Below are 57,671 nucleotides of genomic sequence, written 5' to 3'. Positions count from 1 at the left end.
CCCTGGGCGGAGACGGGCACGATCAACTGGGAAAAGCTGGGTATCGGCAAGTTCGACATCATGAACCTGACCATCGAAACCATGCAGAGCGCGCTGGTGCAATACAAACTCGCCGGCTACCCTCCGGACCTGCTGGTGAACGTGCCCAAGAATTCCTGCCGCACCTACGATTACCACAAGGCGCCGGAGATGATCCAGATCGGCCGTGAACGAATGCACGCTGCCCTGGACCGGTTCGAAAGAAATCGCAGCAGTTCTGGCCCCCTGTCCCTGTGAGCGCGGGCCATCTTCGGGGCTGCCCGGGACAGGTAATCCGCGTATAATCCGCCGGAACCATTCATGGCCCGCCCGTGCGGCGGCCCGGACAGAAGGACCCGGCAGTGACCCGTCCCATTGACGACCTGATTACCGTAAGAGACTACCTGCGATACGCCGCTTCCCGTTTCAGCGCCGCGGGGCTGTACTACGGCCACGGTACCGACAACGTCTGGGATGAGGCGGTGTTGCTGGTCATGCGCAGTCTCCACCTGCCGCTGGAAAACAACGCCCTGTTCCTGGACGCCCGGCTTACCCGGGACGAACGCCAGCTGATCCTGGAAAGGGTTGACCGTCGTGTGAACGAACGACGGCCGGTAGCCTATCTGATTGGCGAGGCCTGGTTTATGGGACTGCCCTTCCAAGTGGATGAGCGGGTGCTGGTTCCCCGGTCGCCCATTTCCGAGTTACTGGAAGCACGGTTACAACCCTGGCTGTCGGACCACCCCGTGGCGCGTGTCCTGGACCTGTGTACCGGCAGTGGCTGTATTGGTATTGCTGCCGCTACCGTCTTTCCTGAGGCGGAAGTTGACCTGGCCGATATCTCGGAAGATGCGCTGGCCGTGGCCGAAGACAATATTGAACTGCACGAGCTGGGTGACCGGGTGAGAACTCTGCGTTCAGACGTGATGGACCAGGTGTCCGGGCGCTATGACGTTATCCTCAGTAACCCGCCCTATGTGGACGCGGAAGACATGGCCGATATGCCGGCTGAATACCACCACGAACCACGCCTGGGGCTGGAAGCCGGTGATGACGGCCTTGCCATTGCCCACCGGATCCTGGCCGGCGCTGCTGAGCACCTTAATCCCGGCGGTCTCCTGGTCGTGGAGGTCGGCAACAGCTGGCACGCACTGGACGCCGCTTATCCCCGGCTGCCTTTCACGTGGCTGGATTTCGAGAACGGGGGCGATGGAGTTTTTGTGCTGACCCGAGAACAACTGGTGTCAGGGCTTGGAAATTCCTGAGAAACTTTCTGAACACTTAATTACAAGATACTGAATCATGTCTGGAAATACGTTTGGGAAACTGTTTACCGTCACCTCCTTCGGCGAGAGCCACGGGCTGGCACTGGGGTGCATTATCGATGGCTGTCCTCCGGGCCTGGAGCTTACTGAAGCTGATCTCCAGAAAGACCTGGACCGGCGCAAGCCCGGCACTTCCCGTCACACCACCCAGCGCCGGGAGGCGGACGAGGTACGAATCCTGTCCGGGGTATTCGAAGGAAAGACCACCGGTACGCCTATTGGCCTGCTGATCGAAAACACCGACCAGCGCTCCAGGGACTACTCAAAGATCGCCCAGCAGTTCCGCCCGGCCCATGCCGACTATACCTACATGCACAAGTACGGTGTAAGGGATTACCGCGGTGGTGGCCGATCCTCTGCCAGGGAAACCGCCATGCGCGTTGCGGCGGGTGCGGTAGCCCGGAAGTACCTCGAGCAACGACTGGGTATCCGTGTCCGTGGCTACCTCTCCCAGCTGGGCCCCATCAAGGCGGAAGCCTTCGACTGGGACCAGGTACACCAGAATCCATTCTTCTGCCCGGATGCCGCCAGGGTGCCGGAAATGGAAGCCTACATGGATGCCTTGCGCAAGGAGGGTAACTCCATTGGCGCTCGCATCAACGTAGTGGCCGACGGTGTGCCGCCAGGGTTGGGCGAGCCCATCTTCGACCGGCTGGACGCCGACCTGGCCCATGCCTTGATGAGCATTAACGCCGTCAAGGGTGTGGAAATCGGTGCAGGTTTCGAATCGGTTACCCAGAAGGGCACCGAACACCGCGACGAACTGACCCCTGAAGGGTTCCTGAGCAACCATGCCGGTGGCGTGCTGGGCGGCATCTCCTCCGGCCAGCCCATCGTTGCCAGTATTGCCCTCAAGCCTACCTCGAGTCTGCGCCTGCCGGGGCAGAGTATCGACGTAGACGGTAATCCGGTGGAGGTGATCACCACGGGCCGCCACGACCCCTGTGTTGGCATACGGGCAACACCCATCGCCGAGGCGATGATGGCCATTGTGCTGATGGATCACTACCTGCGTCATCGGGGTCAGAATGGCGATGTCGAGGTCACTACACCCAATATCGGACAGCGTTGACAGCGGGGGCGAAAGCCCCCGTAACGGGTTTTACCGGACGATCTGAATCTCAAGGAAAACCGTTATTTACTGGCGACTCTCAAACCTATACTTCTGGTTCTTCGCCCTGCTGGGCTCGCTGCTGCCTTACTGGTCCCTGTACCTGGAGGGCAGGGGCTTTTCCTACCTGCAGATCGCCACCCTGATGGCCACCATCCAGCTCACCAAGATCGTCGCCCCCAGTGTCTGGGGCTGGCTGGGTGACCGCACGGGGCTACGGGTCCGGCTTGTGCGTTTTGGCGCCGTTATCGGCTCGCTGTGTTTTGCCGGCGTGTTCCTGGAGCCGGATTTTTACGGTCTGCTGCTGGTGATGTTGCTGTTCACGTTCTTCTGGAACGCGATCCTGCCGCTCTATGAGGTGATTACGCTCAGGGTGCTGGGCGACCGGAAAGAACGCTATGGCCGTATCCGCCTGTGGGGATCCGTGGGGTTTATCGGTGGCGTCGCCATCATAGGCGGCGTGCTGGAACTGGTGCCGATTACCTCGCTGCCCTGGTTGCTGCTGCCGGTGTTTGCCGGTATCGCCATTTCGGCGTTCCTGGTCCCGTCAGAACGGGGCGAGAAAAAAACGCCGGCGCCCCGGGGCAGCCTCAAGGCCATCGTCAGCCACCCGGCCGTAGTGGCTTTTTTCGCCATGAACTTCCTGCTGCAGGTGTCCCACGGCGCCTACTATACGTTTTTCAGTATCCACCTGGAGCAGTTCGGCTACAGCAAGCTCAGCATTGGTTTGCTCTGGTCCCTGGGGGTTGTGGCCGAAATCGGCCTGTTCCTGGTCATGCACCGGATCACCCGGTACTTTTCCGTCCGGCAGATCGCCATAGGTGCACTGCTGCTCACCATGATCCGCTGGATTCTGATCGCGGAAGTCACCGATGTGGTGCTGGTGCTGATCTTTGCCCAACTGCTGCACGCCGCCTCCTACGGAGCGCTTCATGTGATCTCCGTACAGTACGTCCAGGGTTTCTTTGGCCAGCATCACCACGGCCAGGGCCAGGCACTATACAGCGGTCTGACGTTCGGGGCGGGCGGCGCCGTGGGCGCCTGGCTCTCGGGTTTCCTGGTGGAAGGCTTCAGCACGTCCATCGCTTTCTGGGGTGGCGCCATCGCCATGGTCTTCGCCATCGGCATCACCTGGCGCTGGCTGCGCCCCCCGCCGGAGAGCACCACTACCTGATCTCGCCGGCAATCTCCAGCAATGCCCGTGCCTGGGGGCTCAGCGTTCGCCCCCGCAGACCAACGGCGCCCAGAAAACGACTCACCCGATGGGGAACCGACAACACCTTCAGCGAGTCGTCCACCATGCTCACCGGCAACACACTCCACCCCAGACCCACCCCGGCCATCACCTTCAGCGTCTCCATATAGTTGGTTGGCATGGGCAGGCTCAGGGGCAGATCCTCCCCCAGGAACAACCGGCTAACCGACCGGTAAGTGGCGGTACCAGCCTCCGGCAGCAGGGCATCGTAACGGGAGAGTTCACCCAGGCCCGGCCTGTCCAGCGTCGCCAGCGGGTGATCCGGTGCCACCACGAACGCCATCCGGTCCTCCCAGCGCACATGAACCTCGAGAGACTGGTCCATACTCTCACTCAGCGTCACAAACGCCAGCTCCGCCGTCCGTTTTCGCATCTGGTCATAGGCCCCCTCCGAGTCCATAAACTGCAGCCCCAGGGACACCTCCGGATACTCACGACTCAACCGCTGCAACCAGGCCGGCAGGTGGTGTAACCCGATGTGGTGGCTGGCAATCAACGCCAGATGCCCCGACACCTCGCCAGCCCCGTCCTGCAACGCCAGCCGGGCATTATGCACCTCATCCAGGATCCGCCGGGCATGGGGCAGCAACCGGGCCCCGGCATCGGTAAGCCGGATTTTCCGGTGGCTTCGTTCCAGCAGCGGAGTCCCCAGCTGATTCTCCAGGGCCGCCAGACGTTTACTGATGGCTGGCTGTGTCAGGTGGAGGGTTTCGGCGGCCTCAGAGAACGATCCTTGATCCACAATGGTTACAAACGCTTTTAAGGCGCTGGAGTCCAAACTGTTTTTCCTTAGAGGCTTGCAGTTAGTACGCGGGACGGGGTGGGGGATGACTTTCCGGGACCGTCGAGCGCCATGGACGGCGCTCGTCGAGCCCTACATGGACGTACTTGCGGGGCGTGTCCTGGAAAGTCATACCGCATTCCGGCCCAGGCACCACTTTACCATTCCTGTTCGGAATACATAAGATAAAAAACATGAATTGCGGTTATTCGATACAGGGGAGTAAAATCCTGCCCAGATCAATCAAAACCAGACCCGAACAACCGAGAGAGACACCACCATGGCGGGCAAGACCTTATACGACAAATTATGGGACGACCACCTGATCAAACAGCGGGACGACGGCTCCGCCCTGATCTACATCGACCGGCAACTGCTCCACGAAGTCACCTCACCGCAGGCCTTCGAAGGACTGCGCCTGGCCGGTCGCAAACCCTGGCGCATCGACGCCAACATTGCCACCCCGGACCATAACGTCCCCACTACCGACCGCGAGCGGGGCGTGGAGGGCATCGTCGACCCGGTCTCCCGGATCCAGGTAGAAACCCTCGACAAGAACTGCGACGAGTTTGGAATCCTCGAGTTCAAGATCAAGGACCAGCGTCAGGGCATCGTCCATGTCATCGGGCCTGAGCAGGGTGCCACCCTGCCGGGCATGAGCATCGTCTGTGGCGACTCCCACACCTCCACCCATGGCGCGTTCGGCTGCCTGGCCCACGGTATCGGCACCTCCGAAGTGGAGCATGTGCTGGCCACCCAGTGCCTAGTTCAGCAGAAGATGAAAAACATGCTGGTCAAGGTCAATGGCAAGCTCGGCCCCGGCGTCACCGGCAAGGATGTGGTGCTGGCCATTATCGGCAGGATCGGCACCGCAGGCGGCACAGGATACGCCATCGAGTTTGGCGGCGAGGCCATCCATGATCTGAGCATGGAAGCCCGCATGACCATCTGCAACATGGCCATCGAGGCCGGTGCCCGAGTGGGAATGGTCAGCGTGGATGACACCACCATCGACTACGTCCGTGGCCGCCCCATGGCTCCGAAGGGTGAACAGTGGGACAGGGCAGTGGAATACTGGCGCACACTGCACAGCGATGCGGACGCCGTGTTCGACAAGGTGGTAGAACTGGAAGGCTCCGACATCCAGCCACAGGTAAGCTGGGGTACCAGTCCTGAAATGGTCACCGGCGTTGGCGGTGCGGTACCGGACCCGGACCGGGAAGAAGATCCCATCAAGCGCGAAGGTATCGTCCGGGCACTCAAGTACATGGGCCTGAAGCCTGATCAAAAGATCACCGACATCAAGCTGGATCGCGTGTTCATTGGCTCCTGTACCAACAGCCGCATCGAAGACCTGCGGGAAGCGGCCAAGGTGGTCAAGGGCCACAAGGTATCACCGACCCTCAAACAGGCGATGGTGGTGCCGGGTTCAGGGCTGGTGAAGGCCCAGGCAGAGAAAGAAGGTCTGGACAAGGTCTTTATCGAAGCCGGCCTGGAGTGGCGCGATCCGGGCTGCTCCATGTGCCTGGCCATGAACGCCGACAAGCTGGGGCAGGGGGAGCATTGCGCATCCACCTCCAACCGCAACTTCGAAGGACGTCAGGGTTTTGGTGGCCGTACACACCTGGTCAGTCCGGCGATGGCGGCGGCAGCGGCCATAAAGGGCCATTTCGTCGATGTCCGCGAAATGATGAACTGATTGATCCACAGGAGAGACAACCATGCGTGCATTTACGCAACACCAGGGCGTCGTCGCCCCCATGGACCGGTCCAATGTGGATACGGACATGATCATCCCCAAGCAATTCCTGAAGTCCATCAAGCGGACCGGCTTCGGCCCTAACCTGTTTGACGAGTTGCGCTACCTGGACGAGGGCAAGCCGGACCAGGACTGTTCCAACCGGCCCCTGAACCCGGATTTCGTACTCAACCAGGATCGCTACAGGAACGCCAGTGTGCTGCTGGCCCGCCGCAACTTCGGTTGCGGCTCAAGCCGCGAACATGCCCCCTGGGCCCTTGATGACTTCGGATTCCGGGTGATCATTGCTCCGAGCTTTGCGGATATTTTCTACAACAATTGCTTCAAGAATGGCCTGTTACCCATTGTTCTTGATGAAGAAGTGGTTGAGAGGCTTTTCCAGGAGACCTATGAGAACGAGGGTTACCAGCTGTCTGTAGACCTGGAAGCAAAAACCGTCACTACGCCCTCGGGCGAATCCTTCAGCTTTGATGTGGACGACTTCCGCCGCCACTGCCTGCTGAACGGGCTGGACGATATCGGTGTGACCCTTGAGGACGCAGACCTTATCCGCGACTACGAAAACAAGCGGCGCGAAACGGCCCCCTGGCTGTTCAACACGGCGAACTGATCATCCAAGCAGACAACGGAAAAATACTATGTCCAGAAGCGTACTGATGCTGCCCGGTGACGGGATTGGCCCGGAAATCGTGGCCGAGGCCGAAAAAGTCCTGAACAAGGTTAACGACCAATTCGATCTGGGACTGCAATTTGAAACCGGCCTGGTCGGTGGTGCTGCCATCGACGAAACCGGCGAACCACTGCCCAGCGACACCCTGGAGCGGGCAAAGAAGGCCGATGCCATCCTGCTGGGTGCCGTTGGCGGTCCCAAGTGGGACAAGCTGGAAATGGCAAAGCGCCCGGAAAAGGGGCTGCTGGGCCTGCGCTCCAATCTTGAGCTGTTTGCCAACCTGCGGCCGGCCATCCTGTACCCGCAGCTGGCGTCAGCATCCTCCCTCAAGCCCGAAGTGGTGTCCGGCCTGGACATCATGATTGTCCGTGAGCTGACCGGTGGCATCTATTTTGGCCAGCCCCGTGGCGTTCGCGAACTTGAGGGCGGCGAGCGGCAGGGCTTTAATACCTATGTTTACAGCGAATCCGAGATCCGTCGCATCGGCCGGGTTGCTTTCGAGGCGGCTCAGCAGCGCAACGGCAAGCTTTGCTCCGTGGACAAGGCCAATGTGCTGGAAGTCACAGTACTGTGGCGGGAAATCATGGATGAGCTGGCAAAGGACTACCCGGACGTGGAGCTGTCCCATATGTATGTGGATAACGCGGCCATGCAGCTGGTCCGCGCACCCAAGCAGTTCGACGTGATTGTGACCGGCAACATGTTTGGTGATATCCTTTCGGATGAAGCGGCCATGCTCACCGGCTCTATCGGCATGCTGCCGTCCGCCTCGCTGAATTCCGAAAAACAGGGCATGTATGAGCCCTGCCACGGGTCAGCGCCGGACATTGCCGGGCAGGGCATTGCCAACCCGCTGGCCACCGTCCTCAGTGGTGCAATGATGCTGCGCTACAGCCTGGGCGAAGAAAAGGCCGCCGAGGCCATCGAGGCGGCGGTCAGCAAGGTACTGGACCAGGGACTGCGCACGGCGGACATCATGTCCGGGGGTGCTAAACAGGTCTCCACCCGTGAAATGGGAGAGGCCGTGCTGGCGGCCCTGTAGGCTTCAGGTACCATTTTGTTTTATCGAAACCCGACGGCAGCACAACGCCGCTGCCGCGGGGTCATCCATCCTGTCCCTGCCAGCGATAACGGTAGCGGGCGGGCATAGAGTCAAAGGTCGCACATGAAGCGAGTTGGACTTGTAGGTTGGCGTGGCATGGTGGGCTCGGTCCTCATGCAGCGCATGCGTGAAGAAAACGACTTTGCTGACATCGATCCGGTGTTTTTCTCCACCTCCCAGACCGGTAAACCGGCCCCGGATGTTGGCAAGGATGGCGTCCCGCCACTCCAGGACGCCTTTGATATCGACACCCTGAAAACCCTGGATGTCATCGTTACCTGCCAGGGCGGCGACTACACCAATGCGGTCTATCAAAAACTCCGCGACGCAGGCTGGGATGGCTACTGGATTGATGCCGCCTCCACTCTGCGCATGGTGGATCATTCCGTTATTGTTCTCGATCCGGTCAACCGGAACGTGATCGATGCTGCGCTGGACAAGGGCGTCAAGGACTACATCGGCGGCAACTGTACTGTCAGCCTGATGATGCTGGCCCTGGGTGGTCTGCTGGAACAGGACCTGATCGAATGGGTGTCTCCCATGACCTATCAGGCGGCCTCCGGTTCCGGCGCCCAGAATATGCGTGAGCTTCTCAATCAGATGGGTGAACTCAACGGTGCGGTGAAGTCCGAACTGGAAGATCCGTCCTCGGCCATCCTGGAGATTGACCGCAAGGTGACCGAGACTATGCGTGCTGGCAGCTTTCCCACGGAGCATTTCCAGGTGCCGCTGGCAGGCAGCCTGATTCCGTTTATCGACAAGCAACTCGATAACGGCATGAGCAAGGAAGAGTGGAAAGCGGGCGTCGAGACCAACAAGATTCTGGGTCGCAGCGATAACCCGATTCCCATTGATGGCATCTGCGTACGGATCGGCGCCATGCGCTCCCACAGCCAGGCCCTGACCATCAAGCTGAAGAAGGACCTGCCGGTCTCTGAAATCGAGTCGATCCTGGCAAAGGCCAACGATTGGGTGAAGGTCATTCCCAACGAGAGAGAGGCCACCATCGATGAACTGACACCGGCGAAGGTGACCGGAACCCTCAGTATTCCCATCGGGCGCATCCGTAAACTGACCATCGGTCCGGAATACATCTCCGCGTTCACCGTCGGTGACCAGCTGCTCTGGGGCGCGGCAGAACCTCTGCGCCGGATGCTGCGAATCCTGCAGGAGCGTTAAAAATCTGTCGCGGGCCAGTGCGTGTAATGCCAACTGTGTACCGTTTCAGGTAACACGTCAGGGGCGGCGGCTGAAATCAGTCGCCGCCCCTGTTATTTTCTGAGATCTTCTCCTCGGCTGTCCAGTGATGGCCAAGGCAGTTCTAATCTTGATTTCACAACTGGTTCCGTGAAATACATCAGGAAGTGGTGCAAAGTTGATGCGTGATTGATTGATAAAGCTGGCATTATCAACAATACTTTCGAAACTCTAATTTAAATAAAACGAAAGTCATCCAACCTCGTCCGAATCTGTATTCAATATGCGGTAACGAATAACGGAGACTGGTAAGGAAAAAGCATGAAGGTACGCAAGCTTGCGGTTGCTCTGGCTCTGGCGGGAGGGCTTGGTTCCGGTGTCGCACAGGCACTGGGTCTCGGGGAAATTGAACTTCAGTCCTATCTCAACCAGCCATTGAATGCAGAGATCGACGTCAACAGGGCGGGAGGGGTCAGCCCGGACGATGTTATCGTTAATCTGGCCTCCGAACGCGATTATGAACGTGTCGGCCTTCGTCGCGACTTTTTCCTTACCCAGCTGGATTTCAATGTCACCACGGCGCCGAATGGCGAACTGGTGATATCGGTTACGTCCCGGGAGCCTGTTCGCGAACCCTATCTCAATTTCCTGGTGGAAGTGACCTGGCCCAGCGGCCGTGTGATGCGGGAATATTCCGTGCTGGTGGATCCGCCGGTTTACGCCGAGGATTCGGACGCTGCCCAGCCTGTTCAGCAAACCCGTACTCCCTCCGCCTCCGGCCAGCCTTCAACCGAGCCACGTGCCGAAACCCGGTCAGCCACGGCGGAGCAACCTACAGGGACAACATCGTCTGGCCCACGCACCCTGGACCCGGTTCAGGCATCTGACACCCTTTGGGAAATTGCCCGCTCGGTGCGCCCGGACAACAGCGTGTCCATGCAGCAGGTCATGCTGGCGATTCAGGACCTGAATCCCGACGCGTTCATCAATGGTAATATCAACCGGCTCAAGCGCGGCGCCGTGCTCCGGGTGCCGGATATGGACGATATCCGCACTAGGACACAGGCCGAGGCCAACCGGGAAGTGAACGCGCAAAACCAGGCGATTGCCCAGCCGGAACCCTCGGTGGACGCTACCAGTGATGATGTGGCCGCGAGCGGCAGCGCTGCCGGCGTCGACCAGCAGAGCACTGACGAACTTCGGCTGGTAGTCCCCGAAGATAGCGAAGAGGCCAGTGCTGAAGGGTCTGCGGGCGGTGACGGCTCTCAGGGCGGCAGTGCTGATGCCGGCTCGGCCGTAGCACTTGAGGAACTGGATCGGGCCCGTCGTGAAAACGAAGAACTCAACAGCCGACTTCAGGACCTGCAGGATCAGGTGGAAACCCTCGAGCGGCTGATTGAACTGAAAGATAGCCAACTGGCCGAGATACAGGACTCGGCCGGTCAGCCCGACGACGGCGCAGGCGGGACTGGTGACGCGACGCTGGCAGATGGTCAGTCCGATGCCGAAACCGGCGAAGATGGCAACGACCAGGCCGGTGACCAGGCATCGGATATGGCCGATGCTACTGATGAGGCCGGTAATGAAGCCGAAGCGGTCGCTGATGGAGGCGATGCTGCGGCCATTGATCAGTCCGGAGAGCCCGGCGCTGATGCCGATTCCAGTGCCCCGGAAGCTCAAGCCGACGGGCAGGATCTGGCGGCAGAACCGGCTGAAGATGAAGGCGCAGGCGAAAGCACCGAAGAGTCTGTACCTGCAGACGATCCGGTTGTGGCCAGCGGTGAGCAGCCAGAGCAGCAACCGGCCGCAACCGGTACTGATGATCGCGCCGAGTCGGAAAAAGGTTTCCTGGCGACGGCCATTGACCTGATTGCCGGTAACTTCATGTACCAGATCGCCCTTGGCGGTTTCCTGGTGCTTCTGCTGTTACTGGTGTTGCTGATCTCCCGCCGCCGGGCAAGCAAGGACGACGAGTTCTACCAGCAGCTTGACGACGAAGCCGATGATGACGGCTTCGAACTCACCCTGGGTGAGCAGGACGCCGCTGACTCGGTCAACGCCATGGAGGAAGCCGACCGCTATATCTCATACGGTCAGCATGACTCCGCTGCCGAGGTGCTCGAAAACGCGATTTCGCGGGAGCCAAGTCGTTCCGACCTGCGCCTGAAGCTGCTGGCTGTCTATGCCGATACCGGTAACCGTGCTGCCTTCGACAAGCAGTATGCCGAGCTTGAGGCCATGGAACATGAGGATGCTCAGCCGGAGGCCGAGGCGCTGCGCGCACGGCTCGAAGAGGTTGAGTCGACTCCGAGCATCGATGAGCTGGAATCCCAGTTGCGGGGTCGGGATGTTGCCGGCGGCGCTGCCGCGGGTGCCGGTCTTGCCGGAGCGGCTGCGCCCGGTTCTGCAGCGGCTACTTCGGAAGATCAGGAGTCCAGTGAGCTGATGTCAGCCTTTGAAGAGCTGGACCTGCCAGAAGAAGAGAGCGACGCCGTCGACGAACAGCAGGACGATGGCGATATCGAATACGACTTCACCGGTTTTGATACCACTGGCACTGCGGAAGCGCAGCCCTCTGAGGAGGAAGCTACTGCCGGTGAGCCTGAGGAGGCAGATGACTTCTCGGGCATCGATTTCGAATTGCCGGAAGATAGCGACGATGCTGACTCGCCCGAGACTCCGGAAGAAGAGCCGCTGGATCTGGAGGATGAGTTCAGCTCCCTCGAACTCGACGACGCCGGTATCGACAGCGAGCCCCAGGGCGAGGACGTCGAAGGAGCCGCGGATGTCACAGAAGAAGACGATCTGGATTTCGCTGACTTCGACCTCGAAGACACGGCGGGCGAGCCAGAGCCAGTGGACGATTCGATCAACCCGCAAGAGGAAGCCGAGCTTGACGAGTCCTTCCTTGATGAGCTGGATGCCGAGCTGGACAAGGTGGCCTCGGAAGACGACACCAGTGACAGCCTGGACAACCTTGAGCTTGATGTCTCTGATGAAGACCTGGCATTAATGGATCAGGTGTCTGATAGCGAGCCTGAAGATGAGAGTCAGCTGGATCTCGGCGACCTGGACCTGGACGACGGGGATTTGACCGGTGACGATGAGGAAGGTCTGGCGGACAATGACCTGTCCGACCTGGAGATTCCCGAGCTGGACGATCTGGACAGTGAGCTGGATGGCGAGCCGGCAGTTCCGGATACTGAATCCGGGAAGCCTGCTGGTGCTGCAGGCATCGATGAAATCGACGAGGCCTCCCTTGGCGAGGATGACGACTTCGACTTCCTGTCCGGAACAGACGAAGTGGCCACTAAGCTGGACCTGGCCCGCGCCTACGTCGATATGGGCGATAGCGAGGGTGCCCGGGAAATTCTGGAGGAGGTCATTCTGGAAGGCACCGAGGACCAGATAGGAGATGCACAGGCGTTACTCAAAAAGCTGCCCTGATGGGTTATAATCCTTCCCTTGCTTCGAACGCCGGCTGATGCCGGCGTTCTTGTGTCACAGACCCCATGATTTTCAGGTAGTCGCTTGTTTCAGACCTCCATACCGTTAACCACCGATAACGCCATTGGCGAGGGCAGGGTCGCCCTTGTGCTGGAGTATGACGGGGCCGCCTACCATGGCTGGCAGCTGCAGAAGAGTGGCGTGCCATCCGTGGAGGCTGAGCTGGCCCGTGCTGTCAGCAGGGTGGCGAACGAACCCGTGGACCTGGTCTGTGCCGGGCGTACTGATGCGGGCGTTCATGGCAGCTATCAGGTGGTCCACTTTGACACCCGGGCGGTGAGGGATCGCCGCTCGTGGGTGATGGGCATCAATACGGCTCTGCCATCGTCCATTGCGGTTCACTGGGCCGGAAATGCACCGGAACCCTTCCATGCCCGTTTTTCTGCCGTGTACCGCCGCTATCGTTATGTTATCTTCAACGGTCCGGTGCGCCCCGCGTTGCTGGCGCCCCAGGTCAGCTGGACGTTTCGTCCGCTCGACAGTGGGGCGATGCAGAAAGCTGCCCGCAATCTGGAAGGCGAGCACGACTTCAGTGCCTTTCGGGCGGCGGGTTGTCAGTCCCGGTCGCCCTGGCGGTTTGTGGAGTTTGTCCGGGTCAGCCGTCACGGTGATTATGTTGTTATCGATGTCCAGGCCAATGCGTTCCTGCACCATATGGTGCGGAATTTTGCCGGGGCCCTGATGGCAGTGGGGCAGGGTAAATATCCGCCGGAATGGGTGGCCGGGGTTCTCGCCGGCCGGGATCGTCGCAGGGCGGGACCTACTGCCCCGTCTGCCGGTCTGTACCTGGTGGATGTCGGCTATCCGGAAGCGTTCGGCATTCCCGGTGCCAGTTGCGGGCCATCCTTCGTCCGGCCCTGGTTTGACGACGCTGACAATGCGCCGGTGCCGCCAAGCTGGGTTCATCGCAAGCCGGCAATCAGTACCTGACACTCACCGGAGGACCAACGTGCAACCTGGCCGTACACGCACCAAGATTTGTGGTATCACCCGACCCGAAGATGCTGTGGCGGCAGCAGCGGCAGGGGCGGATGCGGTCGGACTGGTTTTCTATGAGCCCAGCCCGCGGTGCGTTTCTCTGGAACAGGCCCGTGCTATTGCGGATGCCGTTCCGGCCTTCGTCACCCTGACCGGGTTGTTTGTGAACCCGGACCGGATGCTGGTAGAGCAGGTTTTGTCCAGGGTGCCCCTGGATCTGTTGCAGTTCCATGGTGACGAATCCCCTGAGTTCTGTGGCCAGTTTCATCGCCGCTGGATCAAGGCCATCCGGGTCCGGGCGCGGGATGATGTCGAACAGGGTTTCGAATGCTGGCACCGGGCATCGGGTTTGCTGGTGGATGCGTATGACCCTCAGCGTTACGGCGGAACCGGTCAGAGTTTTGACTGGTCGGTCATACCGGAACAGCGCCCCATGCCTTTGATTCTTGCGGGTGGGCTGGATGCCAACAATGTTGCTGAAGCCATCCGTCAGGTGCGCCCCTGGGGGGTGGACGTCAGCGGCGGTGTGGAAGCGTCCGACAATCCGGGCGGAGCGTCCTCTGGCGACACAGGAAAAGCAACGAAGAAGGGAATCAAGGACGCCGCCAAAATTACCGAGTTTCTGAGCGAGGTTAATCGTGTCAATCAAGCTGACTGAAGAAATGCTGAGCCATCTGCCGGACGCCAGGGGGCACTTTGGCGCCTATGGCGGCCGCTTCGTATCCGAGACCCTGATGGATTCCCTGATGACCCTTGAGCGTGAATACCTGCGCCTGAAGGAGGATCCGGAGTTCCAGGCCGCCTTTGACAAGGACCTGGCCCATTACGTGGGTCGTCCCAGCCCGCTGTACCTGGCCGAGCGTCTGACCCGGGAAACCGGTGGCGCCCAGATCTGGCTCAAGCGGGAGGATCTCAACCACACCGGTGCCCACAAGGTGAACAACACCATTGGCCAGGCACTGCTCGCTGCATTCCTCGGCAAGAAACGCATCATCGCTGAAACCGGCGCTGGTCAGCACGGGGTGGCGACGGCCACCGTGTGTGCCCGTCTCGGGCTTGAATGTCACGTGTTCATGGGGGCGGAGGATGTGCGCCGCCAGTCCCTCAACGTGTACCGGATGAAGCTGTTGGGCGCCCAGGTCCATGCCGTCGAGAGTGGCACCCGTACCCTCAAGGACGCCATGAACGATGCCATGCGGGACTGGGTGGCCAATGTAGACGACACCTTCTACATCATTGGAACCGTTGCCGGCCCCCATCCGTATCCGCTGCTGGTGCGGGATTTCCAGGCGGTGATCGGCCGCGAGACCCGGGTCCAGGCCCTGGATCAGGCGGGTAAACTGCCGGATGCCCTGGTCGCCTGTGTGGGCGGAGGGTCCAACGCCATCGGCATGTTCTATCCGTTCCTGACTGACGAGTCGGTGCAGCTGTATGGTGTAGAGGCCGGCGGCCTGGGTATTGAGACCGGGCAACATGCGGCACCGCTGGCCGCCGGGCGCCCTGGTGTACTCCATGGTAACCGTACCTACCTGATGGAAGATGAAAATGGCCAGATTGCCGGTACACACTCCGTCTCCGCCGGACTTGATTATCCGGGCGTTGGGCCTGAGCACAGCTGGCTGAAGGATATTGGCCGGGCAAACTATGTGTCGGTCACTGACCAGGAAGCCCTTGATGCCTTCCGGCGGCTGACCCGGGTCGAAGGTATCATGCCGGCCCTGGAAACCGCCCACGCGGTGGCCTATGCCATCAAGCTGGCTGCAACCATGGACAAGGATCAGATGGTGGTCATTAACGTGTCTGGTCGGGGTGACAAGGATATCCATACCATTGCTGAACTGGATGGTATCGAGGTCTGAGCAGCATGCCGGATAACCGGATTCAATTGATACAGGAGCAGGCATGAGTCGCATTGCAGGGGTGCTTGAAAACCTCAGGAAACAGGGCCGCAAGGCATTGATTCCGTATATCACCGCCGGTGATCCCCACCCGGATCAGACCGTGGAGCTGATGCACACACTGGCGACGGCTGGTGCCGATATTATCGAGCTGGGAGTACCGTTCTCCGATCCCATGGCAGACGGGCCGGTGATTCAGCTGGCCTGTGAGCGTGCGCTGAAACATGGCACCTCGCTGCGTCAGGTTATCGGCATGGTTAAAGCCTTCCGGGAGCAGGACCAGAGCACGCCGGTGGTACTGATGGGGTATCTCAACCCGATGGAGGCCATGGGCTACGAGGCGTTTGCGGATGCCGCTGCCGATGCGGGCGTGGACGGCATCCTGACCGTGGACCTGCCGCCGGAAGAGGCGGAGGACGTTGCCCCCCTGTTCACCCGTCGCCGGATGGACCCGGTTTTCCTGCTGTCGCCCACCACCAGCGACGACCGGATACGTGCGATCAGTGAACACTCTTCCGGGTATGTGTACTATGTTTCAGTCAAAGGGGTGACCGGTTCCGCGTCGATTGATGTGGAAGAGGTTGGTCGCAAGGTGGCCAACGTGCACCGGATCACCGCGCTGCCGGTGGGTGTCGGTTTCGGTATTCGTGACGCTGAAACCGCGGCAGCGGTCGGTAAGGTATCCGATGGTGTAATAGTCGGCTCTGTGCTGGTGGATACAATAGCCCACCATCAGGCAGATCCCTCCGCCCTCAGGCAGGCCCTGACGGATCTGTTGCACCCGATGCGCGAAGCGCTGGACGGGCTGGCCTCCTGAGGCCGCCGGTTCAGTCGGCATGGAATGACAGGATGACAACATGAGTAACTGGCTAGACAAGATCATGCCGAGCAAGATTCGCTCGGAATCCAAGCAGCGGACCGGTGTGCCGGAAGGACTGTGGAAGAAATGCCCCAAGTGCGGCGCCTTTCTCTACAAGCCTGAACTGGACAAGAACCTGGATGTCTGCCCCAAGTGTAACCATCACCTGCGGGTAACCGCCCGCCGCCGCCTGGAGATCTTCCTGGACGAGGATGGGCGCGAGGAAGTGGCCGCCGACCTGGAGCCCTGGGATCGTCTCAAGTTCAAGGACACCCGCCGTTACAAGGAACGCCTGGCCCAGAATCAGAAGGCCACCGGCGAAAAAGACGCCCTGGTTGTCATGAAAGGTCGTACCCTGGGTATCCCTCTGGTGGCTTGCGCCTTCGAGTTCAACTTTCTGGGCGGCTCCATGGGGCAGGTCGTGGGCGAGAAGTTTGTGCAGGCCGCCAATATCTGCCTCGAAGAGCGTATCCCGCTGGTCTGCTTTTCAGCCTCCGGTGGCGCCCGCATGCAGGAAGCCATACTGTCGCTGATGCAGATGTCCAAGACTGCTGCGGTCCTGGAGCGGATGAAGCAGGAGGGTATTCCCTATATTTCCGTGATGACCGATCCGGTGTTTGGTGGGGTCTCCGCCAGTCTCGCCATGCTGGGAGACCTCAATATTGCCGAGCCCTATGCACTGATCGGCTTTGCCGGCCCCCGGGTTATCGAACAGACCGTGCGAGAGAAACTGCCGGAAGGCTTCCAGCGCAGTGAATTTCTGCTGGAGCATGGTGCAATCGACATAATTCTTCACCGGCACAAGATGCGGGAGCGCATTGCCTCCCTGCTGGCCAAATTCACCGGCCAGGAGCAACCGGCCAGCGAGGCACCCATCGAGTTCGAGGTGAGTGAACGCCCCGACAGCCCTGATACGGCCGATGCCCGCGAGTGATGGAGTCCTGGCTCCGGAGCCAGGCGCTTCTCTCGGTCAATGGCTGACCTACCTGGAGTCCATCCATCCTGTGGAGATGGAGCTGGGACTTGACCGGGTACTGATCGTTTTGCGGCGGCTGATGCCCGGTCGTCCGCAGGCCCGCGTGATCACCGTGGGCGGCACCAACGGCAAGGGCAGTACGGTCGCTGCCCTTGAGGCCCTGCTGCTCGCTTCCGGTGCAACGGTGGGCAGCTATACCTCTCCCCATTTGTTCGTTTACAACGAGCGGGTACGCATTAATGGGCATAATGCCTCCGACGAAGCCCTTGTCCGCGCCTTTGAGCAGGTAGAGGCGGCCCGGCGGGATGTGTCCCTGACCTATTTCGAGTTTGGTACCCTTGCTGCGTTTCTGGTGATGGCAGAAGCCGGTGTCGATAATATGGTGCTGGAGGTCGGTCTTGGCGGTCGCCTTGATGCGGTCAACGTGCTGGATGCGGATCTTGCCATTATCACCTCTGTCGACCTGGATCATACCGCCTGGCTGGGCGATGACCGCGACGCCATCGGGTTCGAGAAAGCCGGCATACTGAGGCCCGGGCAGACCGCTGTTTATGCAGACCTGGATCCGCCTCCGTCGGTGTTGCAGCAGGCCAGCGCCCAGCGGGTGCAGCTGCTGCGCCCCGGAAAGGGGTACGTGATCAGCCGGGAAGGCGACCGGGTTATGGTGCAAACCGACTCCGGGCACCAGTTACCGCTTCCGGCGGACCGCCTGCCGGTCAACAGCCTTGCCGCCGCAGCGGTGGCAGCGAACGAGCTGGAGCTGGCGCTGTCGGACCCGCAGATCGGAGAAGTGCTCGCCGCCGTCTCGTTGCCAGGCAGGTTCGAGCAGGTTGCCCGGCGTCCTGATGTCTTCCTGGATGTGGGGCACAATCCCCACGCCGCCCACTGGTTGTCCCGGCGGCTCAGGACTCTGCGGGATACCGGCCGTTACAGCCGCGTGTTCGCCGTTTATGGCGGGCTGTCCGACAAAGATTCAGCCGGCGTGGCGCGGGCGCTGGCCCCGACAGTGGACCAGTGGTTCATTGGTGGCCTGGAGGTGACACGGGGGTTGTCGGCAGAGGCGCTTCTCGAGCGGGTTCAGACGGTGATTCCGAAAGACAGGCTGACAACCTGTGCAACCGTTTCCGGGGCCATTGAAAGGGCCCTGGACAGCGCAGGAGACGACGGGCTGGTGCTGATCTTTGGCTCCTTTTACACGGTCGCTGAAGGACGGCGCTTTTTCTCCTAGCCCCGGATCACGGCCGGAAACGCCTTACAAATTGGTCATAGACCCGCTGCCACTTTGAGTTGGGGTTTTACGGCGGTTATATTCACAGGTGTTGGCGCCTCTGCAAGGGGCAGTCATGTTCCGGCAAATGCCAGGCCTGCAACAGGGAGCCGAAGTAAGGTGAGCGGATTGAAGCAGCGGATCATAGGTGCATTGGTGCTGATTTCACTGGCGGTGATTTTCGTGCCGATGATGTTTGACGAGCCCCATGACGAGCGTGCGGTGCGTTCCCTGGACATTCCGGAAGAACCTCCGTTCCCGGAAGTTACCGCCCCCGATGACAGGGAACGGCTGGACGGTGTACCGGATTACCGCGTCGAGGAAGTGGAGCCGCCCACGCCCGATGTTGTCGAAGATCCCGCCATGGGACAGGAGCCTCCGGTAGCCAGTGAGGATCCGGCAGTACCCGCAGAAGACGAAGTGCCGCTGGTGGGTGAGGAAGAGTCTGCTAGTGCCTCGGCCTCTGATGAACAGCAGAGCCAGCAGCAAGCCAGAACCCCTGAAGAGACAGGCACCGATAGGGAGAGCACCGAGTCGGAAGAAACGGTTGCCGGCAGTGCAGAGACCGCCTCGGGTTCAGCTTCCGATGAGAGCGCGGACTTTGAGCGTACCCTGGAGGGAGCCTGGGTACTGCAGTTGGGGAGCTTTGGCAGTGAAGAGAATGCCCGCCGACTTCGCGACGGTGTCCGGGAGCGGGGCTATGGCGCCCATCTGCAGGAAGTCACCCGTGGCGACCAGCGACTGATCCGTGTCTTTTCAGGCCCTTTCGCCGAAAAAGCCGAAGCAGAGAAAGCCAAGACGGTCCTTGATGAGGCATTTGGTGTTCAGGCCCTGGTAACGAAAGGCAAGGGCTAAGCGCAATCCACCATCCCGGCCCCGGACCGGAATTCGGGCCAGCCCCGGCTGATCCAGGGGCCCTGCGGTGGGCCAGGTGGTTTGGGTTACCGGTGATTCCTGATAGAATTCGCGGTTCCTGTTCATCACCGGGTAATTCATGAACGCGCTGATCTGGATCGACTGGGTCATTATCGCCCTGCTGACAATTTCCACCCTGATCAGCCTGAAGAGGGGCTTCGTCAGGGAAGCCCTGTCGCTTATTACCTGGGTGGCTGCATTCATTGTCGCCCGTACTTTTCACCCCCAGATGCAGTCCCTCCTTGCCGGTACGGTGGAGACACCGCTGGTTCGCCTGATTGCTGCCTTTGCCATCCTGTTTGTGGCGACCCTGATCGTCGGGGCCATCATCAATAACCTGATTGGCCATCTGGTCCGGGTAACCGGGCTCAGCGCTACCGACCGGGTGCTGGGCATGGTGTTCGGGCTTTTGCGAGGACTGGTTGTGGTGGTGGTCGCCATCGCCTTTACCCGTTATACCCCGCTGGCCGAAGACACCTGGTGGCGAACGTCCGTAATGATTGAGCGGATGAGTGTGGTGGAAGACTGGTCCCGGCGCACCTTCGGGGACGAGTTTGAGCGCTTCCTGGGACCGCCGCCATCGGGCGACGTGGTCCGGGAGCAGGTGTCCGGGGCCGTAAAGTCCCAGGCGCTTTGAGTAACACCGTTGTTTCAATGTTCTGGAGAACGCAACACCCATGTGTGGAATTGTAGGAATTGTCAGTACGCAGTATGTCAACCAGGCGTTGTATGACGCCCTGACGGTACTCCAGCACCGGGGCCAGGATGCGGCCGGTATCGTAACCTTCCAGGATGACCGTTTTTATCTGCGTAAGGACAATGGCCTGGTGCGTGATGTGTTCCGCACTTCCCACATGCGCCGGCTGGTGGGTAACGTGGGCATCGGCCATGTGCGGTATCCCACCGCAGGCAGCTCCAGCTCCGCCGAAGCCCAGCCGTTCTACGTCAACAGCCCCTACGGCATTACGCTGGCCCATAACGGCAACCTGACCAATGCCGACGAGCTCGCCCGTGACCTGTTCCGCACCGACCTGCGTCATATCAACACCAATTCCGATTCGGAAGTGTTGCTGAACGTCTTTGCCCATGAACTGCAGAAACTGGGCAAGCTCAACCCCACCAGGGAAGAGATCTTTGCCGCAGTGCGGGCGGTTCACAAGCGTTGCCGGGGCGCCTATGCGGTCATCGCCATGATCACCGGTTATGGCATTGTCGGTTTCCGCGACCCCAACGGCATCCGCCCGGCCTGCTACGGCGTGCGGGAAACCGACGAGGGCAAGGACTACATGATTGCCTCCGAGAGCGTAGCCCTGAGTGCCGCCGGCTACAAGCTGGTGAGGGATATTGCGCCGGGCGAGGCGGTCTATATCGAGACCGACGGAACGTTGTATACCCAGCAGTGCGCGGAAGCCCCCAGTCTTAACCCCTGTATCTTCGAGCATGTCTATTTTGCCCGTCCGGACTCCATCATGGACCAGGTGTCCGTGTACAAGGCGAGGCTGCGTATGGGGGAAACCCTGGCCGACAAGGTGCTGCGGGAGAGGCCGGACCATGACATTGATGTTGTCGTACCCATCCCGGATACCAGTCGTACCTCAGCGCTTCAAATGGCCCACCGGCTTGGCGTCAAGTTCCGTGAAGGCTTCATCAAGAACCGTTATATCGGCCGTACCTTCATCATGCCCGGCCAGAAGATGCGCAAGAAGTCTGTGCGCCAGAAGCTCAACCCTATCGACCTGGAGTTTCGCGGCAAGAACGTGATGCTGGTGGATGACTCCATTGTGCGGGGCACCACCTGCCATGAGATTATCCAGATGGCCCGGGACGCCGGTGCACGCAAGGTGTACTTTGCTTCCGCCGCCCCCCCGGTGCGCTTCCCCAACGTGTACGGTATTGATATGCCGTCGCCCCAGGAGCTGATCGCCCATGACCGCACGGTGGAAGAGATCCAGACCCTGATCGGCGCTGACTGGCTGGTGTATCAGGACCTCGATGACCTGATTTCCTGTGTCGATGATGTGAACCCGGACATTGAGGGCTGGGAATGTTCGGTTTTCAATGGCAGGTACATTACCGGCGACGTTGACGAGGCTTACCTGGCCCGGCTGGATGCCCTGCGCCGGGATGAAGCCCGGGAAGCCGAGCAGGCCGGGTTGCCCACAGATAACGGTATCATTGATCTGCATAACGACGAAGACTGAGGCCAGGAGCACCATGACGCAACGCCGCGAAGAGCACATCATGATTCCGGAAGCGGACCTGGAAGGGGTCTCCGTGGACACCCTCGCGGTACGGGCCGGCCAGCATCGTACCGGAGAGCTGGAGCACAGCGACGCAATCTTTCCCACGTCCAGCTTCGTCTATGGCAGCGCCGCCCAGGCGGCGGCAAGGTTCGGCGGTGATGAGCCGGGCAATATCTATTCCCGTTTCACCAACCCCACCGTGCGGGCCTTTGAAGAACGCATTGCCGCCATGGAAGGGGGTGAGCGCGCCGTTGCCACTGCCTCCGGCATGGCAGCCATCCTGGCAACCTGCCTGTCGCTGTTGCAGAGTGGCGACCATGTGGTGTGCTCACGGGGCGTATTCGGTACCACCAACGTACTGTTCCAGAAATACCTGGCCCGCTTCGGGGTCAGCACCAGTTTTGTCAGTCTGACCGATATGGACGGCTGGCGGGAGGCGGTAAACGAGCGTACACGGATGCTCTTTATCGAAACGCCGTCGAATCCCCTTTGTGAAGTCGCCGACCTGTCGGCGCTGGCGAACCTTGCCCACAGCAACGGCGCCCTGTTCGTGGTGGACAACTGTTTCTGCACCCCGGTTCTCCAGCGCCCGCTGGAGTTTGGCGCGGATATCATCATTCACTCCGCCACCAAGTACCTGGACGGACAGGGCCGGTGCGTCGGAGGCGTGGTGGTGGGTAACCATAAGCTGATGGAAGAGGTCTACGGATTCCTGCGTTCAGCCGGCCCGACCATGAGCCCTTTCAACGCCTGGGTATTCCATAAGGGACTGGAAACCTTACCAATCCGTATGCGTGCACACTGTGAGAATGCGTTACAGTTGGCCCGCTGGCTGGAGCAGCAGCCGGGGGTGGAGAAGGTCTATTACGCGGGCCTGGAAACCCACCCGCAGCATCAGCTGGCCAGTCGCCAGCAGGATGGCTATGGCGGTGTGTTGTCGTTCACTGTCAGGGGTGGTCAGCCCGAAGCCTGGGCCTTTATTGATGCTACCCGGATGGTGTCCATAACCGCCAACCTGGGGGATGTGAAAACCACCATCACCCACCCCGGCACCACCACCCACGGGCGGCTGTCACCGGAAGACAAGGCACTGGCGGGAATCACCGATAACCTGATCCGCCTGTCAGTAGGCATTGAAGCCCTGGACGACCTGAAGAACGACATGAAGCGGGGGCTGCAGGCCCTCGGTACTTGATGCCGGCGGTATTGATGCTTTCGCCATTTCATCAGCAGAGGATTGTGTCCCGACTTCATGGCTAGAACCGGCAAGCAAGAAAAAGCCCCAGCGGCGCTCAGCGAGAAACAGCAACGGTTTCGCCGCCTGGTAGCCCAGGGGGCCAGGGAAGGTCTGGTGATCGCGCTTATCGCGCTTGCCATCTTCCTTGCCATGGCGCTGATCACCTACAGCGCCTCGGATCCCGGCTGGGCATCCATCGGTCACGACATGCGGGTCGACAACGCCGCAGGCCGCTTCGGCGCCTGGCTTGCCAGCCTGCTGATGGATGTTTTCGGGCAGGTGTCCTACCTGTTCCCACTGATGGTGGCCGGCTACGCTCTGCTGCTGATCAGGCTGCGCCACGACCCTCTGGAAATGCACTGGCCTCTGCTGCTGATGCGGGCCGGTGGCTTCCTGCTCATTCTACTGTCGGCCTGTAGCCTGCTGGCCCTGTATTCGCTGTTTGGTCTCGGGGCCACCTCCGGGGGTGTACTGGGGCAGGCGGTGTCTTCCGCCATGGTGCGGTTCTTCAATCTGCCCGCCACGACCCTGATTCTGGTAGCCATATTCCTGTTTGCACTGACGGTGACCACGGGATTGTCCTGGTTCCGCCTGATGGACAGGGTAGGGGGGGTGACCCTGAATGGCCTGTTGTGGATTCGCGGACTCTTTTCCCCCGGGGATGAAACGGACACCTCAAGGAAAAAAGAGTCGGTCCGGAAGGAGCCAGAGCCGCCACTGCTGACCAGTGATAGCGAGGTCGCGGAGCAGCCATCCTGGTGGCGCCGCTTGTGGCCATTTGGTGGTCGGGAGAGACCCGATGTGGCCCCTGGGGCATCCGGCAAGGGCAAGGAGCAAACCGGTTCGGCGCGTCGTCGTCCGGATGACGACGAGCCTGTACTGCTTGAGAGTTTCAGCTCCCGTGATGACTCAGAGCCCGAACCGGAGTCTGTCAGGCCAGCAAAGGCATTCAGCAATGCCGGCAACGCCAGTAAGGTGAAGATCTCACCCTTCAAGCGCGACGACGACGGTGAATCCGAGAAGGAAAAGACCCGTAAACAGGCCTCCCTGTTCGAGGACCTGGAAAGCCCGATTCCCCCGCTGACCCTGCTGGACCCGCCGGACGAGCACCAGGAAAGGGGTTATTCCGAGGAATCCCTTGAATACATGTCCCGCATGCTGGAAGAAAAGCTGGCGGACTTCGGTGTGACCGTGGAAGTGGTGGAGGTTAACCCCGGGCCGGTTATCACCCGGTTCGAAATCAAGCCCGCTCCCGGGGTGAAGGTTAGCAAGATTTCCAACCTGGCGAAGGACCTGGCCCGGTCTCTGGCGGTGCTGAGTGTCCGGGTGGTTGAGGTGATTCCTGGCAAATCGGTGGTGGGTATTGAGATACCCAACGAGAAACGGGAAATGGTACGCCTGAGCGAAGTACTGGGTGCGCGCGTGTTTACCGAGTCTTCATCGCCACTGACGCTGGCCCTTGGTAATGACATCGGCGGCAATCCCATGGTTGCGAACCTGTCGAAGATGCCACACCTGCTGGTGGCTGGTACCACCGGTTCGGGCAAGTCAGTGGGCGTCAATGCCATGTTGCTGAGCATGCTGCTGAAGGCCACGCCGGATGAGGTGCGCTTCATCATGGTTGACCCGAAGATGCTCGAGCTGAGCATCTACGAGGGTATACCGCACCTGTTATCACCGGTAGTGACCGACATGAAGGAGGCGGCCAATGCCCTGCGCTGGTGCGTGGCGGAGATGGAACGCCGATACAAGCTGATGGCGAACCTGGGCGTGCGCAATATTGCCGGCTACAACCGCAAGGTCAAAGATGCCCGTGCTGCCGGCGAGCCTCTGCTGGATCCGCTCTGGAAGCCGGACGAATACCTGGATAACGAGGAACAGGAGCGTCCGGAACTCGAAACCCTGCCGTTTATCGTAGTCGTGATCGACGAGTTCGCCGACATGATGATGATCGTCGGCAAGAAGGTGGAAGAGCTCATTGCCCGTATTGCCCAGAAGGCCCGGGCCGCGGGTATTCACCTGATTCTGGCTACCCAGCGCCCGTCGGTGGACGTCATTACCGGTCTGATCAAGGCGAACATTCCCACCCGCATCTCCTTCCAGGTTTCGTCCAAGATTGATTCCCGGACGGTTCTGGACCAGGGCGGGGCGGAGCAGCTGCTGGGCCATGGCGACATGCTATACCTGCCGCCGGGTTCAGGGTTACCGGTGCGGGTCCACGGTGCCTTTGTCGATGATGATGAAGTACACCGCATCGTCAACGCCTGGAAAGCCCGCGGGGAACCGGAATACGTTGATGATGTCCTTAATGGGGCCGAGGGCGAGAGCCTGCCCGGTGTGCCCACCCTGACCGAGGGTGGCGGTGACAGCGAAGGGGATGCCCTGTTTGATGAGGCGGTCGCCTTTGTCACCGAGGGGCGCCGAGTGTCGATCTCGTCGGTTCAGCGCAAGTTCAAGATTGGCTACAACCGGGCCGCCAACCTGGTGGATGCCATGGAAGCCGCCGGCGTCGTCAGTCCCGCCGGCCACAACGGTGCCCGGGAAGTCCTGGCGCCGCCACCCCCGAAAGCCTGAGTTATCAGGAGGTTCTGAATGATCAAAACGGGTCGCGCACTACTTGGTTCACTCGCGCTGCTATTGATGACCACAGGCGTAGCTACGTCCGCGGAGAGTGCTGCGGACCGCCTGGCGGATGCCCTAAGCAGTTATTCCACCTTCCAGGCTGGCTTCACCCAGGTGGTGGCCGATGAACAGGGACGGGTCATGCAGGAAAGCACCGGCAACCTGAAGGCCAAGCGGCCAGGCCTGTTCTACTGGGAAACCGATCCCCCCGCCAACCAGTTCATCGTGAGCAACGGTGAAACCGTTGAGCTATACGACCCGGACCTGGAGCAGGTCACTGTCCAGGATCTGGATGAGCAGGTGAGTACCACTCCGGCCCTGTTGCTCAGCGGCGAAACGGACAGCCTTGCTGAAACCTACGACATCAGCGAAGAAAAGTACGGTGACAATACCCGCGAGTACACGTTGTTGCCCCGCAATGAGGATTCCCTGTTCGTCTCCCTGACCCTCACCTTCTATGACGGTGAACTCCAGGCCATGCGACTGGAGGATTCCCTGTCCCAGCGTACCGAACTTGAATTCGGTAACGTCCGCATCAATGAGCCGGTATCCGACGAAGCGTTCGAACTGGACTATCCCGACACTGTGGATGTGATTCAGGGCACTGAGTAATGCAGGATAGCCTGTTCAGTGACCAGCGGGGTTTCGAGCCCCTTGCCGCCCGCATGCGCCCGCTCAGCCTTGATGAATACGTGGGGCAGGCGCACCTGGTCGGTCCCGGCAAGCCCCTGCGCAAAGCTGTGGAGCAGGGCCAGTTGCACTCCATGATTCTCTGGGGGCCTCCGGGGGTGGGCAAGACCACCTTTGCCCGGCTACTGGCCAGCGTCGGCGATATGGGATACGAAACCCTGTCGGCAGTCCTCTCGGGGGTCAAGGACATCCGGGCCGCCGTGGACCGGGCGCACAGCCGCAAACAGGCGGAAGGGCGGGACACCCTGCTGTTCGTGGACGAGGTTCATCGCTTCAACAAGAGCCAGCAGGATGCCTTTCTGCCCCACATCGAGGACGGCACCTTCATCTTTGTGGGCGCCACTACCGAAAACCCTTCCTTTGAGCTGAACAGTGCGCTGCTGTCCCGGACCAGGGTCTATGTGCTCCGGAATCTGGAAGAACAGGATCTTGTGGGGCTCCTGCAACGGGCCCTGGTGTCGGACTCGGGACTGGCGGGCAAGGTTACCGTAAGCGACCGGGTACTCGGACTGATGGCCTCCGCCGGCAGTGGCGACGCAAGGCGTGCGCTGAACGTACTGGAGGTGGCCTCCGACCTGGCCGAGCCGGGCCCGGACGGCACGCCGGAGATCACCGAGGCCGTGCTGGAGCAGGTGCTCCAGAGCAGCCTGCGGCGCTTTGACAAGGGCGGCGACGTTTTCTACGACCAGATTTCAGCACTTCACAAGGCGGTGCGGGGTTCGGACCCGGATGCCTCGCTGTACTGGATGTGCCGGATGCTGGACGGCGGTGCTGATCCCCTGTACGTGGCACGGCGGCTGGTGCGCATAGCCTCTGAGGATATCGGCAACGCGGATCCGCGGGCTTTGCGACTGTGCCTGGATTCGTGGGATGTGCTGGAGCGTCTGGGCTCACCGGAAGGCGAACTGGCTCTTGCCCAGGCGGTCACCTACCTGGCCCTGGCGCCCAAGAGCAATGCTGTCTATAACGCCTACAACCGCTGTATGGCGGACATCCGCAAGGACCCGGACTACCAGGTGCCGGTACATATCCGCAATGCACCGACCTCCCTGATGAAAGATCTCGGCTATGGGCAGGAGTACCGCTATGCCCACGATGAGCAGGATGCTTTCGCCGCGGGCGAGGCCTATCTGCCGGAGGAGATTCACCAGAGACGTTACTATGAGCCGGTCCCCAGGGGGCTGGAAATCCGCCTGGGCGAGAAGCGGGAGCGCCTGGACGCCCTGAACCGGGCGAGTGGCCGTCAGCGCTATCCTTCCGATTCCCGCTGACGGCCCTGGTGTCCCCTGCTTGCGGTATGGGCGTCTCACTGAATTGCTGCCCACGCCTTAACGGCATGCCGGCCGAATGGTTATAATGCGCCGTTATCCGAACCGATTTCACCCAGTCAACCACAGGGATTGCCATGCTCGACCCCAAACGCGTCCGCGCTGAAACCGACGAGATTGCCCGCCGTCTGGCCATCAAGCACTTCACCTTCGACCGGGATGTGTTCAACGAGCTTGAAGAGAAGCGCCGTGCCATCCAGGTGCAGACCGAGACGTTACAGAGCGAGCAAAACCGCCGTTCGAAGTCCATTGGCAAGGCCAAGGCGGCCGGTGAGGATATCCAGCCCCTGCTGCAGGAAGTGGAAGACCTGAAGCGCCAGAAGGCAGAGGCCGAGGACGAGCTTCGTTCGGTCCAGGAAGCGCTCAACGCGTTTTTCTCCGGTATCCCAAATGTTCCGGACGAGACCGTACCGGAAGGCGAAAGTGAGGCGGATAACGTTGAGATACGCCGCTGGGGTGAGCCCCGTACCTTTGACTTCGAGGTCAAGGACCATGTAAGCCTTGGTGAAGAACTGGGTGGTATGGATTTCGAGGCGGGCACCCGCCTTGCTCACAGCCGGTTTGTGGCCATGCGTGGTGCCATTGCCCGGCTGCACCGGGCGCTCACCCAGTTCATGCTGGATCAGCACACGCTTGAGCATGGCTACGAGGAAACCTATGTTCCCTACATGGTGAACGCCAATACCCTGTACGGTACCGGCCAGCTGCCAAAGTTCGAGGCAGACCTGTTCCGCACTGTGGGCGAGCATCCCCTGTACCTGATCCCCACCGCGGAAGTGCCGGTGACCAACCTGGTAGCTGACAGCATTATTGATGATGCCCGGCTCCCATTGAAGTTCGTTGCCCATACGCCCTGTTTCCGCAGTGAGGCCGGGTCCTATGGTCGTGATACCCGCGGCATGATCCGGCAGCACCAGTTCGACAAGGTGGAACTGATCCACGTGGTGCGTCCCGAAGAGTCCGATGCGGCCCTGGAAGAGCTGACCGGCCACGCAGAGAAAATCCTGCAATTGCTGGATCTGCCGTACCGGGTGGTCGAGCTCTGCGGCGGCGATATCGGTTTCTCTGCCGCCCGTACCTACGACCTGGAAGTGTGGCTGCCGGGCCAGGATCAGTACCGGGAAATTTCCTCCTGCTCCAACACCCGGGATTTTCAGGCACGGCGTATGCAAGCACGCTGGCGGAACCCTGACACCGGCAAACCAGAACCCGTGCACACCCTGAACGGTTCCGGGCTGGCCGTGGGCCGCACACTGATTGCGGTGATGGAAAACTACCAGCAGGCTGACGGCTCCATAGAGGTGCCGGAGGTACTGCGCCCCTATATGCGAGGCATTGACAGGATTCAATGACACCAACGGAACGGAGCGGTATGAGCAGGCAAGAAACAGGGGCAGGGCGGCCCGGGAACGCACCATTGAAGGGTAATGACGGTGTCCGACTGCCATCCCGCTACCGGGCCAACCCGGTTACACGGAACCCCAACTCGTCTGCCGGTGAGGTTTTCCTGGTGGGGGCGGGTCCGGGTGACCCGGAACTGCTGACCCTCAAGGCCTGGCGTATCCTTCAGTCAGCGGAGGTGGTGCTCTACGATCGCCTTGTTTCCCAGCCCATTCTGGACATGATACCCGACAGCGCCGAAATGGTGCATGTGGGCAAGCAGCGGGCCAATCACAGTGTGCCCCAGGAACAGATCAACCAGCGCCTGGTGACCCTGGCGCTGGAAGGGCGCCGTGTGGTAAGGCTCAAGGGTGGTGATCCATTCATCTTTGGTCGTGGTGGTGAGGAGATCGAAACCCTGGCAGAGGCGGGGGTGCGCTTCCAGGTGGTGCCGGGAATTACCGCTGCGTCCGGGTGCGCGGCCTATGCCGGCATCCCGCTGACCCATCGCGACCATGCCCAGTCTGTCCGGTTTGTGACCGGCCACCTCAAGAATGACACCTGTGACCTGCCGTGGAATGATTTTGTGCAGAGTCACCAGACCCTGGTGTTCTACATGGGACTCGTCGGTCTGCCGGTTATTGTCCGGGAACTGACAGCCCATGGCATGCGCCGGGAGATGCCAGTGGCACTGGTTTCCCGTGGTACGACGCCGGAACAGGAAGTGGTCTGCGGCACCCTGGAGGATATCGTGGAACGGGTCAGGCAAAGGAAGGTGCCGGCACCGACGCTGGTGATCATCGGTGAAGTAGTGAGTCTGCGGAGCCGGCTGGACTGGATGGCTGCGGTACAGGCTACGGATGGAGAGGAAACGCCGTAAGGTTTCCGGAAAGGGCTATACCGGGCGGGCCGGACCACCGGCCCGCCCGGATATTGCGACTGACTAGCCCAGACGGCGGGGCAGCACGTCCTTCAGTTTCTCCCGCATCTCGCGCAGGGCCTTTTCGGTGGTTTCCCAGTCAATACAGGCGTCGGTAACCGATACGCCGTACTTCAGGTCAGCCAGGTTTTCCGGAATCGGCTGATTGCCCCAGTTCAGGTTGCTTTCCACCATCAGGCTCTGAATGGAGCGATTGCCTTCCACGATCTGGTGGGCTACATCCTGCATCACCAGGGGCTGAATGCCCGGGTCCTTGCTGGAGTTGGCGTGACTGCAGTCCACCATGATGGACTTGCGCAGGCCGGCCTTATCCAGCGCCTGTTCACACAGGGCAACATTCACCGAGTCATAGTTGGGCTTGCCGCCACCGCCGCGAAGTACTACATGCCCGTACTGGTTGCCCCGGGTCCGGATAATGGCTACCTTGCCCTGCTGGTCGATGCCCAGGAAAGAGTGGGGGTGGGAGACTGACTTCATGGCGTTGACCGCCACATCCAGGCTGCCGTCGGTACCGTTCTTGAACCCGATGGCCATGGACAGGCCGCTGCTCATTTCCCGGTGTGTCTGGGATTCCGTGGTGCGGGCTCCGATGGCGGACCAGGAGATACTGTCCTGCAGGTACTGTGGAGAGATCGGATCCAGGGCCTCGGTCGCAGTGGGCAGGCCCATTTCCGCGATGTCCAGAAGCAGGCGGCGGCCAATGTGCAGGCCTTGCTCGATATCGAAAGAGTCATTCAGGTGCGGGTCATTGATCAGGCCCTTCCACCCCACCGTGGTGCGCGGCTTCTCGAAGTACACGCGCATGACAATATACAGGGTATCGCTGACCTCGTCCGCCAGGGCTTTCAGGCGCCGGGCGTATTCGAGGGCGGCTTCCACATCGTGCACGGAGCAGGGACCAATCACCACGAACAGGCGGTGATCCTTGCCGTCGAGGATATCATAGATGGTTTGTCGACCTTCCGTGACGGTGGCCGCGGCCTTGTCGGTGAGGGGCAGTTCCCGTTTCAGGGCTTCCGGGGTAATCAGTGGCTCCTGACTGGCCACGTTCAGATTCTCTAGTTGCTTGCCGGACATACTGTTGTGTTCCTGGTGCTCTCTCTTGAAAGCCTTGCTGGCTGTGCCTCGCAGGGCTTTTCGTGGTTATTTTGACGGACCGATATACTGCGCCATTTGCCAGGTCAATGCAACGCGCCGCGGCTTTCACGAGATCGGTTCGGGCTGGACCCGGGATGCTTCCCATGCTGCAATGTGACACCCTATCCATACGCGGATCCCACAGTGCCCGATTCTGACGCCCGTTCCCATGCCTGAACAGACCCCGCCCAGTGCCTTGCCCCAGCCCGTTGAAGCAGTACTCCGGGAGCTTAGGGTACCGGACCTCCCCTATCCCGTCGGACAGGTGGCCCGGCCGGTGGACTGGCGCGCCCTGTTACAGGCGCAATGGCACGATCAGAGTGACCGGCGGGTCTGTGATCTGCTCAGGTCGATGGATGGCCCCTGGTCAGTGAAGCAGGTCAACTCAGCCTACCTGGCGGATCGCATAATGGACGTTTTCCTGCGTTCGTCCGGCTTACATCCGGTGCTGGTCTCCCGGCTGGCCCGACTGCGTTACCCGCTGGCGTGGCAGCTCGCAGCAGACGGCGGCGAGTCATTTCTGGCGTTACTTGTACCCTGGCTGGACAGTTTCACTGACTGGCGCGGCTGGAGTGACTCCGGAGGCCGTTCCTCCCGGGCGCTGCTGGAGAAGCTGGACCGGCTGGTGGTGGTGATTGAGGACGCCTTCCGGATACCGTCCCTGTCTGCTTTCTCAGACTACTGTGATCAATGGCATACCGACGCCCGGCGGCGCAAGGAGCATTCCAGCCGGCTACACGAGAGGTTACTGGAAACCGAGGCGGGAGCGGCACGGCAACGCCGCGCTGATCAGGTGGCGCGGGCCGTCACGGGGAGGGCTCTTGAAGGCCGCCGGCTTCCGCCGGCAGTCCAGGCATTCCTGGTTGATCACTGGGTTCCACTGCTGCGCCAGATTGTCTGGCGGGAAGGGCCAGATGGCGAGAACTGGCGCCATGGCAAGCGCCTGCTGGAATGGATGGTGTGGGTGGGTGATCCGTCACTGTCCGGCCAGAATCTTGAACGCCTGTACCAGGTGGGAGAGCAACTGGCAGACCGTGTATCCGAGGTCTGGCACCGGATCTGGCAGGAAGCACCGCCGCAGGAGGCCCTTGCGGCGCTCGAGCAGGTGCTGGTGGAGCGACTCCGTGGGGGTGATGCCGGTGCTGCTTCCACCGGATCGCAGCTGGCGGTGCTGGATCCTGACAGTCGTTGGCTGGATCTGCAGGCGGTACCCGAAGACAGGCTGAACGGTTTGCGCGGACGATGGTTTGTGGAGGGTGCCGGAGCGAAGGAACAACGTCGTTTTTTCCTGGCCTGTTTCCCGGAGACCACGGAGATCCTGTGGAGTAACGGGTTTGGGGTGCGGCTGGGTATGACGTTATGGCCCACGTTCCTTCAGGCCCTGGATGCGGGTGCCATCCGGCCGTTACCGGAACTGACCCGTTTTGGTCAGGTTCTGGATGATACGGTATCGGCGCTGAGCCGGGTGCTGGCGTCCCAGCGTCGGCAGCGCCAGGAAGCTGCGCGTCGTGCCCGGGAGAAGGCGGAGCAGGTGCGATTGCAAAAGGAGGAACAGGAGCGGGAGCGCCAGCAAGCCGAGGCCCGTCGCGAGGCTGAGGCCGAGCGGAAACGCCAGCACGCCCGTGAGCGCGCCCTGCAGGAGGAGGCGGCACGGCTCGAGGCAGCCCGCGCAGCCGCCCGTGAGCAGGCGACGGCCGAGGTGGACAGGCTGGGGCCCGGCGGCTGGATCGCCCTGCACAGTGAACGGCCGGAGCCTCATGAACGCCGACTGAAACTCGCGGTGCGAATCAACGCCCGCCGAAAACTGGTTTTCGTCGACCGGCTTGGGCTCAATCGAACCGAGCTTACCATCGACGAACTGGTGGACCACCTGCTGGCCGGTAAGGCCCGGATTCTCGGCGCCCCGGCGGAGTTTGATGAAACCCTGAGCCGGGTAGTGGGCCGTATCCGGGTGGGGCGTTAACCGGGCGCCCGCTTTCACATAGACAGATGCAGCACTATGACAAGAGATCCGTATTCATTTGGACACCCGGAAACCGAGCCGGAGCGGGACCAGCGCACAGAGTACCGCCTTGCCGGCCGGACCACCGTTACCCTCGAGCTGGAGGCGGCAGAGCCCGATGGTGGCGATGACGCCAGGGTTATTCGTGCGAGTAGCTACGATGTGTCCACGGGTGGCATGAGACTGGAAACCAACGAGCCCCTGCCAGCCGGGGCATTGCTACCGGCGCGGATGGAATTGCCGGGCCATGGGGGTGGCTTCCCTTTGACGGTTGAGGTGATCTGGTGTCGGCCGTCAGAAACAGTGGGGCAGTGGCAGTCAGGGCTCAGTGTGCTGGACACGGCTGACGAGGGCTACCTGGCGTGGGTGGAGGCCATGGTCCGGATCATGGCGGTGGAATAGGGGGCTCAGCCCGGGCCAGGCCCGGGCTTGGCAAGGGCCTGTTCAGTCTTCCAGGGTGCCCATTCCGGTAATGTTGAAGCCGCAGTCCACGTACATCACTTCGCCGGTGACGCCGCTGGCCAGATCGGACCCCAGGAAAGCCGCTGCGTTGCCCACTTCTTTCTGGGTGACGTTCCGCTTGAGCGGAGCGCGACCGGCGTTCTCGTTGAGCATCCGGCGGAACGCCTTGATACCGGAGGCGGCCAGGGTCTTGATGGGGCCGGCGGAAATGGCGTTCACACGCACGCCGTCGCCACCCAGGGCCACCGCCATATAACGTACGCTCGCTTCCAGGGAGGCCTTGGCTAGGCCCATGACGTTGTAGTTCGGCAGTACTTTCTCGGAGCCCAGGTACGACAGGGTCATCAGGGAACTGCTTTCGTTCAGCAGGCCCTCCCTGCGGGCGCCCTTGGCCAGGGCCACAAAGCTGTATGAGCTGATGTCGTGGGCAATGCGGAAGCCTTCCCGGGTGGTAACGTCCACATAGTTGCCGTCCAGTTCGTGGGCCGGGGCGAAGCCCACTGCATGCACGATGATATCGATGGAGTCCCAGTGCTTTTTCAGGTCAGCGAATACCTGGTCGATTTCTTCATCGGAGGCAACGTCACAGGGAAAGGTGAGGGTGCTTCCCCAGCCCTCGGCAAAACCCTGAACCCGGGACTTGAGCTTGTCGTTCTGGTAGGTAAACGCCAGTTCGGCGCCCTGTTCGTGAAAGGCCTCGGCGATGCCGTAGGCAATTGAGTGCTTGCTCGCAACACCGACAATCAGTGCGCGTTTTCCGCTGAGGATTCCCATGGTTATTCTCCCTATGATGAATTTTGCGGGCATTATCCCTGATGGAAGTGGCGCTGCCTAACGGTCCATTGGTCGTAGGTCAGCGGTCGGTTCAGTTGCAGGCGGCCGATAGAACAGGGCGGCTGTCAGGAGTTCCCGGGTGTACTCCGTGCCGGGGTTCCGGAAGATGGTTTCAGCCGGGCCGCTTTCCACGATTTTGCCGCCACGCAGAACCAGCAACTGGTGACTCAGGGCCCTGACCACCGCCAGATCGTGACTGATAAAAAGGTAGCTCAGGCGGTAACGGGCCTGCAATTGCTGTAATAACTCGATGACCTGCTTCTGCACCGTGCGGTCCAGAGCCGATGTGGGCTCGTCGAGCACGATGATATCCGGCTGCAGAACCAGGGCCCGGGCAATGGCGATGCGTTGTCTCTGCCCACCGGAGAACTCGTGAGGATAGCGGTGGCGGGCCTCCGGGTCCAGTCCGACATCCTGCAGGGCCGCGATAACCCGGCGCTCCTGGGCCTCACGGTTTTCAGTGCCGTGGACCTCCAGGCCTTCCCGAACAATATCGCCCACCGACATGCGGGGGCTGAGGCTACCAAAGGGATCCTGGAAGACCAGCTGCATACGCCGGCGCCAGGGACGGAACTCCCGCTGGTTGAGGTGATCGATCCGTTCACCAAGAAATGCCACTCGACCCTCGCCTTCGGTGAGCTTGAGCAGGGCATGGCCGATGGTGGTCTTGCCGCTGCCGCTTTCGCCGACGATGCCCAGGGTCTCTCCCCGCCGAAGCCGGAAGCTGACATTCTGAACCGCGGGAAACCAGCGTCGCGTGCGGCCGAAGAGGGACTTGCCCACCGGGAAGCGGACGTTCAGCTCGTCCACCCGGAGCAGCTCTTCGCTGCCCTGGTCCAGCTCGCCCGGGTGTTCGGGAGGCTCTGAGTCCAGCAGCTTGCGGGTGTAGGGATGTGACGGTGACGTAAACACGTCGGTGGTAGCCCCCTGCTCAACCATGGCGCCGTTCTCCATCACCACGATCCGTCGGGCATAGTGACGGACAATGGAAAGGTCGTGGGTAATCAGCAGTATGGCCATTCCGAAGCGTTGCTGGAGCGACTTGAGCAGTTCCAGCACCTGTTTCTGAACCGTCACATCGAGAGCAGTGGTGGGCTCATCGGCGATCAGCAGGTCTGGTTCATTGGCCAGGGCCATGGCGATCATTACCCGTTGCTTCTGGCCTCCCGAGAGCTGGTGGGGGTAGCTTTTCAGGCGCTCACGGGGGTCGGGGATGCCCACCAGGTCGAGCAGTTCGACGACCCGGTTGCGTGCTTTATCCCCTCGGAGCCCTTTGTGCACTGACAGGATTTCGCTGATCTGCTTCTCCACGGTGTGGAGGGGGTTCAGCGAAGTCATCGGCTCCTGGAAAATCATGCTGATGGCGCGGCCCCTGACCTGGCGCATCCGGCGCTCGCCCGCCTGCAGCAGATCCTCACCCCGGTAAAAGATGGACCCGCGGGGATAACTCACCAGTCCTTCGTCCAGCAGCCTTAGCACGGAGAGGGCCGAGACAGATTTGCCAGAGCCACTCTCACCCACCAGCGCGACGGTCTCGCCCTGCCGGACCTCAAAGGAAAGGTCTGTCACTACCGGCTTGTCGTGACCGAACGTGAGGGTCAGATTATCGAAGCGCAGCACACTGCCCATATCAGTTCTTCCTCGGGTCGAATGCATCACGGACCGCTTCGCCAACGAAAACCAGCAGCGTCAGCATGAGGGCCAGGCTGAAGAACGCTGACATACCCAGCCAGGGCGCGTGCAGGTTTTCCTTGCCCTGATAGATCAGTTCGCCCAGGGAAGGCGAGCCCGGTGGCAGGCCAAAGCCCAGAAAGTCCAGTGAGGTCAGGGCGGTTATAGCGCCGGTGAGGATAAAGGGCAGGAAGGTCAGGGTCGCAACCATGGCGTTGGGCAGAATGTGCCGGAACATGATCTTGCGGTTGCCCAGGCCCAGGGCCCGGGCGGCCTTGACATATTCCAGGTTGCGGGCGCGGAGAAATTCTGCCCGCACCACGTCCACCAGGCCCATCCAGCTGAACAGCAGCATGATGCCCAGCAACCACCAGAAGTTGGGCTGCAGGATTGCCGACAGGATGATCAGCAGGTAAAGCACCGGCAACCCGGACCAGATCTCGATAAATCGCTGACCGAACAGGTCGATCCTGCCCCCGTAGTAACCTTGCAAGGCGCCGACCGCAACGCCCACAAGGCAGCTCAGGCCAGTAAGAATCAGCCCGAACAGTACCGAGATACGGAATCCATAGATGACACGGGCGGCTACGTCCCGGGCCTGGTCATCGGTACCGAGCCAGTTCTCCGCCGAGGGCGGAGCAGGGGAAGGCTGCTCCAGTTCATAGTGAACCGTGTCATAGCTGAACCGGATAGGCGGCCACAACATCCACCCGTTGGCGCTGATTTCGTCGGCGATAAAGCGCTCCCGGTAGTCGGCCTCTGACGGCAGGAAGCCACCAAAGGTTTCTTCCGGCACTGACTGAACCACCGGAAAGTACAGGTCTCCCTTGTAGGACACCACCAGAGGGCGGTCATTGGCTATCAGCTCGGCACACAGGGACAGCCCGAACAGGGCGAGAAAAACCCACAGGGACCAGTAGCCGCGGCGATTACGGCGGAAGTTGGCCAGGCGACGTTGCTGAATGGGAGACAAGCCCTAGCCCTCCCTGCTTTCAAAATCGATGCGGGGATCCACTGCCACGTAGGTGAGGTCGCTCACCAGCTTTAGCAGCAGACCCATCAAAGTGAAGATGTACAGTGCGCCAAAGATTACCGGATAGTCCCGGTTGAGGGCTGCCTCGAATCCCAGCAGTCCCAGTCCGTCGAGGGAGAAAATGACCTCGATCAGCAGCGATCCGGTAAAGAACAGGCTGACCAGTACCCCGGGCATGCTCGCAATCACGATCAGCATGGCGTTGCGGAATACATGGCCGTAAAGCACCTGGCGCTGGCTCAGCCCCTTGGCCCTGGCGGTCACTACATAGTGTTTGCCGATCTCGTCGAGAAAGGAGTTTTTGGTAAGCAGGGTCAGGGTCGCGAAGCCACCGATAACATTGGCGGTAACCGGCAATACCAGGTGCCAGAAGTAGTCCCTGATTTTCTCCGGCCAGGACATTTCATCAAAGTTGCTGGATGTCAGGCCGCTGTTGGGAAAGATGTCGAAATAGCTGCCGCCGGCAAACAGAACGATCAGCAGGATGGCGAACAGGAAGCCCGGTATGGCGTAGCCGACCACGATAAGGGAGCTGGTCCACACGTCGAACCGGGAGCCGTCACTCACTGCCTTGCGGATACCCAGGGGAATCGAGATCAGATAGATTACCAGGGTGGACCAGAGGCCAAGGGAAATCGATACTGGTAGCTTGTCGATGATCAACTCCACCACGCTGCGGTCGCGATAGAAAGAATCACCGAAATCAAAGCGGGCGTAATCCGCCACCATCTGGAAAAAACGTTCATGGGCCGGCCTGTCAAAGCCGTACATGGCTTCTATTTCGGCCAGAAGCTCCGGATGTATGCCCCTGGACGCCCGTGAGTCCGACCCGCTGGATACCTCGCCGCCACCGCCACCACCGGCACGGCTCAGCGCACTGTCGCCATGCCCCTGCATTTGAGCCAGCATCTGTTCGACTGGCCCGCCCGGTGCGGCCTGGATGATGGCAAAGTTGAGCAGCATGATCCCGAACAGGGTCGGGATAATCAACGCCAGTCGCCGGAGTATATAGCCGCCCATGGTTGCTATCAGCTCCGGTGGTAGGGATGGTTGGCGGTGGTCAGCATGAAATCAGTTGCCATACCACCAGTTGTTGATATCGATACCGTTCTTCGGGGTAGATTCCGGCCGCTCCAGGAATGACCAGTAGGCAATCCGGTCCATGGAGAGGTGCCACTGGGGCACGACGTAGTGGCCGTGAAGCAGCACCCGGTCCAGGGCGCGGGTGCGGTGCTCAAGCTCTTCCCGGTCCGGTGCCTGTATGACCTGTTCCACCAGCGCGTCCACAACCGGGTCGCTGATACCGGCATAGTTGCGAGAACCCTTGATGTCGGCAACGGAGGAATGCCAGAAATCCCGTTGCTCGTTACCGGGAGAGTCTGACTGGGAAATTACCTGGCTAATAATGTCAAAGTCGAAATTCTGTACCCGCTCCACATACTGGTTGGTATCCACCAGGCGCACATCCACTTTCATGCCCAGGCGTTCCAGGTTGTTCTTGAACGGGAGCACAATGCGTTCAAAGTTTTTCTGGTGAAGCAGGAACTCGAATGACAGCCGTTCGCCACTCTCGCTGTGCACCATGGTTCCGTCCTGGATCCGGTAGCCGGCCTGCTGAAGCAGGGCCATCGCCTGACGCAGGTTGTCGCGGAGTGTCTGATCCCCCTCGGTGGAGGGAGGTGCGTAGGCCTCAGTGAAAACGTCCTCGGGAAGCTGGTCGCGGAACGGTTCGAGGATTTCCAGCTCACGTCCTTCCGGCAGGCCCGAAGAGGCCAGTTCGCTGTTCTCGAAGTAGCTGCTGGTACGGGTGTACTGATCGTGGAACAGGTTGCGGTTGGCCCAGTCAAAATCGAAGGCATGGGCAATGGCCTCACGCACCCGCGGATCCGCAAACTGTCCACGGCGGGTATTGAAGATGAAGGCCTGCATGCCGGCCGGGCGCTCGTGTTCAATGGCTTCGGTCACGATCTGCCCATTGCTGAATCGGTCACCGGTGTAGGCGGTAGCCCAGTTCTTGGCGGAACTTTCGACCCGGAAGTCATAGTCACCCGCCTTGAAGGCTTCCAGTGAAACCGTTTCGTCGGAATAGTAATCGTAACGCAGTCGGTCGAAGTTGTAGCGCCCCTTGCGAACCGGCAGGTCCTTTGCCCAATAATCGTCTACACGCTCATAGGCGATGTAGCGACCGGCTTCGAACTCCTTTATACGGTAGGGCCCACTGCCCAGGGGCGGAGTGAGGCCTTTCTCCCCGAATGTCCGTTCTTCCCAGTAGTGGGCCGGCAGAACGGGCATCTGGCCCAGAATCAGCGGTAGCTCCCGGTTATCGGTGTCGCCGAAGTCAAAGCGTACCCGGTGCTCGGATTCCACGGTAACCTCTTCCACCCCGCCATAGTAACTGCGGTAAAACGGGTGCCCGTCTTCCATCAGGGTATTGAAGGTGAATGCGACATCTTCGGCAGTGATGGGATGGCCATCATGGAACCGGGCTTCCGGACGCAGGTTGTACACAACATAGCTGCGGTCTTCCGGCGTCTCGATGCTTTCGGCGATCAGCCCATAGGCGCTGAACGGCTCGTCATCGGATGAGACCAGCAAGGTCTCGTAAAGGTAGCTGTTGATACCGGCCGCAGCAACACCGCGCACCACGAACGGGTTGAAGCTGTCATAGCCATTGGCCCTCACGGCCAGTCTCAGACGACCGCCCTTGGGGGCTTCCGGATTGACGTAGTCGAAGTGCTCGAAGCCGGGGCCATAGGCCGGTTCCCCATGCATGGCCAGGCCATGCACAGGTTTTTCAGGACCGGGAGGAGAGTCGTTTGTCGGGGTCTCCGCCGTGGCGAAGCCGGCGGTTAATGTCAGGGTGCCCAGTAGAAGTAAGCAGGACGAAAAGCAGGAAATCCTTGGGCTGGCCATAGCTGTTGTCGTACCCGTTGTTGTTGGTGGGGCTGCCGATAAAACAGCCCCGGGAAACTTTTGAAAACCTTGGACCGGAAAACTCAGGGGCTGTTCCGTACATCCACGTAAAGTACCAGACTCTGCCCCGGTTGCAGATAACGGGAGGTGCTCAGGTCGTTCCAGGCTGCAATATCACGGACGTTAACCGCAAACCGGTTGGCAATGGTCGACAGGGAATCCCCCTGGCGTACCCGGTAGCCTACCTTGCGGACCATTCCGGAGCGATTGCTTCCGGAGCGGCTGTTGGTGGCAACCCGGGTGCCCGAAGCGGTTCCCGCATTCTTCGACCATATCACCAGCTTGCGGCCCGGTACCAGGGGGTCCCCCGGAGCCATGCCATTCCAGGCCGCCACCTGCCGTACGCTGACGCCGTGCTCCCGGGCAATATCCCAGAAGGTGTCGCCCCGGGCGACCAGGTGCTCGACACGCTCGCCACCGCTGCTCCGGCCCGCGCTTGCCTGTTTGCTTGCAATGCGCTGGCCCTCACTCAGGCGGTAGTTGTCCTGGTCAGCCCGGGCGGAGGGAATCAGCAACTGCTGGCCGACCCGAATCATGTCACTTCTGAGTTTGTTGACTTCCTTCAGAACCGAAGGCGTGGTGTTGTAGCGACGGGCGATGGCGCCCAGATTGTCCCCGGAGCGTACCTGATAGTTTTCCCAGGAGACCCGGGTGTCCGGGTCGAGGGAGGCGATTTCCTGGCGGAACCGGTCAGCGCTGGCCACTGGCACCAACAGGCGATGGGGGCCTTCCGGACGTGTTGCCCAGCGGTTGAAGGACGGGTTGAGCAGGTAGACCTCGTCCACGTCGACGCCGGCGAGTTCTGCAGCGTGGGCCAGGTCGATCTGCCCTCCGGTTTCCACCACTTCAAAATAAGGCTCGTCCTCCAGCGACGGCAGGGTAATGCCATAGGCCTCGGGGTCATCAAATATCTTTGCCAGGGCAATCAGTTTGGGCACGTAGTGCCGGGTTTCCTTCGGCAACTGCAGTGACCAGTAGTCGGTGGGTTTATCCTGGCGGTTATTGCGACGGATAGCGCTGTTCACGGTGCCGCCACCACTGTTATAAGCTGCCAGTGCCAGGGTGGGGTCACCGTCGAAGCGCTGGGCGAGCTGATCCAGATAGGTGAGGGCGGCGTCGGTGGAGGCAATCACATCACGGCGGTCATCGTGCCACCAGCTCTGGTCCAGTCCGAAATGGCGACCGGTGCCGGGAACGAACTGCCAGAGGCCGGAGGCACGGCCATGGGAGTACGCGAACGGATCGAAGGCACTTTCGACCACTGGAAGCAGGGCGTATTCCGTGGGCAGCCCGCGGCGCTCGGTTTCTTCGACTATGTAGTGCAGGTAGCGGCGCCCCCGCTCCACCACCCGCTCAATGTAGGCCGGATGACGGGCATACCAGTCAAGCTGTTGCTGAACCCTTTCGTCACCCTGTTCGTGATCCATGTCAAAGCCGTTGCGCAGCCTGGTCCACAGATCCCGCTCCTCTTTGGCGGATTCCTCCCCCGTCACCTCGCCGGAGTCGAGCCGGTTGCGGGCGTTCTCGGCCGTCTGTTTGAGAGAGGGCTCGATGGAGTCATCCAGCTCGGTGGTGTCATCGTCGCGACGACCTTCCACGGACTCTTTCAGGGCTTCATCTCCGGCAGCCACCGTCTGCTGGTGGGTGTCGAGCACGGCATCATCATTCTTGCCGAACCACGCGGGGGTCGAGGAACAGCCGGTCAGCAATACGGTAAGGAGGGTGAGGGTGGTGGTACGTCTAGCCATCATAATCGACATTCCAGGGCTCGGACGGGGCCTGGAAGTCTGCATGGCAGGAAAGTCGGACAGACTTCCGCTATGTTCCCTGGCTTCCGAGCGGGGTTATCGGGTTCTTTGAAACGTTGGCGATTCTATGTGTGCCGGCAACCCGGGTCAATGAAACCCGCGTTACGTGATCGCAACAGCGTTCCCCGGCGGGCGATCGTCCGCCCGGGGCCGGGGCGCAGTCAGTATAACGGATCAGAAATGGTCCTTGCCGTGACGAACTGCCGCAAATACGCCGCTGTCACTGTCGGTAACGAGTCCCTGGGCGCGCCCATACTCGGTGGCCACCCGTATAACCGCCGGGTCATCCCAGCGCAGGAAAGGATTGCGCTGCTTCTCGTCACCCAGCGTAACGGGCACTGTGGGTTTGTCGTCGTCCCTGAGTGCCCGGCAGTGTTCCTCAAAAGCGGCCAGGGCCGGGTCGTCGGGCAGCCAGGCACGGGCAAAGCGCAGATTGGCGAGAGTGTATTCATGGGCACAGTAGACCAGGGTATTGTCCGGCAGGTTGCGAAGCCCGGCGAGTGATTCAACCATCTGCCCCGGTGTGCCCTCGAACAGGCGGCCACATCCACAGGCGAACAGGGTGTCACCGCAGAACAGCACCGGGTGACCGGCCACCTCGGTGTCGGAAAAATATGCGATGTGGTCCAGGGTGTGGCCGGGTGTGGCCAGTACCTCAAAGGTCAGGCTCTGCCACACCACTTCGTCGCCGGCATGAACGGTATCCGTACCGTCGGCAAACGGGGAATCCGAGGGCGCCACGATGCGCTCCGGCTGAAAGCGGCTGCGCAGTTCGGCAATGCCTCCGGTATGGTCCGGGTGGTGGTGGGTGACGAGGATGGTGTCCAGGGTCAGGCCCTGGCGTTCCAGGTATTCGGCCACCGGCGCCGCCTGGCCGGGGTCGACCACCAGTGCCTTGCCGGACTCCGAATCTGCCAGGCACCAGATGTAGTTATCGGAGAACGCCGGAATTGGTGTAATACTCAGCATAGGGGCCTCGGTTCAGGTGGAGGATAGTCACTGCTATCATAGAGCATCAGACAGTCTGTGCCCAAGGGAAGCTCAACGAGGCTCCCGCGCAGGTGAGGGGGAAAGGATGGCACAAGGCAATCGGGATCAATGGCGGCGGCTCCGGCGCTCCATGGGAAAACGGCCGGATTACAGGGTCTCCCATCGGAATCTGGAGAACTGGTTTCACTCCTCCCTTGGCCAGGCGCTGCTCGAGGATCAGCGGGCCTGTGTCAACACCCACGTACAGGATCTCGGCGGTGCCCGTCAGCTACATATAGCCCTGAGCCACCGCCTGCCACTGGCGCCCGATACCGATTTCACCCAGCACATCCTGGCAACGCCCTACTGGCACTCCGAGCTGCCGGAGGGGGTCGTTGTCTGTGATCCTGACGAGCTGCCTTTTCCATCTGCATCCATCGACCTCGTCATTCTGCACCACAGCGCGGATTTCTCGGCCTGGCCCCACCAGGTGCTCCGGGAGTCCGCCCGTGTGCTGAGGGGCGGAGGGCAGTTGCTGGTCCTGGGATTCAATCCGCTGAGCAGTTGGGGTGTTCGCCGGTTGCTCAGCCGCCGGCGCAAGGGCCCCTGGGGTGGTCGTTTTCTGCTTCGATCCAGAATGGAGGACTGGCTCAACCTGCTTGATTGCACGGTGGAAAGCTCAGGCAGTTATTTCTTCCGGTTGCCGGTACAGAACGAGCGGCTTCTCGAACGTCACAGCGTACTGGAGTATATGGGGACGCAGGGGATGCTGCCCCTGGGCGCCTATTACTGCATACTCGCGAGCAAGCGTGTATGCGCCCCGGTAGCCCGCCGCCGTTCATGGCGGCCCGGCAAGGTGATTCCCTTGCCTACACCCGGTACACTCGGCGCCTCACGACAGGCCCGGTACCGGGAAGACACCGGGCGTAACGCCGAAGGATGCTGACTGCGGAACAAAGATGAGCAAACGTGTAACGTTGTATACGGACGGCGCCTGCAAGGGTAACCCGGGGCCGGGGGGCTGGGGCGTCCTGCTACGCTATGGCGACAGATCGAAAGAACTGTGTGGCGGTGAAGCCGTCACCACCAACAACCGGATGGAGCTGATGGCCGCCATCGAGGGGCTACGGGCGTTGACCCGCGGTTGCCATGTTGACCTTTATACCGACTCGCAATACGTTCGCAAGGGCATCACCGAGTGGATGGCCGGGTGGAAGAAAAACGGCTGGAAAACCGCCGCCAGAAAGCCGGTAAAGAACGAGGACCTCTGGAGGGCACTGGACGAGGAAGTCGCCCGCCATGAGGTGGAGTGGCACTGGGTGAAGGGGCATTCCGGCGTACCGGACAATGAACGGGCCGATGCCCTGGCGAATCTGGGTATCGAAAAGGCGGCGTCAGGAAAAGGGTAGTAATCGGATGAGACAGATTGTTCTGGATACAGAAACCACGGGCATCGACCCCAATGAGGGGCACCGCATTATCGAGATCGGTTGTGTGGAGCTGATGGAGCGGCAGCTCACCGGCAGGCACTACCATGTCTATATCAACCCGGAGCGGGAGGTGGAGGAAGAAGCCATCTCTGTTCACGGTATTACCAATGAATTCCTTGCGGACAAGCCCCGGTTCCACGAGATCGCGCAGGAATTCCTCGAGTTTATTGACGGCGCCGAACTGGTCATACACAACGCGGCCTTCGACGTCGGGTTTATCGATGCCGAGTTTGGCCGTATCAAACCCGTGCGAAAAGTGGGGGAACACTGTTCGGTACTGGACTCCCTGGCGGTAGCCCGTCGCAAGCACCCGGGGCAGAAGAACAGCCTGGATGCCCTGTGCAAGCGATACGGGGTCGATAACAGCAACCGGGAACTTCACGGGGCGTTGCTGGATGCCGAGATACTCGCCGACGTATTCCTGCTGCTCACCGGTGGTCAGACCGCCTTGTCACTGGATGCCGGAAGTGATGGCGACCAGGGCGGCCAGGTGATCCGTCGACTGCCCGGGGATCGTCCGGCCCTCGCCGTAGTAAGGGCCTCGGAAGAGGAACTTGGCGCCCATGAAGCCTTTCTTGATGCGGTTGAAAAGGCCGGTGGTGAAGCTGTCTGGCGTAACGCCTGAAAGTCGGGGGAAGGCCCCGTTGCAATGGTTGGTGCACAGAACTGAGAACTGTTTAGGATATCTTGAAAGTAGCGACAGAGGTCCCTTGAGCGGGCAAGCTTTTGTGTTATAAGTAATGGACAGTCCTTGAATTACGGCAATTCGTCAGGGCAGGTTCTCATCCGGTTTCCTTGACCGGGATTAGTGCCCGACCATGCAGTACCCGTTGTAGCCGGGGGCCGGTCATCCGGCGCCCCCGGGAAAACCCCTGTTCAGGTCAGTCCTGTGCAGGAGGTGCCCGGATGTTGTTGTGTATGGGGTACCTGCGCAGGCAAAGCTGAGACAGGAAGCGTCAGTTTATGATTCAGTCGTCACTTGCGACGAAGTCACAGTCGTTCGATCTGGTCAAAAGCGAGATCGAACAGACTATCCGCAATGCGGAAACCAGCCTGGAACGCTTCCAGGAAAACCGTGAGAGCGGGGAAGACCTCCAGAACTGTGTGGATTACCTGAACCAGCTTCGGGGCATCTTTGTGCTGGTGGAACTCCGTGGCGGCACCCTGCTTTGCAAGGAGGCCGTAGCCGTTGCCAATGATGTGCCCGTTGGTGCCAGCGACGACAAGAACATCCTGCTGACTACCCTCAACAGTGCCCTGTTCATTCTCCGCCGCTATGTGGAGTATTATCACCAGCAGCGGGAAGACCACCCCGAGTTGCTGCTGCCCATCATCAACGAACTTCGGGTAGCCCGGGGTGAGGCGCCCCACCCGGAATCCCATTTCTTCGAGCTGGACACCGCGCAGCGGCCGGACTTTTGTACCGGTGTGGCCACAGAGCCAATGGAGCTTTCTGACGGCGAGTTTGAAGCCTATGCCCGCCGGATGCGCCTGATGCTTCAGGTCGCCCTGGTGGGCGTGATCCGGGAACGTAACGAAGTGGTGAGCAAGAAGCTGATTGCCCGGGCGTCCCGTGGTTTCGCGCGCCTGTGCGGAGAAGGGCAGCTGAAACAGCTCTGGTGCCTGCTGATGGTGGTGGCTGAAACCATGACCGACCGGGCCATGGGGTTCAACCAGGCTCGCAAGCGCCTGCTGATGCGCATTGAAAGGTACAGCCGCGACATGGTCTATGTGGGGCGCACCGCTGCCCGCCGCACGCTGGACGAAGCCATCATACGCGACCTGGTCTACCTGCTATACCGTAGTGGTTCCGCCAACCAGGAGGTTCAGCGCATTCTGTCAGCCTGGAACCTTGCCCCTTCCGACTACCCGGAATCCATGATGGAGGCACACCGCAAACGCCTGTACGGGCCGGGGGCGGACGTACTCAGGTCTCTGTCCACCGCATTGCAGGATGAGCTTAATCAGCTCAAGGACCGGCTGGATATTATTGAGCGGGGCATTGAGCCGGATCTCAGTGAGCTTTCCACCATCGCTGATTCCCTGCAACGGCTCGCAAACACCCTGAGCATGCTCGACCTTAACCGGCTGGCGGACATCGCCCGCAGCGAGGCTGACCGACTACGAACCTGGGAGCAGTCCGGGGCACTACCTGCGGAAGAGGAACTCTACGCCCTGGCAGATGCAGTACTTGGCGTGGAGAGCGCCGTTCAGCAAATGGTCTCCCGGGGTATTACCTCCGAGACGGATGCCCTGGCCATTGCCAGGCCGGAAGCCCGGGAGGGCTCCCTGTACCTGCGGGAGGCCGCGATCGTCGTGGGTGATGAGGCGCGCAGTGCACTGACCCTCGCAAAACGGGCCATCACCGCCTTTGTCGAGTCTGACTATGACAAGCTCCACCTGGCCAATCTGCCCAATACACTGCACAGTATCTGGGGCGGCCTGCAGATGATCGGTGACCCGGACGCTGCAGACGTCATGGATCGGGTGGCCCGCTCTATCCAGACCCGTCTGCTGGACGTTAAGGAGCCACCGGGTAATGCCGTGCTGGAGTCCCTGGCGGACGCGCTTACGTCCCTGGAGTACTACATCGAGAGTATCGGCACCCGCGATAGTCGCAATCCGGACCTGCTCCGGCTGGCTGAGACCTCACTGGATGACGGGGGACTCTGAGGGTTCGGTCAGATCTGAACTGAATCCCCTGGTCCTGACAACGAAAAAAGGCACCCTCAGGTGCCTTTTTCGTCTCTGCCGAACGCTCAGCCCATGGAGAATAGCTGCCCCAGTTTGGTGGCCAGCATCATGTCGCCTTCGGCCCGCAGCTGGCCGGACATGAACGCCTGCATGCCGTCTGTCTCACCGGAGGCAATGCCCTTGAGGGTGGCCGCGTCCATGATCAGGGTGACAGAAGGATCTTCATGGTCACCTTCCACCACCTTGCAGGTGCCGTCCTTGACGATCACATGGTGGTTCTGGTCGTCTTCAATATTGAACTGGAAGACCAGATCCATGCCGTCGGCGGCTTCCGGGTTGAAGTTCTGTTCGAATTTCTCGAATACCTGGGCTACGGACATTATTTTTTCCCTTAAGTGTGTAACTGACTCTGCGGGTGAGGATATCACGCCTTGCCGGTGTGCCGGCCGGCGGCTTTTCTGCTCCAGCGGGGACTGTCGGGCCTCCCGGCCAGCCGGCTCAGTCCGACTTTAGGTGGCGCACCGGGGAGTGTCAAGGAAAAATCAAACGATCGTTTGATAAGTTTTGCGGGTGGGAGGTTGTACACACCATGGCCTCGGTTACAATCGGGTTTCTGTCGGTTGTACTCAGGTGCAATGTCGCATTGCGCCAGCAACCGGGCACGGTCATGGCCGTGTACCACGAACATCATGGAGTGTGCATTGGAATTTCTCTCTGACTACGGGCTGTTTCTTGCCAAGGTGGCGACCTTCGTGGTCGCCGTGGTGATTGTGATCGTGCTGGGTGCCGCCGCTGTCCAGCGTAACCGGGGCGAGGGGGACGACGAGGGTGAACTTACTGTCCGCCGTCTCAACGAAAAATACCGCAAGCTGCGGGAAGCCATTGAAAGCCGGATGCTCTCGCCGGACCAGCGCAAGGTCTGGAAAAAGGCCAGGCAGAAAGCGGAAAAGGCCGCCCGCAAGGCCCGTAAAGGCAAGGCTGAGGGCGACGAGGAAAAGCGCAGCCGGACCTTCGTGATCGATTTTGACGGAGACATCAGGGCCTCGGATACCGAGACCCTTCGCAAGTCAGTGACGGCTGTGTTGGCCGTAGCCGATCCGGAGAAGGATGAGGTGGTGATCCGGCTGGAAAGTGGCGGCGGCCTGGTCCATGCCTATGGCCTTGCCGCCGCCCAGCTGGACCGTATTCGCAGCAAGGGCATCAGGCTGACGGCCTGTGTCGACAAGGTCGCGGCCAGCGGCGGTTATATGATGGCCTGTGTCGCCGACCGTATTGTCGCTTCACCATTTGCGGTACTGGGCTCCATCGGTGTGGTGGCCCAGCTGCCCAATTTCCATCGTGTGCTGAAAAAGCACGACGTTGACTATGAGATTCTCACCGCCGGGGAGCACAAGCGAACACTGACAATATTCGGCGAGAATACGGAAAAAGGGCGTCGCAAGTTTCTGGACGATCTTGAAGACACCCATCACCTGTTCAAGGACTATGTCAGCGAGCGGCGTCCGGAGCTGGATATCGACAAGGTCTCCAACGGGGATATCTGGTTCGGTACCCGTGCCCTGGAGGTGAAGCTGATTGATGAAGTCAAAACGTCTGACGAGTACCTGATTGACGCCTGTGACCGGTCCGAGGTGGTCTCCGTCGGGTTCCAGCGCAAACGGAGCCTGCCGGAGAAACTCGGGCTGGCCACCAGCGCTGCCCTGGAACATACGGTTTGGCGGCTGTTGAGTACGTTTCGTAACCAGAATCTCCAATAACAATTCCCAACCCCAGGAGGACGATTATGAGCAATGATATCGAATACAAGGCGTGGCGCGTTCATGAGAAGGACGGCGAATACGTGGGTGCAGAGGAAACCTGCAGCGTGGCGGACCTGCCCGCCAATGAGGTGCTGATCCGGGTCACTCACTCGTCCCTGAACTACAAGGATGCTCTGTCAGCGTCCGGCAACAAGGGGGTCACCCGGAACTTTCCCCACACTCCGGGTATTGATGCAGCCGGTGAAGTGGTGGAGTCAGGTGGCACTCCGGGTAAGGGTAGCCAGGTTATTGTCACTGGCTACGATCTGGGCATGAACACCCCTGGCGGCTTCGGGGAGTATATCCGAGTGCCGGCGCAGTGGTGCGTGGAAATGCCCGCCGGCTGGGATGCGCGCAAGGCCATGATCTACGGCACCGCCGGGCTCACCGCAGGACTCTGCGTCAACAAGCTGCTGAGAATGGGCGCCGCCCCCGAACAGGGTCCGGTGGTGGTGACCGGGGCCAGTGGTGCCGTCGGCACAGTGGCGGTGGAGATCCTGGCCGGCCTTGGCTTTGAGGTGACGGCGGTTTCCGGCAAGAAGGACCAGACCGATGCCCTCAAGGCTCTGGGTGCAACGGACGTGGTTGGTCGTGAGGCCCTGGAGGCATCACCCAAGCCGATGCTGAAGCCAGTCTATGCCAATGCCGTCGACACGGTGGGCGGCGCGCCGCTGGCTGAGCTGCTCAAGCAGATTCTGCCGGGCGGTTCCGTGTCCTGCTGTGGTCTGGTGGCCGGGCCCAAGGTGGAAACTACGGTTATGCCTTTCATCCTGCGCGGTGTAAACCTGCTGGGTGTCGACTCCGTGGAGATCCCGCTGGATCAGAAGCGGCAGGTCTGGCAAAAACTTTCCTCGGACTGGGCCTGCCCGAAGACAGAAGCGGCGGCTCGAGACATTGGCCGCGGTGATCTGGGCGGGGCGCTCAAGGCGTTCCTGAAGGGAGAGTCGGTAGGCAAGATTGTGCTGGATCACGCCCGCTGATCTTAAAGCCTGACCAGTCTTCATTGGGCGATGGTCGATGGCCCGCAACAAAAAACGCTGACCCGGTATCGGGTCAGCGTTTTTTTGTAAGCCCGCTGGCTCAGGCCGTAGCGGCTACCGGAAACTCGCCGCGCCGGCGGAACAGGGGTTCGTCGTTGTCGGTGGCGGCCTGGTAGGCGTTGCTGAAGAAGTTTAAGCAACGGGGAGCCTTGCTGATGTCCTTGTCCGGGCGCAGGGCGTAGCTGTCAAAGCCACAGCGTTTCATGAACTGAAGCTGGTCCAGCAGGACATCGCCAATTGCCCGGAGCTCACCCTGGTAGCCAAACCGCTCCCGGAGCAGGCGGCCGGAAGAATAGCCCCGGCCGTCACTGAACTTGGGGAAGTTCACCGCAATCAGCGGAAGCCGGTGAACATGGTCCGCAATCAGTTCGGGTTCTTCATGGCTGTCGAGCCAGAGACCAATCTGGCTGTTACCGGCGAAATGCTCCCGGCCTGCGAGCCACAGCTCGGCAGGAACCAGGCACGGGCCCTCTGGCAAGGTCAGCGATTCGCCCTCGGCCGGATGCTCGAGTACCTGCCAGGCATCGACCACGATCGTGCCGTCGTGTTTGACGATATTACGCATATACACGCTCCTTGAAGGGGGCAATCCCGATACGGCGGTAGGTATCGAGGAACTCTTCCTCTTCGGTCCGGTTGTCCACATAGACATTGATGATCTTCTCGATCACCTGGGGCATGTCATCCCGGGCGAAGGAGGGGCCCAGTATCTTGCCGATGGCGGCATCGTGCTGGGATGCACCACCGAGGCTGATCTGGTAGTACTCTTCGCCTTTCTTGTCCACACCCAGCACGCCGATATGTCCCACATGGTGATGGCCACAGGCGTTCATGCAGCCAGAAATGTTCAGGTCGATATTGCCCAGGTCATACAGGAAATCCAGGTCGTCAAAGCGGCGCTGGATCGACTCGGCCACCGGAATCGACTTGGCATTGGCTAGGGCACAGTAGTCGCCGCCCGGGCAGCAGATAATATCGGTCAGGGTATTCAGGTTGGCCGTGGCGAACCCCATGGGCCGGCTGGCCTGCCAGAGTTCGAACAGCTGGTCCTGGCGAACATCCGCAAGTACCACATTCTGCTCGTGGGTAACCCGGACCTCGCCAAAGCTGTACTCGTCGGCGAGATCAGCAATCTGTTCCAGCTGGCGGTCGGTCACGTCGCCCGGCGGAGTTCCGGTTTTTTTCATGGTCAGCGTAACGATCGCGTAGCCCGGCTTCTTGTGACTGTGCACATTGCGGCGGACCCAGTTGTTGAAGGCCTTGCTATCACCACGGGCAGTCTCCAGCGCCGGCGGATTGTCCTGCAGGGCCTCATAGGCCGGCTCTGTAAAGAAGCCTTTCATCCGGTCAATGGCTTCGCGGGTAAGGCGGGTGGGCGAGTCCTTTATATGGGACCACTCAGCCTCCACACGCTCCGCAAACCCTTCCGGTGTCAGTGCTTTTACCAGAATCTTGATCCGTGCCTTGTACTTGTTGTCCCGGCGGCCATAGCGGTTATAAACCCGCAGGATTGCCTCCAGATAGGTCAGCAGGTCCGGCTCGGGGATAAAGTCACGGATGACCGGGCCCACCATGGGTGTCCGCCCGAGGCCGCCACCCACATGGACGCGGAAGCCCAGCTCACCAGCTTCATTACGGACCATCTGCAGGCCGATGTCATGAACCTGGATTGCCGCACGGTCGGTGTGCTCAGAAGCATTGACCGCCACCTTGAACTTCCGGGGCAGGAAGGCAAATTCCGGATGGTAGGTAGACCATTGCCGGATGATTTCGCAATAGGGTCGCGGATCGGTAATCTCGTCGGCCTGGACGCCGGCAAACTGGTCTGTGGTGGTATTGCGGATGCAGTTGCCGCTGGTCTGGTTGGCGTGCATCTCCACTTCGGCCAGTTCCGCGAGGATGTCAGGCACGTCTTCCAGCGCCGGCCAGTTAAGCTGGACATTCTGGCGGGTGGTGAAATGGGCGTATCCCTTGTCATAGTCACGGGTAATTCGCGCCAGGCGACGCAGCTGGGCAGACCGCATCATGCCATAGGGTACGCAGATGCGGAGCATGGGAGCCAGGCGCTGTACATAGAGGCCGTTCTGCAGCCGCAGGGGCAGAAATTCGTCTTCGCTCAGTTCGCCGGCGAGGGCACGATCGGTCTGGTCCCGGAACTGGGCGACGCGCTCCGCCAGTAGCTGCCGGTCGTGTTCATCGTAAACGTACATAATCGGGTGATCCTGAATAATCCTGGGTACGGTTGCTGGCAGGGATGACATCGATCAACCAGTGCAGATGCGGGGCAGGATAGCACTACGTCCTTATTCTTAAAATGATTATTTCAAAATATGGTAATCGATTTAAGTGATAAGAAGCGGAGAACTTTCGCCGCGGTTTCCCGGGCAGGCGGTTAACGAAAATGGTAATCAGAGGACACTGCGGGTGGACTTGCCTGATGAGGTAACCTAAATTAGGAAGGCCGGCGCGGTAACCGGAATTCGTGGAAAAACAAGACCAACAACAGCAAGAACGGAGAACCGTCTATGAAGAAAAGTACCCTGAAAGACAGCCAGGTTGACGCCATCGCATTCACCATGCTGGTTCTGCTTGTAGTGGCTTTTGCGGTTACCTGGGTTTCCGGCCAGTAGCCCGGATCGTATGCCTGGCGGCAGGTGGCGTCCGATGGCGAGCCTGCCCGTCACCCGCGCCTTACCCGGACGACAACACCAGCTGTACGATCAGCGCCAACACTCCGATAAAGCCGAAGGTAAACAGCAGGCCGGCCACGATATAGGGTACCGGGCTGTGACTGCTGAAGTCCTCTTCGTGGCGTTTGCCTGACTGAACACCGAATGCACCTGCCAGTACGCTCTGCAATACTTTGAGTACGCCTGGGCCCTTGCGGCGCGAGCTGCTGTTCTCGTTGCGGGATTGCTCTGTCATGGAAACTCCCTGTTCTTGTTATAGCGAGAATGCCGTGTGGCCGGAAAGAACTCAAGGGTCCCTCCGGCCTTTGTCGGCGAAGCGTTACTCCGCCGGATCGTAGGCCAGGCTGGGAGCGAGCCAGCGTTCGGCCTCTGCCTTGCTCAGCCCTTTACGTTCCGCATAATCCGCCACCTGGTCCTTGCCGATCTTGCCGACCGCAAAGTACTTTGATTCCGGGTGGGCAAAGTACCACCCGGAAACCGCTGCGGTTGGGAACATGGCGAAGTGTTCCGTCAGCTCGATGCCGGCATTTTCAGGGGCCTGCAGCAGCTCAAACAGGGTTGCCTTCTCGGTATGGTCCGGGCAGGCGGGATAGCCGGGAGCAGGGCGGATACCCTGGTATTTTTCCCGGATAAGGTCGTCGTTCTCCAGCGACTCTTCAGGCTGATAACCCCAGAACTCCTTGCGGACACGTTCGTGCATGCGCTCGGCGAAGGCTTCCGCCAGTCGGTCTGCCAGCGCTTTCACCATGATGGCATTGTAGTCATCATTGGCGTCTTTGAACTCGAGGGAGAATTCCTCGGCGCCGATGCCGGTAGTCACCGCAAAACCACCGACGTAATCGCAACCGTCGGATTCCGGCGCGATGAAGTCCGACAAGGCGCGCATGGGCTGCCCGGGGGCTTTCTCGTCCTGTTGGCGCAGGTGGTGAAGTACAGTCAGTTCGTCAGCGCAGGACTCGTCCTTGTAGACCACAATGTCATCGCCCCTTCGGCGAGCGGGCCAGAAACCGATAACCGCCCGTGCGCGGACACGCTTTTCCCGGATCATCCGCTTCAGGATGCCCTGGGCGTCGCTGAACAGGCTGCGGGCGGCTTCACCGCGCTTGGGGTCATCCAGTACCGCCGGGTATTTGCCGGCAATGTCCCAGGAGATAAAGAACGGCGTCCAGTCGATGTAGTCCACCAACTCTTCCAGGTCATAGTCCTCGAAGCGGCGTACGCCCAGGAAGGAGGGGCGCACTGGCTGGTAATGCTCGAAGTCGATCTCCGGAGCACGCTCACGGGCCTCGCGCAGGGATACCAGTTTGGTGCGGTCGCCCCGGTTCTTGCGGCGTTCGCGGATTTCATCGTATTCCTTGCGAATGCCTTCCACATACTCCGGCTTGCCATTGCGACTGAGCAGGGTGGAGGCCACATTGACGCAACGGGAGGCATCGGACACGTACAGGGCAACGTCGTTCTTGTACTGGGGCTCGATTTTGACGGCGGTATGGGCCTTGGACGTGGTGGCACCACCAATCATCAGGGGAATGTTGAAGTCCAGCCGCTGCATCTCACGGGCGACGTGGACCATCTCGTCCAGGGACGGCGTAATCAGGCCGGAGAGTCCGATGATATCCACGTTCTCCCTGCGGGCGGTTTCCAGGATCTTTTCACAGGGAACCATGACCCCCAGGTCGATCACTTCATAGTTGTTACACTGCAGCACCACACCGACGATGTTCTTGCCAATATCATGGACATCGCCTTTCACGGTGGCCATCAGGATCTTGCCCTTGGCCTTCTGGTCTTCACTTTTCTCTGCCTCGATATACGGGATCAGGTGGGCCACCGCCTGCTTCATGACGCGGGCGCTTTTTACCACCTGGGGCAGGAACATCTTGCCGTCACCGAAGAGGTCACCAACCACGTTCATGCCGTCCATCAGGGGACCTTCTATGACCTCGATGGGATGCTCGGCCCGCTGACGGCATTCTTCCGCGTCTTCCAGGATATAGGTAGTGATCCCTTTAACCAGGGCATGCTCGACCCGCTTTTCAACGGGCCATTCACGCCAAGCCAGGTCTTCTTCCCGGGTCTTGCCGCCCTGGCCCTTGTAACGCTCGGCGATCTCCAGCAGTCGGTCGGTGGCGTCGTCGCGGCGATTAAGTACCACGTCTTCCACCAGTTCCTTCAGCTCCGGATCAATCTCGTCATAGACAACCAGTTGGCCTGGATTGACGATACCCATGTTCATGCCGGCCTTAATGGCGTGATACAGGAACACCGAGTGAATCGCCTCCCGTACCACGTCATTGCCCCGGAAGGAAAAGGAGACGTTACTGACGCCCCCGGAAATGGAGGCATGGGGCAGGTTGTCCCGGATCCAGCGGGTTGCGTTGATGAAGTCTACCGCGTAGTTGTTGTGCTCTTCTATGCCGGTGGCAATGGCAAAGATATTGGGGTCGAAGATGATGTCCCCGGGGTTGAAGTCAATGCCGACGAGCAGGTCGTAGGAGCGTTTACAGATCTCGGTCTTGCGTTCGAAGGTGTCTGCCTGGCCTTGTTCATCAAAGGCCATTACCACCACCGCAGCGCCGTACCGCATGCAGTCCCGGGCCCGCTTGAGAAACTCTTCCTCACCTTCCTTGAGGGAAATGGAGTTGACCACGGACTTGCCCTGAACGCAGCGCAGGCCAGCTTCGATGACTTCCCACTTGGAGGAGTCCAGCATGATCGGTACGCGGGAGATATCAGGCTCGGAGGCCACCAGGTTCAGGAAGGTGACCATCACCTCCTTTGAATCCAGCATGCCCTCGTCCATATTGATATCGATGATCTGGGCGCCATTCTCCACCTGGTCCCGGGCCACGCTGAGGGCTTCTTCGTACTGCTCTTCCTTGATCAGCCGCAGGAACCGCTTTGAGCCAGTGACGTTGGTGCGCTCGCCCACGTTGATAAACAGGGTGTTCTCATCGCCGGTGAACGGCTCCAGACCGGACAGGCGGAGCACCTTCGGGCGCTCGGGAATCTGGCGGGGAGGGTACTTGGCTACGGCCTCGGCAATGGCCGCGATATGATCGGGACGGGACCCGCAGCAACCGCCGATAATGTTGAGGAAGCCGTCCTGGGCGAAACCCTCGATAATGGACGCCATTTCCTCAGGAGTCTGGTCGTACTCGCCGAATTCGTTGGGCAAGCCCGCGTTGGGGTGGGCGCTGATGTAGGTTTCCGCTTTCGCTGACAGCTCTTCCACGTAGGGTCGCAGGGCATCGGCCCCCAGGGCGCAGTTCAGCCCGACAGTGAGGGGGCGAGCATGGGCGACGGAGTTCCAGAAGGCCTCGGTAGTCTGGCCCGACAGGGTGCGACCGGAAGCATCGGTAATGGTACCGGAAATCATCAGGGGCAGTTCGACACCGGAATCCTCGAAGTACTGTTGTACCGCGTAGATGGCAGCCTTGGCGTTGAGGGTATCGAAGATGGTCTCGATCAGCAGCAGGTCGCAGCCGCCTTCGGTGAGATACCTGGCGGCTTCATAGTAGTTGTCCACCAGGGTCTGGAAATCCACATTCCGGTAGCCGGGGTTATTCACATCCGGAGAGATAGAGGCTGTACGGGAGGTGGGCCCGATGGCACCGGCCACAAAGCGGGGCTTGTCCGGGTTGCGGGCGGTAAATTCGTCTGCCACGGCCCTGGCCAGTCTTGCGGACTCAAGGTTCAGTTCCGGGACCAGCTCTTCAAGCCCGTAATCGGCCTGGGACAGCCGGGTGGAGTTGAAGGTGTTGGTTTCGATAATATCCGCGCCGGCTTCCAGGTAGTCGGCATGGATGCGGGTCAGAAGGTCCTGCTGGGTCAGGCAGAGCAGGTCGTTATTGCCCTTGACCTCGCGTTCATAGTCCCGGAATCGCTCACCGCGGAAGGCGGCCTCATCCAGCTTCTCATTCTGGATCATGGTGCCCATGCCGCCATCGAGGACGACAATGCGTTCCTTGAGAGCCTGGTGAAGCTGGGCGAGTCGTGTTGCGCGATCGGTCATGGTCAGGTGTTTCCGGGAGTAATGAGTGTGCAATTGAGAGCGGCGCATAATAGCAAACTTGTCACTTGACGTCCTGCTGGCCCTGATATGGATCAAGTCGCTCAACCCTTGAATGATCGGGGCTGCGCCTATATGGAGTATAAAGGCTGACTATTTTACTTGGTCTTTCAGGATCCCGCGAACTCCGTTAAAATGAAATCACATTTTCTGACAGGTTGACGAAATGGCATTGGTAACAGTTACCGACTCCGCAAGAGACTATCTTGCCGAACTGATCAGCAAGCAGGACGTGGAAGGCATGGGCGTGCGTATCTTTGTGACCCAACCGGGCACCAAGCATGCCGAGACCTGCCTGGCCTACTGTCCGCCCAACGAGGTGGTTCCCACCGACGAACAACTGGATCTGGGCAAGTTTACCCTGTATCTGGACCATAACTCGGTGCCGTTTCTGGAAGAAGCCTATGTTGACTATGCGAAGGACCAGATGGGTGGACAGCTGACCATCAAGGCGCCCAATGCCAAGGTACCCAAGATTGACGACGACGCACCGCTGCCGGATCGGGTGAACTATATACTGGCTTCCGAGATCAATCCGGGGCTGGCCTCTCACGGTGGCGATGTCCAGCTGGTGGAGATTGTCGATGAGTCTGTGGCTGTGCTGCGGTTCGGCGGGGGCTGCCAGGGGTGCAGCGCAGTCAGCCTGACCTTGAAGCAGGGCGTTGAGTCCACACTCAAGGAGCGTGTGCCGGAAATTACCGCCGTGCGTGACGTGACGGACCATTCCTATAAGGAAAACGCCTACTACCAGTAAGGCAGGATGATAGCCGACGGGGCGGAATCGCGCCCTGTGGGCCAGTGACAAGGCCCCGGTCTTTTGACGACCGGGGCTTTTTTGTTGTGCGCCAGGCATGGCGCGTAGCGCCTTGACGGCGCTGTTCCGGTCCAGGTGGTGCTGGCCGGATGACTTGGGGGTGCAAGTCCCCTGTGGGCCCGGCA

At 60.4% G+C, this 57,671-nt stretch carries 46 protein-coding genes and 1 pseudogene (1 of these 47 running past the window's edge); 33 read left to right on the top strand and 14 right to left on the bottom strand.

What is annotated here, in order from left to right:
• The 4 genes from ACESMZ_RS08335 to ACESMZ_RS08320 all read left to right on the top strand — a co-directional run.
• A protein-coding gene (locus ACESMZ_RS08335; protein WP_372956877.1) for a patatin-like phospholipase family protein crosses the window boundary here: on the top strand, positions 1 to 276 show its 3' end. Its footprint begins 729 nt before the window's first position; the window shows 276 of its 1,005 coding nt (coding positions 730-1,005); its start codon lies off the left edge, out of view; the stop codon is at positions 274 to 276.
• Between the two features lie 104 nt (positions 277 to 380).
• Positions 381 to 1,283, top strand: coding sequence for a 50S ribosomal protein L3 N(5)-glutamine methyltransferase (gene prmB / locus ACESMZ_RS08330; RefSeq protein ID WP_372956819.1), 903 nt, complete (start codon positions 381 to 383; stop codon positions 1,281 to 1,283).
• 37 nt (positions 1,284 to 1,320) lie between these two features.
• A complete protein-coding gene (gene aroC / locus ACESMZ_RS08325; RefSeq protein WP_372972476.1) occupies positions 1,321 to 2,415 on the top strand; it encodes a chorismate synthase in 1,095 nt (364 codons plus the stop codon).
• A gap of 46 nt (positions 2,416 to 2,461) precedes the next feature.
• Positions 2,462 to 3,628 (top strand): MFS transporter, encoded by a 1,167-nt coding sequence (locus ACESMZ_RS08320; protein WP_372972488.1) that lies wholly within the window; start codon positions 2,462 to 2,464, stop codon positions 3,626 to 3,628.
• Here ACESMZ_RS08320 and ACESMZ_RS08315 read toward each other — a convergent pair.
• Complete coding sequence (locus ACESMZ_RS08315; RefSeq protein ID WP_372956821.1) at positions 3,621 to 4,487, bottom strand: LysR family transcriptional regulator; 867 nt, start codon at positions 4,485 to 4,487, stop codon at positions 3,621 to 3,623. The genes ACESMZ_RS08320 and ACESMZ_RS08315 overlap by 8 nt on opposite strands.
• A gap of 283 nt (positions 4,488 to 4,770) precedes the next feature.
• Here ACESMZ_RS08315 and leuC point away from each other — a divergent pair, with 283 nt between their 5' ends.
• The 20 genes and pseudogenes from leuC to cobA form a co-directional block, all read left to right on the top strand.
• Complete coding sequence (gene leuC / locus ACESMZ_RS08310; protein WP_372956822.1) at positions 4,771 to 6,189, top strand: 3-isopropylmalate dehydratase large subunit; 1,419 nt, start codon at positions 4,771 to 4,773, stop codon at positions 6,187 to 6,189.
• 22 nt (positions 6,190 to 6,211) lie between these two features.
• Positions 6,212 to 6,859 (top strand): 3-isopropylmalate dehydratase small subunit, encoded by a 648-nt coding sequence (leuD, locus tag ACESMZ_RS08305; RefSeq protein WP_372956823.1) that lies wholly within the window; start codon positions 6,212 to 6,214, stop codon positions 6,857 to 6,859.
• Positions 6,860 to 6,887: 28 nt separating this feature from the next.
• On the top strand, positions 6,888 to 7,961 hold the full coding sequence (gene leuB / locus ACESMZ_RS08300; protein WP_372956824.1) for a 3-isopropylmalate dehydrogenase: 1,074 nt from the start codon (positions 6,888 to 6,890) through the stop codon (positions 7,959 to 7,961).
• A gap of 123 nt (positions 7,962 to 8,084) precedes the next feature.
• Complete coding sequence (asd, locus tag ACESMZ_RS08295) at positions 8,085 to 9,200, top strand: aspartate-semialdehyde dehydrogenase (RefSeq protein ID WP_372956825.1); 1,116 nt, start codon at positions 8,085 to 8,087, stop codon at positions 9,198 to 9,200.
• A 339-nt stretch (positions 9,201 to 9,539) separates the two neighbouring features.
• Complete coding sequence (locus ACESMZ_RS08290; protein ID WP_372956826.1) at positions 9,540 to 12,665, top strand: FimV/HubP family polar landmark protein; 3,126 nt, start codon at positions 9,540 to 9,542, stop codon at positions 12,663 to 12,665.
• Between the two features lie 84 nt (positions 12,666 to 12,749).
• On the top strand, positions 12,750 to 13,655 hold the full coding sequence (gene truA, locus ACESMZ_RS08285) for a tRNA pseudouridine(38-40) synthase TruA (RefSeq protein WP_372972475.1): 906 nt from the start codon (positions 12,750 to 12,752) through the stop codon (positions 13,653 to 13,655).
• Positions 13,656 to 13,674: 19 nt separating this feature from the next.
• Positions 13,675 to 14,361 carry a phosphoribosylanthranilate isomerase gene (locus tag ACESMZ_RS08280; RefSeq protein WP_372972474.1) on the top strand — a complete coding sequence of 229 codons (687 nt, stop codon included), beginning with the start codon at positions 13,675 to 13,677 and terminating at the stop codon, positions 14,359 to 14,361.
• Positions 14,354 to 15,562: a tryptophan synthase subunit beta gene (trpB, locus tag ACESMZ_RS08275; protein WP_372956879.1), complete on the top strand. Its 1,209-nt coding sequence runs from the start codon at positions 14,354 to 14,356 to the stop codon at positions 15,560 to 15,562. The genes ACESMZ_RS08280 and trpB overlap by 8 nt, the downstream gene beginning before the upstream one ends.
• A gap of 43 nt (positions 15,563 to 15,605) precedes the next feature.
• Positions 15,606 to 16,418 carry a tryptophan synthase subunit alpha gene (gene trpA, locus ACESMZ_RS08270; protein ID WP_372972473.1) on the top strand — a complete coding sequence of 271 codons (813 nt, stop codon included), beginning with the start codon at positions 15,606 to 15,608 and terminating at the stop codon, positions 16,416 to 16,418.
• Positions 16,419 to 16,458: 40 nt separating this feature from the next.
• A complete protein-coding gene (gene accD / locus ACESMZ_RS08265) occupies positions 16,459 to 17,394 on the top strand; it encodes an acetyl-CoA carboxylase, carboxyltransferase subunit beta (RefSeq protein WP_372956830.1) in 936 nt (311 codons plus the stop codon).
• The gene (folC, locus tag ACESMZ_RS08260; protein ID WP_372972472.1) at positions 17,381 to 18,664 is read left to right on the top strand and encodes a bifunctional tetrahydrofolate synthase/dihydrofolate synthase; all 1,284 of its coding nucleotides are present in this window, start codon (positions 17,381 to 17,383) and stop codon (positions 18,662 to 18,664) included. The genes accD and folC overlap by 14 nt, the downstream gene beginning before the upstream one ends.
• 159 nt (positions 18,665 to 18,823) lie before the next feature.
• On the top strand, positions 18,824 to 19,558 hold the full coding sequence (locus ACESMZ_RS08255; RefSeq protein ID WP_372956832.1) for an SPOR domain-containing protein: 735 nt from the start codon (positions 18,824 to 18,826) through the stop codon (positions 19,556 to 19,558).
• Between the two features lie 139 nt (positions 19,559 to 19,697).
• On the top strand, positions 19,698 to 20,255 hold the full coding sequence (locus tag ACESMZ_RS08250; RefSeq protein WP_372956833.1) for a CvpA family protein: 558 nt from the start codon (positions 19,698 to 19,700) through the stop codon (positions 20,253 to 20,255).
• Between the two features lie 40 nt (positions 20,256 to 20,295).
• Positions 20,296 to 21,819: an amidophosphoribosyltransferase gene (purF, locus tag ACESMZ_RS08245; protein ID WP_372956834.1), complete on the top strand. Its 1,524-nt coding sequence runs from the start codon at positions 20,296 to 20,298 to the stop codon at positions 21,817 to 21,819.
• A gap of 13 nt (positions 21,820 to 21,832) precedes the next feature.
• Positions 21,833 to 23,056 (top strand): O-succinylhomoserine sulfhydrylase, encoded by a 1,224-nt coding sequence (locus tag ACESMZ_RS08240; protein WP_372956835.1) that lies wholly within the window; start codon positions 21,833 to 21,835, stop codon positions 23,054 to 23,056.
• Between the two features lie 57 nt (positions 23,057 to 23,113).
• Positions 23,114 to 25,672, top strand: a complete 2,559-nt coding sequence (locus tag ACESMZ_RS08235; protein ID WP_372972471.1) for a DNA translocase FtsK — start codon at positions 23,114 to 23,116, stop codon at positions 25,670 to 25,672.
• Positions 25,673 to 25,690: 18 nt separating this feature from the next.
• Complete coding sequence (gene lolA, locus ACESMZ_RS08230; RefSeq protein WP_372956837.1) at positions 25,691 to 26,332, top strand: outer membrane lipoprotein chaperone LolA; 642 nt, start codon at positions 25,691 to 25,693, stop codon at positions 26,330 to 26,332.
• On the top strand, positions 26,332 to 27,681 hold the full coding sequence (locus tag ACESMZ_RS08225; protein ID WP_372956838.1) for a replication-associated recombination protein A: 1,350 nt from the start codon (positions 26,332 to 26,334) through the stop codon (positions 27,679 to 27,681). Before lolA ends, ACESMZ_RS08225 begins: the two co-directional genes overlap by 1 nt.
• 134 nt (positions 27,682 to 27,815) lie before the next feature.
• Positions 27,816 to 29,090 carry a serine--tRNA ligase gene (gene serS, locus ACESMZ_RS08220; RefSeq protein WP_372956839.1) on the top strand — a complete coding sequence of 425 codons (1,275 nt, stop codon included), beginning with the start codon at positions 27,816 to 27,818 and terminating at the stop codon, positions 29,088 to 29,090.
• Between the two features lie 116 nt (positions 29,091 to 29,206).
• A pseudogene (gene cobA / locus ACESMZ_RS08215) lies at positions 29,207 to 29,998 on the top strand (uroporphyrinogen-III C-methyltransferase); the annotation flags it as partial.
• 63 nt (positions 29,999 to 30,061) lie between these two features.
• Here the strand turns inward: cobA and ACESMZ_RS08210 are convergent.
• Entirely contained in the window at positions 30,062 to 31,135 is a 1,074-nt protein-coding gene (locus ACESMZ_RS08210; protein WP_372956840.1) for a 3-deoxy-7-phosphoheptulonate synthase, read from the bottom strand.
• Between the two features lie 229 nt (positions 31,136 to 31,364).
• On the opposite strand from ACESMZ_RS08210, the gene ACESMZ_RS08205 reads away from it, so the two are divergent.
• Positions 31,365 to 33,158 (top strand): DUF1631 family protein, encoded by a 1,794-nt coding sequence (locus tag ACESMZ_RS08205; RefSeq protein WP_372956841.1) that lies wholly within the window; start codon positions 31,365 to 31,367, stop codon positions 33,156 to 33,158.
• Positions 33,159 to 33,194: 36 nt separating this feature from the next.
• On the top strand, positions 33,195 to 33,599 hold the full coding sequence (locus tag ACESMZ_RS08200) for a PilZ domain-containing protein (RefSeq protein WP_372956842.1): 405 nt from the start codon (positions 33,195 to 33,197) through the stop codon (positions 33,597 to 33,599).
• A 42-nt stretch (positions 33,600 to 33,641) separates the two neighbouring features.
• Here the strand turns inward: ACESMZ_RS08200 and ACESMZ_RS08195 are convergent, their stop codons facing one another.
• From ACESMZ_RS08195 to gloB, 7 genes are all read right to left on the bottom strand, one after another.
• A complete protein-coding gene (locus ACESMZ_RS08195) occupies positions 33,642 to 34,433 on the bottom strand; it encodes an enoyl-ACP reductase (RefSeq protein ID WP_372956843.1) in 792 nt (263 codons plus the stop codon).
• Positions 34,434 to 34,490: 57 nt separating this feature from the next.
• Positions 34,491 to 36,122, bottom strand: a complete 1,632-nt coding sequence (locus ACESMZ_RS08190) for an ABC transporter ATP-binding protein (RefSeq protein WP_372956844.1) — start codon at positions 36,120 to 36,122, stop codon at positions 34,491 to 34,493.
• A gap of 1 nt (position 36,123) precedes the next feature.
• The gene (locus tag ACESMZ_RS08185) at positions 36,124 to 37,137 is read right to left on the bottom strand and encodes an ABC transporter permease (protein ID WP_372956845.1); all 1,014 of its coding nucleotides are present in this window, start codon (positions 37,135 to 37,137) and stop codon (positions 36,124 to 36,126) included.
• A 3-nt stretch (positions 37,138 to 37,140) separates the two neighbouring features.
• The gene (locus ACESMZ_RS08180) at positions 37,141 to 38,217 is read right to left on the bottom strand and encodes a microcin C ABC transporter permease YejB (RefSeq protein WP_372972470.1); all 1,077 of its coding nucleotides are present in this window, start codon (positions 38,215 to 38,217) and stop codon (positions 37,141 to 37,143) included.
• A 51-nt stretch (positions 38,218 to 38,268) separates the two neighbouring features.
• The gene (locus tag ACESMZ_RS08175) at positions 38,269 to 39,969 is read right to left on the bottom strand and encodes an extracellular solute-binding protein (protein WP_372956847.1); all 1,701 of its coding nucleotides are present in this window, start codon (positions 39,967 to 39,969) and stop codon (positions 38,269 to 38,271) included.
• Between the two features lie 224 nt (positions 39,970 to 40,193).
• Complete coding sequence (locus tag ACESMZ_RS08170; RefSeq protein ID WP_372956848.1) at positions 40,194 to 41,921, bottom strand: LysM peptidoglycan-binding domain-containing protein; 1,728 nt, start codon at positions 41,919 to 41,921, stop codon at positions 40,194 to 40,196.
• A gap of 231 nt (positions 41,922 to 42,152) precedes the next feature.
• Positions 42,153 to 42,947, bottom strand: coding sequence for a hydroxyacylglutathione hydrolase (gloB, locus tag ACESMZ_RS08165; RefSeq protein WP_372956849.1), 795 nt, complete (start codon positions 42,945 to 42,947; stop codon positions 42,153 to 42,155).
• Between the two features lie 106 nt (positions 42,948 to 43,053).
• On the opposite strand from gloB, the gene ACESMZ_RS08160 reads away from it, so the two are divergent.
• The 4 genes from ACESMZ_RS08160 to ACESMZ_RS08145 all read left to right on the top strand — a co-directional run bounded on the left by ACESMZ_RS08160 (position 43,054) and on the right by ACESMZ_RS08145 (position 47,110).
• Positions 43,054 to 43,893 (top strand): class I SAM-dependent methyltransferase, encoded by an 840-nt coding sequence (locus ACESMZ_RS08160; RefSeq protein ID WP_372956850.1) that lies wholly within the window; start codon positions 43,054 to 43,056, stop codon positions 43,891 to 43,893.
• 13 nt (positions 43,894 to 43,906) lie between these two features.
• The gene (rnhA, locus tag ACESMZ_RS08155; RefSeq protein ID WP_372956851.1) at positions 43,907 to 44,356 is read left to right on the top strand and encodes a ribonuclease HI; all 450 of its coding nucleotides are present in this window, start codon (positions 43,907 to 43,909) and stop codon (positions 44,354 to 44,356) included.
• 7 nt (positions 44,357 to 44,363) lie between these two features.
• Complete coding sequence (gene dnaQ / locus ACESMZ_RS08150; RefSeq protein ID WP_372956852.1) at positions 44,364 to 45,062, top strand: DNA polymerase III subunit epsilon; 699 nt, start codon at positions 44,364 to 44,366, stop codon at positions 45,060 to 45,062.
• A gap of 338 nt (positions 45,063 to 45,400) precedes the next feature.
• Complete coding sequence (locus ACESMZ_RS08145; protein ID WP_372956853.1) at positions 45,401 to 47,110, top strand: chemotaxis protein; 1,710 nt, start codon at positions 45,401 to 45,403, stop codon at positions 47,108 to 47,110.
• An 86-nt stretch (positions 47,111 to 47,196) separates the two neighbouring features.
• On the opposite strand, the gene ACESMZ_RS08140 is transcribed toward ACESMZ_RS08145, so the two are convergent.
• Positions 47,197 to 47,511 carry an SCP2 sterol-binding domain-containing protein gene (locus tag ACESMZ_RS08140; protein WP_372956854.1) on the bottom strand — a complete coding sequence of 105 codons (315 nt, stop codon included), beginning with the start codon at positions 47,509 to 47,511 and terminating at the stop codon, positions 47,197 to 47,199.
• Positions 47,512 to 47,832: 321 nt separating this feature from the next.
• Here ACESMZ_RS08140 and sohB point away from each other — a divergent pair, with 321 nt between their 5' ends.
• Positions 47,833 to 48,888 carry a protease SohB gene (gene sohB, locus ACESMZ_RS08135; protein WP_372956855.1) on the top strand — a complete coding sequence of 352 codons (1,056 nt, stop codon included), beginning with the start codon at positions 47,833 to 47,835 and terminating at the stop codon, positions 48,886 to 48,888.
• A 26-nt stretch (positions 48,889 to 48,914) separates the two neighbouring features.
• Positions 48,915 to 49,910 (top strand): YhdH/YhfP family quinone oxidoreductase, encoded by a 996-nt coding sequence (locus tag ACESMZ_RS08130; RefSeq protein ID WP_372956856.1) that lies wholly within the window; start codon positions 48,915 to 48,917, stop codon positions 49,908 to 49,910.
• Between the two features lie 100 nt (positions 49,911 to 50,010).
• Here ACESMZ_RS08130 and ACESMZ_RS08125 read toward each other — a convergent pair whose 3' ends face one another.
• The 4 genes from ACESMZ_RS08125 to metH all read right to left on the bottom strand — a co-directional run bounded on the left by ACESMZ_RS08125 (position 50,011) and on the right by metH (position 56,675).
• Positions 50,011 to 50,535 (bottom strand): DUF934 domain-containing protein, encoded by a 525-nt coding sequence (locus ACESMZ_RS08125; protein ID WP_372956857.1) that lies wholly within the window; start codon positions 50,533 to 50,535, stop codon positions 50,011 to 50,013.
• Positions 50,528 to 52,180 carry a nitrite/sulfite reductase gene (locus tag ACESMZ_RS08120; protein ID WP_372956858.1) on the bottom strand — a complete coding sequence of 551 codons (1,653 nt, stop codon included), beginning with the start codon at positions 52,178 to 52,180 and terminating at the stop codon, positions 50,528 to 50,530. The genes ACESMZ_RS08125 and ACESMZ_RS08120 overlap by 8 nt, the downstream gene beginning before the upstream one ends.
• A 481-nt stretch (positions 52,181 to 52,661) precedes the next feature.
• Positions 52,662 to 52,895 (bottom strand): DUF2970 domain-containing protein, encoded by a 234-nt coding sequence (locus tag ACESMZ_RS08115; RefSeq protein WP_372956859.1) that lies wholly within the window; start codon positions 52,893 to 52,895, stop codon positions 52,662 to 52,664.
• An 84-nt stretch (positions 52,896 to 52,979) separates the two neighbouring features.
• On the bottom strand, positions 52,980 to 56,675 hold the full coding sequence (gene metH, locus ACESMZ_RS08110; RefSeq protein ID WP_372956860.1) for a methionine synthase: 3,696 nt from the start codon (positions 56,673 to 56,675) through the stop codon (positions 52,980 to 52,982).
• 223 nt (positions 56,676 to 56,898) lie between these two features.
• Here metH and nfuA point away from each other — a divergent pair, with 223 nt between their 5' ends.
• A complete protein-coding gene (gene nfuA, locus ACESMZ_RS08105; protein ID WP_372956861.1) occupies positions 56,899 to 57,486 on the top strand; it encodes a Fe-S biogenesis protein NfuA in 588 nt (195 codons plus the stop codon).
• Positions 57,487 to 57,671 lie beyond the last annotated feature (185 nt).

Origin of the sequence: Marinobacter sp. (assembly GCF_041690615.1) — a bacterium.
GTDB lineage: Bacteria > Pseudomonadota > Gammaproteobacteria > Pseudomonadales > Oleiphilaceae > Marinobacter.
Note: the sequence above shows the minus strand (reverse complement) of the source record. Positions and strands in the feature narration are given on the sequence as shown.

Coding starts and splice junctions, on each gene's coding strand:
- ACESMZ_RS08145 (WP_372956853.1), top strand. CDS start 45,401: ATGATTCAGTCGTCACTTGCGACGAAGTCACAGTCGTTCGATCTGGTC.
- serS (WP_372956839.1), top strand. CDS start 27,816: ATGCTCGACCCCAAACGCGTCCGCGCTGAAACCGACGAGATTGCCCGC.
- leuB (WP_372956824.1), top strand. CDS start 6,888: ATGTCCAGAAGCGTACTGATGCTGCCCGGTGACGGGATTGGCCCGGAA.
- leuC (WP_372956822.1), top strand. CDS start 4,771: ATGGCGGGCAAGACCTTATACGACAAATTATGGGACGACCACCTGATC.
- ACESMZ_RS08240 (WP_372956835.1), top strand. CDS start 21,833: ATGACGCAACGCCGCGAAGAGCACATCATGATTCCGGAAGCGGACCTG.
- metH (WP_372956860.1), bottom strand. CDS start 56,675: ATGACCGATCGCGCAACACGACTCGCCCAGCTTCACCAGGCTCTCAAG.
- ACESMZ_RS08195 (WP_372956843.1), bottom strand. CDS start 34,433: ATGGGAATCCTCAGCGGAAAACGCGCACTGATTGTCGGTGTTGCGAGC.
- aroC (WP_372972476.1), top strand. CDS start 1,321: ATGTCTGGAAATACGTTTGGGAAACTGTTTACCGTCACCTCCTTCGGC.
- trpA (WP_372972473.1), top strand. CDS start 15,606: ATGAGTCGCATTGCAGGGGTGCTTGAAAACCTCAGGAAACAGGGCCGC.
- ACESMZ_RS08160 (WP_372956850.1), top strand. CDS start 43,054: ATGGCACAAGGCAATCGGGATCAATGGCGGCGGCTCCGGCGCTCCATG.
- ACESMZ_RS08190 (WP_372956844.1), bottom strand. CDS start 36,122: ATGGGCAGTGTGCTGCGCTTCGATAATCTGACCCTCACGTTCGGTCAC.
- dnaQ (WP_372956852.1), top strand. CDS start 44,364: ATGAGACAGATTGTTCTGGATACAGAAACCACGGGCATCGACCCCAAT.
- folC (WP_372972472.1), top strand. CDS start 17,381: ATGCCCGCGAGTGATGGAGTCCTGGCTCCGGAGCCAGGCGCTTCTCTC.
- ACESMZ_RS08125 (WP_372956857.1), bottom strand. CDS start 50,535: ATGCGTAATATCGTCAAACACGACGGCACGATCGTGGTCGATGCCTGG.
- ACESMZ_RS08120 (WP_372956858.1), bottom strand. CDS start 52,180: ATGTACGTTTACGATGAACACGACCGGCAGCTACTGGCGGAGCGCGTC.
- ACESMZ_RS08210 (WP_372956840.1), bottom strand. CDS start 31,135: ATGTCCGGCAAGCAACTAGAGAATCTGAACGTGGCCAGTCAGGAGCCA.
- ACESMZ_RS08200 (WP_372956842.1), top strand. CDS start 33,195: ATGACAAGAGATCCGTATTCATTTGGACACCCGGAAACCGAGCCGGAG.
- ACESMZ_RS08235 (WP_372972471.1), top strand. CDS start 23,114: ATGGCTAGAACCGGCAAGCAAGAAAAAGCCCCAGCGGCGCTCAGCGAG.
- leuD (WP_372956823.1), top strand. CDS start 6,212: ATGCGTGCATTTACGCAACACCAGGGCGTCGTCGCCCCCATGGACCGG.
- ACESMZ_RS08225 (WP_372956838.1), top strand. CDS start 26,332: ATGCAGGATAGCCTGTTCAGTGACCAGCGGGGTTTCGAGCCCCTTGCC.
- ACESMZ_RS08130 (WP_372956856.1), top strand. CDS start 48,915: ATGAGCAATGATATCGAATACAAGGCGTGGCGCGTTCATGAGAAGGAC.
- gloB (WP_372956849.1), bottom strand. CDS start 42,947: ATGCTGAGTATTACACCAATTCCGGCGTTCTCCGATAACTACATCTGG.
- ACESMZ_RS08170 (WP_372956848.1), bottom strand. CDS start 41,921: ATGATGGCTAGACGTACCACCACCCTCACCCTCCTTACCGTATTGCTG.
- ACESMZ_RS08175 (WP_372956847.1), bottom strand. CDS start 39,969: ATGCATGGGGAACCGGCCTATGGCCCCGGCTTCGAGCACTTCGACTAC.
- ACESMZ_RS08290 (WP_372956826.1), top strand. CDS start 9,540: ATGAAGGTACGCAAGCTTGCGGTTGCTCTGGCTCTGGCGGGAGGGCTT.
- lolA (WP_372956837.1), top strand. CDS start 25,691: ATGATCAAAACGGGTCGCGCACTACTTGGTTCACTCGCGCTGCTATTG.
- accD (WP_372956830.1), top strand. CDS start 16,459: ATGAGTAACTGGCTAGACAAGATCATGCCGAGCAAGATTCGCTCGGAA.
- purF (WP_372956834.1), top strand. CDS start 20,296: ATGTGTGGAATTGTAGGAATTGTCAGTACGCAGTATGTCAACCAGGCG.
- asd (WP_372956825.1), top strand. CDS start 8,085: ATGAAGCGAGTTGGACTTGTAGGTTGGCGTGGCATGGTGGGCTCGGTC.
- ACESMZ_RS08115 (WP_372956859.1), bottom strand. CDS start 52,895: ATGACAGAGCAATCCCGCAACGAGAACAGCAGCTCGCGCCGCAAGGGC.
- ACESMZ_RS08250 (WP_372956833.1), top strand. CDS start 19,698: ATGAACGCGCTGATCTGGATCGACTGGGTCATTATCGCCCTGCTGACA.
- ACESMZ_RS08140 (WP_372956854.1), bottom strand. CDS start 47,511: ATGTCCGTAGCCCAGGTATTCGAGAAATTCGAACAGAACTTCAACCCG.
- nfuA (WP_372956861.1), top strand. CDS start 56,899: ATGGCATTGGTAACAGTTACCGACTCCGCAAGAGACTATCTTGCCGAA.
- ACESMZ_RS08205 (WP_372956841.1), top strand. CDS start 31,365: ATGCCTGAACAGACCCCGCCCAGTGCCTTGCCCCAGCCCGTTGAAGCA.
- rnhA (WP_372956851.1), top strand. CDS start 43,907: ATGAGCAAACGTGTAACGTTGTATACGGACGGCGCCTGCAAGGGTAAC.
- ACESMZ_RS08180 (WP_372972470.1), bottom strand. CDS start 38,217: ATGGGCGGCTATATACTCCGGCGACTGGCGTTGATTATCCCGACCCTG.